A 54,446-nucleotide genomic window follows, 5' to 3' on the forward strand; every position below is an offset into this window, starting at 1 on the left:
CGTCCGAACGGACCACGCCGAGCCCGGGATGCAGGGTCGTGAACGGGTAATCGGCGATCTTCGGCTTGGCGGCCGTGACGCTCGCCAGGAAGGTCGACTTGCCGGCATTTGGCAGGCCGACGAGGCCGGCATCGGCGATCAGCTTCAGCCGCAGCCAGATCCACATCTCCTGGCCTTCGAGGCCGGGATTGGCGTGTTTCGGCGCGCGGTTGGTCGAGGTCGTGAAATAGGCGTTGCCGAAGCCGCCGTTGCCGCCCTTGGCCAGCCGGATCGTCTGGCCGACCTCGGTCAGGTCGGCGATCAGGGTCTCGCCGTCCTCGGCGAAGATCTGCGTGCCGGCCGGGACCTTCAGCACCGCGTCGGCGCCGTTGGCGCCGTGGCAGTTCGAGCCCATGCCGTGCTCGCCCTTCTTGGCCTTGAAATGCTGCTGGTAGCGGTAGTCGATCAGGGTGTTGAGCCCCTCGACGCACTCGACCCAGACGTCGCCGCCGCGTCCGCCGTCCCCGCCGTTCGGGCCGCCGAACTCGATGAACTTCTCCCGCCGGAACGCGACGCAGCCGGGGCCACCGTCACCGGACCGGATATAGACCTTGGCTTCGTCGAGGAATTTCACGGTCCGTCTCGTCGCTCGTGCCTGCGGGCGGCCCGTAGGCCGCCCGGCGATGAATATGGGGTGCCCGATCGGGCCCGGCGCCCGGGGACGCTCAGGACGCTTCCGCCAGGTCCGGCTCGGTGATCCGCTGGCGCGCGGCCCATTCGGTGCCGTCCAGGGCGAACCAGTCCAGGTCCCGTGCGCCACCGCGGGCTGGGCTCGGCGTCGACCGCCGGTCGGTCCAGCGGAACCCAATCTTCTCGATCACGCGCTGCGAGGCCCGGTTCGCCGGCAGCGCCCCCGCGGTCAGGCAGGTGCCCCCGGCATAGGCGAAGAAGGCGTGGACCAGGGCCCCGGCGGCTTCGCTCATCAGGCCGTTCCCCCACCAGGGCTGGCCGAGCCAGTAGCCGAGATGCGGCGCACCCGCGTCCCCCGCGATCCCGACTAGGCCGATCAGGCGGCCGGGGGTGGCGCGCAGGGTGAGGGCGAGGGTCAGGCCCGTGCCGGCGTTGTTGGCACCGCGGACCTTCACCAGGAAGTCATTGACCGCCTCGCGCCCCAGAGGATGCGGGATATGCGCGGTCATCTCAGCCACGGCCCGCTCGCCCGCGAGCGCCATGATGGCCGGAGCGTCCTTGGCGGTCGGCCAGCGCAGCCACAGCCGGCGGGTCTCGATCCGGAAGACGTCGTCGCGGGTCAGGTCGGGGAACATCGTGCCCTCGCAGGAACGGCGCGCCCGGCCCGGGGAACCGTCTCAAGACGACGAAGGGGAGGATGGCGTCCCATCCTCCCCGGTGTTCCGTCCGACCCGGCCCGTCAGGGGCCTGGCAACGACGTCTCCGGTCCGGTGTGGGACACCGGGCGGGACGCCAGCTTCGCCACGTGGGGCGCCCGCCTGTTATTCCGCGGCCTCAGCCAGCGGCGTTACCGCTACGAAGTCGCGCCCGCGGCGCGTCTCGAAGCGGACATGGCCCGGGACAAGCGCGAACAGCGTGTGATCCTTGCCCATGCCGACATTGGTGCCGGGATGCCATTTGGTGCCGCGCTGGCGCACGATGATGTTGCCCGGAATCACGGCTTCCGAGCCGAACTTCTTGACGCCGAGGCGCCGGCCTGCCGAGTCGCGACCGTTGCGGGACGAGCCGCCTGCCTTCTTGTGTGCCATGGGATGAACTCCGAATTCTGATCTGCGGGGGTGCGGTCGCGGATCGGGTCCTGACGGACCACTACGCGCCCTGCGGGGCCGTGCCTCAGGCCTGGATGCCGGTGATGCGCACGACCGTATGGTCCTGCCTGTGGCCGCGCTTGCGGCGCGAGTTCTGGCGGCGGCGCTTCTTGAAGGCGATCACCTTCTTGTCGCGGCCGTGGCGCACGATCTCGCCCGTGACGCTGATGCCCGACAGGGTCGGGGCGCCGACCTGAGTCGCGCCCGCGCCGTCGGCGAACAGCAGGACCTCGCCGAAGGTCACGGCCTCGCCGGCCTCGCCGGCCAGGGTGGCGATGGTGATGGTGTCGTTGGCGGCGACGCGGTACTGCTTACCGCCCGTCTTGATGACTGCGAACATCGTTCTCTCGTGTTCTCGAACGGCCTCCGGGGCGGCTGCCCCTGGACCGGCTTCTTGTTTGAAGTCATTGCGCGGGCTCGAGCCCGGACAACGCGAAACGCGCGGACCCCTTGAGAGGCCGCGCGCCATGCGGGCTCAGTAGGGGCGAGGCACCGCCGTGTCAATCCTCGGCGGACGCGCTCACCGGATCGGCGCTCCGGTGGCCAGGATGCCCCTGGCGACGCTGCCCTGCGGCCCGAACGCCGCCAGCGCCCCCGCGCACCACGCTTCGCGGCCGTCTGCGGCGAGTTGCTGGCGGACCTGGGAGGCGCGCGTCCGCAGCTTCTCCTGCAGCACGGTTTCCTGGCCGGCATTGACCCGGGCGCCGAGGCGCAGGGTCGTCAGCTGCCCGGCCTTCACCTGAACCCCGGGACAGGATTGCTCGGCGATGATCGTCGTGGCCGCCGCCTCGGCATAGCCGTCGAGGGGGGATGCCGGGGCGACGGGCGCGGGGGAGGGCGCTTGCGCGCAGGCCGGTCCGGCAAGGACCAGGGCCAGGAAGAGAGATGGCCGGCGCAGCGCTCGGACCTCCACGAGGCCGTCTCGGCCGTCCCGCCGGGTCTGGCTGGTCCGGGCCCCGTCGACAACGCGCTTCGTCATGCTCGGCCACCTCTCCGACGCGGTGCAGCGACGGCGGCTGCCTACACCCGCGCCGGGGCCGGCGTCACCCGGCCCGCCGCACGGCAACGTCCTCACGGAACCGCCTTGAACTCCCCTTCGATGCGCAGGCTGACCTCGTCGCCGAGGCCCGGGAGGTAGGCGTTGATGCCGAACTCCGAACGCTTGACCATGGCCCGCCCGTCGAACCCGACAGTATAGCGCTGGTCGACCGGATGGATCCCGGCCTGGTTGAAGGTCGCGTCGATGGCGAGCGGCCGGACCGTGCCGCGCAGGTTGAGGTCGCCGGTGATCCGCGCGGTGGTCGGACTCGTCGGCTCGACCGTGGTGGCCGTGAAGGTCGCCGCCGGGAACTTCGCGGTGTCGAAGAAGTCCGGCGCCGCGAGGTGCTCGTTCAGGCGGGTGCTGCCGGTGATCACCCCGGCCAGGGGCACGCTCACGGCGAGGCGGCTCTTCTCCGGGGCCTTCGGATCGAGGGTGAGGGTGCCGGTCAGGCCGGCGAACTGCCCGTAATAGGTCGAGTAGCCGAGGTGCGAGACTGACCACGTGATCTTGCCGTGGTCGGGATCGAGCACGTACGCGCCCGGCCGCACCTGGGTCGGATCCGCGCTGGGCGCGACCGGAACGGCCGCCGCGGCGGGGTCCTCCGCCGCCCGCGCGGGCGCCAGGATCAGCAGGCCCAGCAGGGCAAAAAGTGGCGCGCGCATGCTCGTCCCCCCATGGCCGGCCAAGCTCGGCCGGCGCGGCGCCCGTGATTTCATGAAGTCCCGGCGGGCTCAAGCGCGTCTGGCGGACGCGCTTGCGCTTCTGTAGGCATCCCTCGACAGCGGGCGGGCTTGGAATGATCGGGAAACTCAGGGGCGTGGTGGATTCGTTCGGAGAGGATTTCGTGATCCTCGACGTCTCGGGGGTCGGATACATCGCGCATTGCTCGGCCCGGACCCTTCAGCGCATGCCTAAGGTCGGCGAGCCCGCGGAGCTCTCCATCGAGACGTATGTCCGCGAGGACATGATCCGCCTCTACGGGTTCCGGTCCGATGCGGAGCGGGAGTGGTTCCGCCTGCTCCAGACCGTGCAGGGCGTCGGCGCCCGGGTGGCGCTCGGGGTCCTCTCGGTGCTGGAGCCGGAGGCCCTGGCCGGCGCCATCGCGACGGGCGACAAGGGGGCGATCAGCCGCGCACCCGGCGTGGGACCGCGGCTCGCCGCGAGGCTGGCGGCCGAGCTGAAGGACAAGGCCCCCGCCTTCACCCCCATGGATCCCGCCCTGGTCGCCCTGGGCGGCGCCGCGGAGACCGGCGCCCCCTCCGGGCCGGTGGCCGATGCCGTGTCGGCCCTCGTCAATCTCGGCTACCCGCAGATCCAGGCCGCGACCGCCATCGCCGCGGCGCTGAGGGAAGCCGGGCCGGAGGCCGAGGCCAGGGTCCTGATCCGCCTGGGGCTGCGCGAACTCGCGCGTTGACGCCCCGCCGCCGGGTCGGGCGCCCCGGCGCATGGGGGCTTGGCCCGAACATATCGAACCGGGTCTCTTGACCCGGTCAAAGTCGGATGCCATTTCCGAAAAAGACCGGTAAGATGTTGAAACTTCGCTAGTTTTCAACTTTTCTAATCTGGCGGAGTGCAGGAGTTCGGCCCGGAACCCTCGGGCCGCACTGGAAGAAGGCGGGATCTGCGGCACGCATGATCGTCTGTTCTTGCAACGTCCTTTCCGACGGCGCCGTTCGCTCCTGCCTGGCCCCCGGACCGGGATGCCCCCGGACACCGGCCCAGGTCTATGCCTGCCTCGGATGCAGCCCGAAATGCGGGCGCTGCGCCCGAACCATCCGTGCCATCATGCGGAGCGCGCTCGGTCAGGACGAGCCATCGGAGGGCAGCCATGCCTGCTCGACAGCTTGCGCTCAGGCTTGCAGTTTGGTTTTGCTCCAAACTGCGGATGAGGGAGTCGCCGCCTGACGTGACTGCCCCCGCCAGAAAAGATTGCAAGGAGTCCGGGGGCTATGAAGGGCGACACCAAGGTCATCGAGTATCTGAACCGCGGCCTGCGCAGCGAGCTGACCGCCGTCAGCCAATACTGGCTGCATTTCCGCATGCTCAACAACTGGGGCTATATCGATCTGGCCAAGTTCTGGCGCAAGGAATCGATCGAGGAGATGAACCACGCCGACCGGTTCATCGACCGGATCCTGTTCCTGGAAGGGTTCCCGAATCTCCAGGAACTCGAGCCGCTCCGGATCGGCCAGAACGTCCAGGAGGTCATCGAGTGCGACCTCGCCGCCGAGCACGGCGCGCGGAACCTCTACCTCGAAGCCGCGCAGTACTGCGACTCGATCAACGACCGCGTGTCCATGCGCCTGTTCGAGGAGCTGGCGGAGGACGAGGAGGGCCATATCGACTTTCTCGAGACGCAGCTCGACCTCATCAAGCAGATCGGCCTGCCGCTCTACGCGCAGCGGCACATCGGCGGACTTGAGCCGATCGCGCCCGAGAAGGATTAATCGGCTCCGGGCCCCCGCGGCGATGCGGGGGCCCACGAAGGATGGCGCAGCTGGCTTGGACGGCCCGCGCCACGAGGCACGGGAACGGGAATCGGGATGCGGCTCGTTGTGGTCGGCGCCGACGGGCGCATGGGGCGGATGCTGGTGCGCGCGGTCGCCGAAGCGGAGGGCTGCGCGCTCTCCGCGGCGATCGAGCGGGCGGGCTCGCCGGCGCTCGGGCAGGATGCGGGCACGCTCGCCGGCCTCCCGTCCCTCGGCGTCCCCGTCACCGACGATCCGCTCACGGCCTTCGCCGCCGCCGACGGCGTGCTCGATTTCACAACCCCGGCGGCCACGATCCACTTCGCCGAACTCGCCGCTCAGGCCCGCATCGTCCACGTGGTCGGCACCACCGGCCTGTCGGACGACGATCTGACCAAGCTCGAGGCGGCCTCCTATCACGCGCGGATCGTCCAATCGGGGAACATGTCGCTCGGCATCAACCTGATGGCCGAGCTCGTCCGGCGGGTCGCCAAGGCGCTCGGGGACGAGTTCGACATCGAGATCTGCGAGATGCACCACCGCATGAAGGTCGATGCCCCTTCGGGAACGGCGCTGTTGCTCGGCGAGGCCGCCGCCGAGGGCCGCGATGTCGAGTTGAAGGCTGTCCGCGTCTCGACCCGGGACGGGCATACCGGGGCGCGCCGGCCGGGCGATATCGGCTTCGCGACCCTTCGGGGCGGCACGGTGGTCGGGGATCACAGCGTGATCTTCGCCGGCCCGGGCGAGAGCCTGACGATCAGCCACCACGCCGCCGACCGCGGGCTGTTCGCCGCCGGGGCGGTCAAGGCGGCCCTCTGGGCGCATCCCAAGCCGCCGGGGCTCTACGCCATGGCGGACGTGCTCGGCCTGTGACGGGGACCGCACCGCCGATGGAACGCATCCTGGTCCTGGCCCGCCACGGCCAGAGCGAATTCAACCGGCTCAACCTGTTCACGGGCTGGCGCGATCCCGACCTCACCGAGCGCGGCATCGCCGAAGCCCGGGCCGCGGGACAAGCGCTGAAGCGGGCGGGCCACGCCTTCGACGTCGCGTTCACCTCCGGGCTGGTGCGGGCGCAGCACACCTGCGCGCTCATGCTCGAAGAGATGGGATTGGCGGCCATCCCGGTGCTGCGGGACGGCGCGCTCAATGAGCGCGATTACGGCGACCTGTCGGGCCTCAACAAGGACGAGGCCCGCGGCCGCTGGGGCGACGCGCAGGTCCACCAGTGGCGTCGCTCCTACGACGTGCGGCCGCCCGGCGGCGAGAGCCTCAAGGACACGGCGGCGCGGGTGCTGCCCTTCTATATCGAGGCGATCCTGCCCCGGGTGATGCGCGGCGAGCGGGTGCTGGTGGCGGCCCACGGCAATTCGCTGCGGGCCCTGGTCATGGTCCTCGATCAGCTCGACAGCGAGACGGTCGCGGCGCTGGAGATCCGGACCGGCGAGCCCCTGATCTACCGTCTCCACGCGGACACCACCGTCGCGGCCAGGTCGGTCCTCGAACGGGACGCGGCGGCCGCCTGAGTGGCGCGGGAACTCGCACCCGGCCTGATCCACCACCCGGGCTTCCTCGATCCGGCGGCGCGCCTCCGCCTGGCCGACGAGGTTGCCGCGGTGCTCGACGACGCGCCGGCCATCACGCCACGGATGCCGCGCACCGGCACGCCCTTCTCCGTGCGGATGTCCAATGCCGGGCCGCTCGGGTGGGTCTCGGACATCCGGGGCTACCGCTATCAGGCGGCGCATCCCGAGACGGGACGGCCCTGGCCGGCGATTCCGCACACGGCCCTGGCGGCCTGGGACCGGCTCGCCTGCTACCCAGCCCCGCCGGAGGCCTGCCTGATCAACCTCTACGACCCGGGCGCCCGCATGGGGCTCCACCAGGACCGGGACGAGGCGGACCTGTCCGCCCCGGTCGTCTCCCTGTCCCTCGGGGCACCCGCTCTGTTCCGCTACGGCGGTCTGCGGCGCAAAGATCCGACGCGCTCGGTCCGGCTGCTCGCGGGCGACGCCCTCGTCATCGGCGGCGCCGCGCGGCTGATCCATCACGGGATCGACCGGCTCTATCCGTCGGGCGTTCTGCTCGACGCGGATCCACGCGCCGGTTTTCTGCCGACCGGGGGCCGCTGCAACCTGACGCTGCGCCGGGTCACCGCGCCCGCCGGCTGATCGGGCCTCCCAATATCCTGATCTTCCAGCCGCTTGACAGCGGCGGCGCGCCGTCGGACGCATCGCGCAAGGCGCGGCCCACCGGGCCCGCCGGGGAGACACGAAGGCCGATGCTGGTGCGTAACCTGACGCTGCGTCGCGGGCGGAACCTCGTCCGCGCGACCCTCGTGCTCGCGACCCTGGCATTCGGACCCGGCGCCCCGGCCCGGGCCGGGGACGCCATCTTCCCGCCGGGCTCGCGCTTCGGCTTCGAGCCCCCGGCCGACATGACGCTGTCGCGGCGTTTTTCGGGCTTCGAGCGCAAGGAGGGAGGGGCCACCGTCTCGGTGGTGGAACTGCCGCCGAACGCCTTCGCGGAACTCGTCAGCGGCTTCACCGATGCCAACCTCCTGAGCCAGGGGTTCGCGGTCGAGAAGCGCGAAGAGATCAAGATCGGCGACAACGAGGGCATGCTCTACACCGGCGAGCAGCCCGCCGACCCGAACGCCTCCGCGCCGGCGATCCGGAAATGGATCCTGGTCGTCGGCGCGCCCAGCGTGACAGGCCTGGTCATCGCCCAGGCGCTGCCCGACGCCGAGACCGAGGACTCGATGCGGCGGATGGTGACCGGGGTGAGCCTGCGTCCGGCGCTGACGCTGGACCAGCAGGTCGACGCGCTGCCCTTCCGCATCGCCGACCTGGCGGGCTTCCGTCCCGTCCGGGTGCTCGCCGGAAACTCCGTCCTGCTGACCCAAGGCCCCAAGGACCAGATGCAGAATCTGGAGCAGCCGATCCTGGTGCTGGCGCAGGCGGTGCAACAGCCGCCGACCGCCGAGCAGCGCGACGGCTTCGCCCGCGCGGCGCTGGCCTCGAACCAGACCCTGAAGGATTTCGTGATCGAGCGGGCGCAGAGCTACCGCTCGAACGGCGTCGACTGGCACGAGATCGTGGCCCGCGCCGTCGACCAGCCGACCAACATGCCGGTGGTGGTCTCGCAGACCATCCGGTTCAACCCGGACGGCTATCTGCGCGCCCTCGGCGTCGTCCGTGAGGACCAGCGGACCGGGGTGCTCGCGAAGTTCCGCGAGCTGGTCGACAGCGTCCAGCTGAAGTAGCGCCTCACCAGACCGCGGCCTGCCCGTCCCGGCGCGGATCGCTCGCCGCCACGTAGCCCTCGACCGCCGGGTCGCCCATCCGCCAGATGAACTGGCCGGCACCGAAATCCTGATAGCTATCCTGGATCACCTCCAGCCGGTGGCCTAGGGCCTTCAGCCGATCCAGAGTGGCGGCCGGCATCGCCGCCTCGACGTTGATGTCGAGGCCTTCGCTGACGCGCCAGCGCGGCGCGTCGCAGGCCGCCTGCGGGTTCTGGCCGTGGTCGAGCATCCGCACCAGGGTCTGGACATGGCCTTGCGGCTGCATGTTGCCGCCCATCACGCCGAAGCTCATCACCGGCGCCCCGTCCCGGGTGAGGAAGCCCGGGATGATGGTGTGGAACGGCCGCTTGCCGGGGGCGACGACGTTGGGGCTCTCCGGATCGAGGACGAAGCCGTAGCCGCGGTTCTGTAGCGAGATGCCCCAGCCGGGAACCACGACTCCGGATCCGAAGCCCATGAAGTTCGACTGGATGAAGCTCACCATCATGCCGGATTCGTCCGCCGCGGTGAGGTAGATGGTCCCGCCGGCGGGCGGCTTGCCGGGGCCGAACACCTGGGCGCGGTTCCGGTCGATCAGCCGGGCGCGACCCGCGAGATAGGCCGGGTCGAGCATCGCCTCCGGCGTCACTGCCATCCCCCGCGGATCGGCGACGTAGCGGTAGGTGTCGCTGAAGGCGAGCTTCATCGCCTCGATCTGGAGATGCTGGGCCTCCGGTCCGTCGACGGCCAGACCGGCGAGGTCGAAATGCTCCAGGATGCCCAGGGCGATCTGCGCGGCGATGCCCTGGCCGTTCGGCGGGATCTCGTGCAGCGTGTAGCCGCGGTAGTCCTGGGCGGTGGGCGTCACCCATTCGGGGCGATACCCGGCGAGGTCCGCCGCCGTCAGGGCGCCCCCATGCGCCTGGGCATGGGCGGCGATCGCCTCGGCGATCTCGCCCCTATAAAAGGCCTCACCCTTGGTCTCGCCGATCAGCCGCAGGGTCTTCTCGGCGCCGGGGAAGGTCACCAGCTCGCCGACCTCCGGGGCCCGGCCGCGGGGCAGGAAGAACTCCGCGAAGCCCGGCTGCCGGGTGATCGCCTCGACCCGGGCGGCCGCCGCCCATTTCTGCTGCACCACCACCGGCGCGAGATAGCCGCGCTCGGCGATGCGGATCGCCGGTTGCATCAGGTCGGCGAAGGGGAGGCGGCCGAAGCGCTCGCTCAGCGCGACCCAGGCGGCGACCGCGCCGGGGACGGTCACGGAATCCCAGCCCCGCATCGGCGGCCGCTCCGCGGGCCCGTATTTCCGCAGGAAGTAGTCGCGGGTCCAGGCCGCCGGGGCCCCACCGGAGGCGTTGAGGCCGTGCAGCGCCTGGCCGTCCCACAGGATGCAGAAGGCGTCCGAGCCGAGACCGTTGCTGCACGGCTCGGTCACGGTCTTGGCGGCCGCCGTGGCGATGGCCGCATCCACGGCGTTGCCGCCGGCCTGCAGCATCTGGATCCCGGCCTGCGCGGCCAGGGCGTGCGAGGTCGCCACGCAATTGCGCCCGAACATCGGCATGCGCAGGGACGGATACCCGGACACCCAGTCGAACGGCTTCATGGCACAACCCTCGCGGCGGCGGCACACCCGTGCCCACCGCTCCTGGCATACAGGATATCGGGTATCCGTGAAGGCCCGGATGAGGAGGCCGCAAACGCGAAACGCGGACCCGAGGGACCGCGCTGCACGACGTTCGATGTGTCTGGGCGATTGTGATCAGTAGGGGCGGCCGTAGAGCGGCGAGGTCGGGTCCAGCCGGTCGACGAAGGACAGGTCGACGTTGCGGACCGCGGACGAGCGCGCGCCGATGAACGGGCCGTTGGTGATCGGATCCGGCAGAATCCCGCGGCCGTAGCGATCGCTCGGGCCGTAGGGGGGCGTCAGCTGGTTGGAGGCAGCGATCAGGTAGGGGTTGAGGGCCGGGTTGCGCGAGCCGCCGGCGCCCGGAACGTTGGAGGTGAGCGGCACGTTGCCGGCGTCGAGCCAGCTGCGGGGGCGCACGCGGATCGGGAGCGGGCGGCTGACCCGGTAGATCGGGCCCGGAACGAAGCCATCCTGCGCCTCGGCGGGCGCGGAGGCCAACGCGCCGAGGCCGGTGGCGGCGATGACGCCGAGAAGGGCGATTCTGAGCGAGCGCATGGCCAACCTTATCTGTGAGTGTCACCAGTGTGACGGGCGAAACTTAACAGTTCGCCGCCTTTGACGAGAAGACGCTTGGCCGAGGCTGTTGTTCCGCCTTCAAGGCCGAGCTTACGCGTTTTGCCACACTTGAGCCTCATTTTTTATTTCGCGACCGTTTCGCGCTGGATCCGGCCCCGTCCGAAGCCTCCGCGACCTGCGAGGCGGGAGGACAGGACCGCGCCGACGCAGCGCCCGCGAAGGTCGTGGTCGTCTCCGGATCGCCCAGATCGAGGAAGCGCAGCGCGTCGAGTGTGCAGGTCAGCGCCTGGAGCTCGGGCGGCCGCCCGAGCGGCGCACAGGACCAGCCGTCGAGCCGGAAAGCGGCTCCGCGGGTGACGAAGCCCGCACAGGTTCGCGGCGTCGGCCCGCCGAAGGTGACCTCCAGGATTTCCACCGCACCGAACTTGGTGTCGATCTGGCCGCGCGCACCGGTCCGCAGGACCGAGAGGGCCGGCCGATCGATGGTCGGGCCTGTTGCGGCCCGCCGGGCCAGCAGGACGAACAGCGTGGGTGCCGCGCCGGCTTCCGTCCCGCGGCTGAGCGTCACCCGCAGCGCGGGCGCCTCCAGGGCATCGAAGTCGCCGCGGGTGAGCGTATCCTCGCGCAGGCCCGATCGCGGATCGATCCGGGCGGACACGCGCACGGGGTCGAGACCGGGCTCCGCCACGTCGAACCGGGCCGCGGGCAGGGGCGGCGGTGCCGCCGGCGCCCGCATCGTCGGGACGAAGACGAGCCCGGTGCCGGCAGCGGCCAGGGACATGCCGGGGACCGTGGCGGCGGGCCCGACTACCGGACGCCACGCGCAGACGCACAGCAGGGCGATGATGGAGGAGGCGAGGACGAGGCGCAGGCCGAGCGCCCCCGGCGACAGCGCGGTCCGCTCGACGAGCCCCGCGGGCGCGATCCCGCCCCTCGCATCTGCCGATCCGATCAGCATGGCACCCCGTGCGGACAACGGACCCCATGGTCCGCCCGCGACGATCGCAGGAAAGGATTGAATTCCCTTTCCGGTCCGCGGCCCGCCGTCGGCTTTTCCGGCGCAGGGTGAATCGATCGTTGCGCGGGAGCCGGCCTTGACAGGGCTAACCCTTGCGCGCCTTGCTCGGCCGGACCGTCGATCCCACCTCCGATCAGGACGGGGTCTGCGGTCGCGCCCGTCGATGGGCGCTGTCCGGCACGAACGATCCTTCGGCCGATATGTCTGGCAGGGGCGCGGCGCCCGGATCGGTCAGGGTTTTCCGCGCGGAGACGAGAGATGGGTTACAAGGTCGCCGTCGTCGGCGCCACGGGCAACGTGGGCCGCGAGATCCTCGATATCCTGGCCGAGCGGGCTTTCCCCGCCGACGAGGTCGTGGCTCTGGCCTCGCGCCGCAGCCAGGGTCAGGAAGTCTCCTACGGCGACAAGACGCTCAAGGTCAAAACGCTGGATACCTACGACTTCTCCGACACGGACATCTGCCTGATGTCGGCGGGTGGCGAGACGTCGAAGGAATGGTCGCCGCGCATCGGCCAGCAGGGCTGCGTGGTGATCGATAATTCCTCGGCCTTCCGCTACGACGCGGACGTGCCGCTGATCGTGCCCGAGGTGAATGCCGACGCGGTGGTCGGCTTCTCCAAGCGCAACATCATAGCCAACCCGAATTGCTCGACCGCACAGCTGGTCGTCGCGCTGAAGCCCCTCCACGAGGCGGCGACGATCAAGCGCGTGGTGGTCTCGACCTACCAGTCGGTCTCCGGCGCCGGCAAAGAGGCGATGGACGAACTGTTCAACCAGACCCGCGCGGTCTTCACCGCCGGCGAGATCAAGCAGGACGGCAAGTTCACCAAGCGCATCGCCTTCAACGTCATCCCCCACATCGACGTGTTCATGGAGGATGGCTACACGAAGGAAGAGTGGAAGATGGTCGCCGAGACCAAGAAGATGCTCGATCCCAAGATCAAGCTGACGGCGACCGCGGTCCGCGTTCCGGTCTTCATCGGGCATGCCGAGGCGGTGAACGTCGAGTTCGAGCGGCCGCTCTCGGCCGAGAGGGCCACCGAGATCCTGCGCAGCGCCCCCGGCGTGCTGGTGGTCGATAAGCGCGAGAACGGCGGCTACATCACGCCCCACGAGGCGGCCGGCGAGGACGCGACCTACGTCTCGCGCATCCGCGAGGATGCGACCATCGAGAACGGCCTGAACTTCTGGTGCGTCTCGGACAACCTGCGCAAGGGCGCGGCCCTGAACGCCGTGCAGATCGCCGAGGTCCTGATCAACCGCAAGCTGCTGAACCGGGCCAAGCGCGCGGCCTGAGGGCGCTCGATTACGTACGGGAATCTGGACGGATTCTCGTTTATGCGGTTCAAGATCGTCCCGCGCTCTCCCTTCCCCCCCCCCCCTTTGCGGGGGAGGGGGAGACGCGGAACCAATCGTGCTCCTCCCAGACGACGCCCCGCAAGCCTTCTGTCACGCGCCTGTCACAGTCTCCGCTCACGCCGCTTGCCGGACGCTACGGAGAGTCATCGTGCTGCGCGCACTCACATCCTGCCTGATCGGACTGGGGCTCCTCGGCGCGTCCGGAGCGCAGGCAGAGCCGCGCAATGTCGTGTTGTTCGTCGCCGACGGCCTGCGCTACGGCATGGTCGACGCCACGAATGCCCCGACCATGGACCGGCTCATGAGGGCCGGCGTGCGGTTCACCAACACCCATTCGCTGTTCCCGACCTTCACGATGCCCAATGCCACCGCCATGGCGACCGGGCACATGCTCGGCGATACCGGCCAGTACGGGAACACGATCTACACGGCGTTTCCGGTGCCGGGTGCGGGCGAGAGCCTCACGCCGTTCCTGGAGAACGACCCGGTCCTCGGCGACGTCGACGAGCATTTCGCCGGCAATTACCTGAACGAGGAGACGATCCTACGGGCCGCCCATGCCAAGGGCCTGTCCACCGCGAGCATCGGCAAGCTCGGGCCGTCCCTGGTCTTCGATCACACCGCCCGCGCCGGTCAGGAGACGATCCTGATCGACGACAGCACGGGGCGCGCGGGCGGGATCCCGCTGAGCGACGAGCTCAAGACCCGCCTCGGCGCGGCCGGCCTGCCCGTCCAGGCGCCGACGCGGGGCGCCAACGGAGCGGCCGGGAACGCCGAGACGCCGGGCACCGTCGCGGCCAATGTCGAGCAGCAGGCCTATTTCGCCGACGTGGCGACCAAGGCCGTGCTGCCGCTGTTCGCGGCGCGGAAGGCCCCCTTCGTGCTGGTGTTCTGGTCGCGGGATCCGGATGGGACACAGCACAACCAGGGTGACAGTCTGGGCCAGCTGGTTCCCGGCATCAACGGCCCGACCAGCCTGGCGGCCATCCACAACGCCGACACCAACCTCGCCACCCTGCTCGCCGCGCTGAAGGAGCAGGGGCTCGCCGACACGACCGACGTGATCCTGACCTCGGATCACGGCTTCTCGACCATCTCCAAGGAGAGCGCGACGAGCTTCGCGGCCACCCAGAGCTACAAGGGCGTCCCGACCCGTCAGCTTCCGCCCGGCTTCGTCGCCATCGACATCGCGCATGCCCTCGGCTCGAACCTGTTCGATCCCGACGCCAAGGGCGCCAAGCTCGCACCGGACAGCTTCCCGAGCCGGGCGAACGGCCTGATCGGCACAGATCCGGTCAAGCCGGACGTGGTGGTGGCGGCCAATGGCGGGTCCGACCTCGTCTACCTCCCGAGCGGCGACCAAGCCCTGGCGCGCCGGGTGGTCGAGGCCCTGTCGCGGCAGGACTACGTGAGCGGCCTGTTCGTCAGCGCCGCCCTCGGCTCGATCCCGGGGACGCTACCGCTCTCGGCCATCGCCCTCGACGGCTCGGCGCTGACCCCGATGCCCGCCATCGTCGTGAACTTCCGGAGCTTCTCCACCGGCTGCGCCGATCCGACCACCTGCGGCGTCGAGGTCTCGGACACCGCGCTGCAGCAGGGCCAGGGCATGCACGGCAGCTTCTCGCGGGCCGACACGAGGAACGTGATGGGCGCCCTGGGCCCGAGCTTCCGCGCCGGCCTCGAGAGCCCGGTCCCGGCGAGCAACGCTGACCTCGGCAAGACGATCGCCCGGATCCTCGATCTCACGATCCCCGCAACGGGCACCCTGGTCGGCCGCGTCCTCACCGAGGCTCTGGTCAACGGCGCGACGCCCATAACCGAAGCGAAGGTCGTGCGCTCGGACCCGGACGCCACCGGTCTGGCGACGATCCTGACGTATCAGACGGTCGGGGGGACGCGCTATTTCGATACCGCCGGCTATCCAGGCCGCACCCTCGGCTTGAGCGGGGAGAGCCGCCCGGCCGCGATCGACGCGCAGTGAGATCGCAACCGGGGTCCCCGGTCCCGTCGGTCCGCCGCCCAGACGCCCCCTGAGCCGCCGTTCGGGGCCGTGTCGCCCCGAACGGGCGGAAGTCGTCCCGGACCCTGGCCTACGCCATGCCGAGGGCCTGCATGTAGAGCTCGAGGATGGCCTCCTGCTCCTGGCGCTCGCTGTGATCCTGTTTGCGGATCCGCAGGATCGTGCGGACCGCCTTGGCGTCGAAGCCCCGGCCCTTCAGCTCGGCGAACACCTCTTTGATGTCGCCCATGATGCCGGCCTTCTCCTCCTCCAGCCGCTCCAGGCGCTCGATGAACTGCTTCAGCTCGTCGGCGGCCACGCCCTCGGCCGACGAGACGTCGCCGCCGGGCCGCTGGGACGCGGCGCTGGGCATCGAATGGGCGTTCATGGAGCTCTCCGGACTGCACGGCGCGGTTGCGCCCTCGACCCGTGGTTAACGGGGCGAACTTACCGGAAGCTTAGCCGATTCGCGGCCGTTCAGTGTCCCTCGGGCCGTGAGGCTGCGAAGCCCGCCTGCTGCTCGGCGCTCGCCTCGGTCTGGAACTGCGCCTTCCAGGCGCCGTAGGGCATGCCGTAGACCGCTTCGCGGCCCTCGTCCTTGGTCATCGGCACGCCGTGGGCGTCGGCGGCGTCCTTGAGCCAGTTCGAAAGGCAGTTCCGGCAGAATCCCGCGAGGTTCATCAGGTCGATGTTCTGCACGTCCGTGCGGGCGCGCAGGTGCGCGACGAGCCTGCGGAACACGGCCGCTTCGAGTTCGGTCCGGGTCTGGGCGTCGATCTCGCTCATTGAAGGCTTTCCACTTCTTGCACAGTCCCAGGATTTCGGGACCGGGCGCGCCGGGATCAAGACGCGATCAGCGGCCGGAGGATGCGGGCGAAGCGCGCGGCCCACTCGAGCTGACCCTCCTCGCCGGCGATCAGATCCTGGCGGATCTCCACCAGGGCGTTGGGCAGGCCGCGCGCGGTGGCGTGACGATCGATCGTGTCGCCCGGCAGGCCGCCGCCATAGGGTTCGTTGTCGCCGACCGTCAGGCCGGCGGGATCGGCTTCGAGGGCCGTGATCAGCGGGCGGGCGAAACGCGCGTCGCGGTCGTAGAGGATGCCGACATGCCAGGGCCGCGGATTGCCGCGCCAATACGGCGTGAAGCTGTGCATGGTCAGGATCGCGGGCGGCCGGCCGGCGGCCTCGGCCCGAGCGATCGCCGCCGCGATGGCGGCGTCGAACGGCGCGTAGAAGCGGGCGATCCGCGCCTGCTTGCCGGCCTCGTCGATCCGGGCATTGCCCGGCACCACGGCGCCGTCGGAGAGGCGCATCACCAGCGTCGGGTCGGTGCGCCCGCGGTTCGGGTCGATGATCAGGCGGGAGAAGTTCGTCAGGATCGCCGGCACGCCGAGCTGCGCGGCGATGCGCCGGGTCACCGCCGCCGCGCCGATATCGTAGGCGATGTGCCGGGCGAACTCGCGGGCCGGCAGGCCGAGATCGATATCCGGCGGAACATGGTTCGAGGCGTGGTCGCAGGCGATGACGAGGCCGCAGCCGGGGTCGCCGGGTATGATCTCGCAGGGATGCGGCGCCGGATACGGATCCGGGGTGGCCACTTCAATCTCCGGACGGGTCACGGGGCTCCGAGGTCTTCAGATCTGTGCGGGGGTGCCGATGGCGCTTGCCGTGGCGCGGCGGCTCGGGCAGATCACCTATCAAGGATCGTGCGCTCACGGCAAGAAACGGGCCCGCCGCCCGCAGAGAAACGGGCGGGGACCGCGCGATCGGGTCAGAGAGGAGCCCGTCCGACGCCATGACCGAGACCGTCCCGCCCGTCGCCGATCCGGCCATCCAGGCGCAGCGCGCGTTGCTCGACCGCCTGCTCACGGCGGCGATCCGCGCCACCCATCCCGATCTCTGCCTGCCGCCGCATCTGCCGGCGCCGAGCCCGGGCCGGTTGATCATCCTGGCCGCCGGCAAGGCGGCCGGCAGCATGAGCGCGGTGGCGAGCCGGTTCTACCGGCAGCAGCACGGGCTGGGCGACGACCGGATCGTCGGCCTGGCGGTGGCGCGCCACGGCTACGGCCAGGACGCCCCGGGGATCCACATGGTCGAGGCGGGCCATCCGGTGCCCGACGAGGCCGGTCTCGCGGCGACCAAGGAGGCCCTGCGGCTCGCCACCGAGGCCGGCCCGGAGGACGAGGTGCTGGTGCTCCTCTCCGGCGGCGGCTCGGCCAACTGGATCGCCCCGGCCGGTGACCTGACGCTCACCGAGAAGCAGGCGATCACCCGGGCGATGCTGCGTTCGGGCGCGCCGATCGGCGAGATCAACACGGTGCGCAAGCACATCTCCCGGATCAAAGGCGGCCGCCTCGCGCTGGCCGCCCGCAACGCCCGGCGGATTCTCACCCTCGCGATCTCGGACGTGCCGTTCGACGATCCGGCCGTGATCGCCTCCGGCCCGACGGTGCCCGATCCCTCAACCCTGGCCGAGGCCCGCGCCATCTGCGAGCGCCGGGGCATCCCGCTGCCCGAGGAGGGCCTGCGCCTCCTGAACGACCCCAACAACGAGACGCCCAAGGACGGTGACCCCGCCTTCGCCCGGGCCGAGTACCGGATCATCGCCCGTCCGATCGACGCTCTGAACGCCGCCGCCGAGGCGGCCCGGGCCGCGGGCTACGAGCCGGTGATGCTCGGGGCCGACCTGGAGGGCGAGGCCCGCACGGTCGCGGCCGAGCACGCGGTCGAGGCCAAGCGCCACAAGGCGGCCGGGCGCCGGGTCGCGCTGATCTCGGGGGGCGAACTCACCGTCACCATCCGGGGCGAGGGCAATGGCGGCCCGAACCAGGAATACGCCATGGCGCTGGCGCTGGCGCTGGACGGGGAGCCGGGCATCTCCGGCATCAGCGCGGACACCGACGGCACCGACGGCGGCCGCGGTCTCGCCACCGATCCGGCGGGGGGGCTCGTCGATCCCACGACCCTGGAACGCGCCCGCGCCGCCGGCCTCGACCCGGCCGCGATGCTGGATCAGAACGACTCCACCGCGTTCTTCGCGGCCCTCGGCGACCTCGTGAACCCCGGCCCGACCCGTACCAATGTCAACGACTGCCGCATCATCCTGGTCAATTAAGCTGCACGCTCCGGTCCTCTCCGCAGTCACGGTGGCCGGGCTCGCGCTCTTCAGCGCAAGCCCGGCGAAGGCCGATCTGCGCCTGTGCAACCAGACCGGCAGCAAGGTCGGCATCGCCCTCGGCTATCGCGATCCGCAGGGCTGGGTCACGGAGGGGTGGTGGGACCTTGCGCCGAAAGCCTGCGAGACCCTGCTCAAGGGTGCGCTGGCGGCGCGGTTCTACTACGTCTTCGCGGTGGACTACACGCGCGGCGGCGAATGGAGCGGGCGCTCGCTCATGTGCACCCGCGACTCGGAGTTCACGATCCGGGGCATGGAAGATTGCCTTGCCCGCGGCTATGACCGCAACGGCTTCTTCGAGGTCGATACCGGCGAGCAGAAGAGCTGGACCATCCAGCTCACCGATCCCAACCGGGCCGATGCGCCGGCGAAACCGTAACGCCCCGCCCGTGCCCTTGCGCGGCCCTGCCCGGGATGCGCACACCCACGTCCCATCATCACCACGCGGCGAGCCTCCAGGGCGCGCGCCGAGGATTCCGGAGGATATCGCTTGAAACGCTCGCGCCGCACGAAGATCGTCGCCACCCTCGGGCCGGCCTCCGACTCGCCGGAGATGATCGAGCGGCTGTTCCGCGCGGGCGTGGACGTGTTCCGGCTCAACATGAGCCATCTGCCGCGGGAGTTGCTGCCCGAGAAGGTCGAGGCGATCCGGACCATCGAGCGCGAAGCCAGGCACCCGATCGGGATCCTAGTGGATCTGCAGGGGCCGAAGCTGCGGCTCGGCACCTTCGCGGAGGGCGCCGTGATGATCGAGGCCGGTGCCGCCTTCGTGCTCGACGGCGATCCGACTCCCGGCGATTCGAACCGCTGCCACCTGCCGCATCCGGAGATCCTCCAGGCCCTGGAGCCCGGCCACGCGATCCTGCTCGATGACGGCAAGCTGCGGCTCTCGGTGGTCGAGACATCGCAGAACCGGGCAGTGACCCGGGTCGAGGTCGGCGGACGGATCTCGAATCGCAAGGGCGTATCGCTGCCGCACACGGTGATCCCGGTGCCGGCCATGACCGACAAGGATCGGGCCGATCTCGACGCCGGCCTCAATGCCGGCGCCGACTGGATCGCCGTGTCCTTCGTCCAGCGGCCCGAGGATGTCGCCGAGGTGAAAAAGGTCTGCGCCGGCCGCGCCCTGGTGATGGCCAAGATCGAGAAGCCGCAGGCTCTGACGCGGCTCGACGAGATCATCGAGATCTCGGACGGGCTGATGGTCGCCCGGGGCGATCTCGGCGTGGAGATGCCCCTGGAGCAGGTTCCGGGTGTGCAGAAGCGCATCACCCGCAGCGCCCGGCGCTTCGGCAAGCCGGTGGTGGTCGCGACCCAGATGCTCGAATCGATGATCACCGCGCCGGTCCCGACCCGCGCCGAGGTCTCGGACGTGGCCACCGCGGTCTACGAAGGCGCAGACGCCGTGATGCTGTCGGCCGAGAGCGCGTCGGGTGCCCATCCGATCGGTGCCGTGGAGACCATGAACCGGATCGCCGAACAGGTGGAACGGGACGCGCTCTATTGGTCGATCATCCGGGCGCAGAGTGCGACCCCCGACCACACGGCCAACGACGCCATCGCGGCGGCGGCGCACCAGATGGTCAACGCTCTCGACCTCGACGCCATCATGGCCTGGACCAGTTCCGGCTCGACGGCCCTGCGTCTCTCGCGCGAGCGCCCGAACGCCACGGTGATCGCGCTGACGCCACGGCGGGAGACCGCGCGGCGCCTCGCCCTGGCCTGGGGCACCCATCCGATCGTCACGAAGGATGCCAGCGACGTGGACGACATGTCGTTCCGCGCCGCCAAGTTTGCCGTGCGCGAAAAGTTCGCCGCGGTGGGCGACCGGGTGATCGTGGTCGCCGGCCTGCCCTTCGGCACGCCCGGGGCGACCAACCTCGTCCGGCTCGCCTTCATCACGCGGGAGCACGCCGAGAAGGCGTGATTCGTATGCGACCCGGTTTTTAAGACCCGTCCGCTGGTCCTGTGCGCAGGGCAGCCTGAGACCGTTCAACGGCGTCCGATCGAAGGGCTCAGGGCAACCGATCGAAAGATCGCGCTTGGTCGGGTGGACGGCGCGGATCAGGGAGACCTGTCTGAGATCCGCGCCGCCACCCCGCCGCTCACGGCGTGGCAGCCGGCACGGCCGCGGTCGTCTCGCCGGCGAGCCGGGCGATTTCCTCGGTCACGCGCTCCGCGGCGACGTACTGGAGCATGTGCCCGATCCCCGGCAGCAGCACGAGCCGCGCCCCCGGGATCGCGCGCGCGAGCGGTACCGCCTGAAGGTCGCTGCGCACGATCGGATCGGCCTCGCCGGAGATCACCAGGGTCGGCACGTGGATCGCGCCGTAGCGCGGGCTCTGCGCCGCGAGCGCCGTGGTCAGGCCGAGGAGATCCTGAACGTTGGCGAGCAGCGTCCCGGGGCGCAGGACCAGGGCGGCCCGGGCCGCTTGCGGGTAATCCGGGCGCTCCGGCTGCGGCCGGAAGACCCGGCGCGCCGCCTCCGGCAGGAAACGCTGCGCCACCGGCGGACCGATGGTGCGGCTGAGTAGCCACGCCACCGGGGGCGTCACGGCGAGCCGCCAGTACCACGGCAGGTCCGGCATGCGGTCCGGCATCGGCATAGCCACGGGCGCCGCCAGGACGAGGGCCGAGACCCGCTCCGGGTGATCGAGGGCGAGCGCCAGTGCCAGCGAACCGGCCCAGGAATGGCCGAACACGATCGCCGGACCGACACCCATGTTGGCCAGCGCCTCGGCGATCAGCCGCGCCTGCACGACCGGCGCCGCGGCCTCGGCCCCGGCGATCCGGTCGCTCCAGCCGAATCCCGGCCGGTCGAAGGCGATGACCCGGAACCCTCGGGCCGCGAGGCGGCGGCCGATGCCCTCCATCGGGTCCGAGGCATTGGCCGAGGCACCGTGCAGGAGGACGATCGGGACCCCGCCCGCGGGCCCGTCCTGGATCGTGGCGAGGCGCCCGCCGGTCACGTCGACGAAGGGCCCGGCCGGCGGATATTCAGCGCCGACCCGAAGGCTGATCACGAGGCTGATGACGGCGCCGACAGCCAGGATGAGGCTCACCGCCGCTATGGGCAGCGCCAGGATGGCGAGCACGATTCCGAGCACCCGGGTCACAGGTCGCGGCCGTCGACCTCCGGCGCGAGACGATCGATCGCCTCGCCGATCTTGTCCATCTGCGGATAGAGCGACCGGGCCCGGCGGAACGCCGCCAGCGCGTGAACCTTGTCGTCCTGGGATTCGTAGATCCGGCCCAGGGCGGCCCAGGCCTCGAAATGGCGCGGCTCCAGGACCAGCGCCCGCTTCAGATCGGCGATGGCGTCATCCCTGTCGGTCAGGAGCCAGAACACCGTCGCGCGCCGATTCCACCCCTCGGACCAGTCGGGCTCCAGGGCCGTGACCCGGTCCATCAGCTCGGCCGCGAGCGGGAACTCGTGCGCCGAGACGGCGTGGCGAGCCCGGTCCGTGAGCAGGTCCGCGGTGGCACTGCCGGACCCGGCGAAACGCCGCTCGATGAGCCGGGCGATCCCCTTGGCCTCGACCGGATCCTCGCTGGCGCGCAGGCGGGCGAACAGGTCGTCGAGGCTCGGCGGCTTCGGCACAGGTTTCGCCTCGGGCGCCGCGCGGTTGGGCCGCCCGGCGTCGGCCGCGGCCAGCGCCCCCGGCGTCGCGGCGCTGACGGCCGAAAGAAAGACCAGGGCGGCGAGGCAGCGCGTCGGGATCATGACGCCAGAGTGTGCGCCGCCGACAGACCCGTCAACGTGCCGCGGTGCCGCGCACGCGAAAGCAGCCGCGCCCGTGTGGGAGCGGCCGCCCTTGCCCGACCGCGGCCGGGCCGAAAGCCTTCAACCCTGGCGGGCCTTGAAGCGCTTCTGGGTCTTGTTGATCACGTAGACCCGGCCCTTGCGGCGCACGAGCTGGTTGTCGCGGTGGCGGCCGCGCAGGGACTTGAGCGAGTTGCGGATCTTCATCGGTCTCTCGAGCCCGGAGGGCCGTCCATGGGTGAGATATCGGGAACGCCGCCGAGGGGCAGGACGCGCGAGCGCGTCCAGCGATCACGGCATACGCATCGCGGGATGGCGCCGCCATAACAGGATTCGCCCCGGCAAGGCAAGGCGCGGCCGCGACGTCGCTCAGTGGATGATGTCGAGGTTCGCGGCCGGCGACGTCTCCACCAGCTGGCGCCCGATCTCGTGCAGCAGCACGTCGAGCAACGGCTTGAGGCGTTCGAATGCCGGCTGGTGCAGCTCCGATTCGGCCGACTCGAACAGTGTCAGCGCCAGCCCGGCGACCCGGTCGATGCCGACCGACGACTTGTCCGGGTCGCAGAAGGCGGATTCGTCGGGAAAGCCCCCGCCGTGGCTCGCGGTCACGTCGATGACGATCCCGCGCGCCTCGCTCACCCGACCCTCCCGATCCCGGCTGAAGCGGCCGCGCGCCAGGATCCATCGGACGTCGTCCGGTTCCGGCACGGTTCGATATTGCGCCACGAAGAGGCCGCCCTGGCGAAGGCGATCGTCGATCAGGGCGCCGATCCGAAGCCGATCCCCGGGGTGGACGCGATCCAGAAGCCGCGCGAAGGTCGCGCCGCGATCGTTCCGGGCCGGTGGCACGCCCAGCATCGCGGCCGCGACCGCGTCGCAGCGCAGGATCTCGTCGGCGCCATGCCATTCCCAGGTGCCGACGTCTGAAGCGGCGAGCGTGCGCGCCACGCTTTCGCTACCCCGTCGCCTCGTCCGCGCGTCGACCCCCACAGGCCCGCTCTCCGCTATCGTTTCGACGGTGCTGCCCGGACCGGGGAAGCTGAGGAAGACCTTAGAGGCACGGCCGACACGGAACAACGCGACGGGGGCGCAAGCCTGTTCAGGGCCGACCAGTCGCTGAGCGGCTCAAGTTCGTGGGCTCACGCCCGGGCGTAGGTCCCGATGAGCATGCCTTTGCTCAGAACGTGGCCGTCCATGGCCTTCAGGAGCGCGCCGCGGCCCGGCTCGTCCGAGAGATCGAGGGTCTGCCGCAGGGCGTAGATCTGGAACACGTACTCGTGTGGTCCGTGTCCGCTCGGGGGATCCGGGGGCAGCCAGCCCGCACGCAGGAAGCTGTTCTTGCCGAGCGGGAGGGTCTTTCCGGGGCCGGGATCGGAGACGGCGCCCTCGCTGATCTGGGCGAGATCGGGGGGCAGGTTCCACGCGATGAGGTGAACCAGCGGCTGCGGCGTCGGACTCCCTGCATCCTCGACCAGCAGAACCACGGAGGCGGTTCCGACCGGCAGGCCGCTCCAGGTCAGCGGCGGTGACAGCCCCTCGCCGTCGGCGGTGAAGCGGACAGGCATGGCGCTCCTGTCGGCGAAGGCCGGGCTGCTCACGGTGATCGAGGCCGGGATGTCCGGAAAGTCCGCGTGAAAGGCCGTCTTCTCCATGCCGGCCTTCAGGCCAGACAGGGCCTCGCCGACCGCACTGGGAATCTTCTCGAGCATCGCCGTCTCCTTCGCCGCGATCCCAACGGCGGAAGCGGCATCCCGGTTCAGCCCCGGTGCTCGGCCGCGACCATGTAGTTCACCGCCTTGTCCCGGCCGGTGCGCCATCCGTCGGTGAGGGGGTTGTAGACGACCCCGATCGTGTCGCTGACGTCGAGGCCGCCCGCCCGGATCGCGCGGCCGAGTTCCTCCGGCGTCACGAACTTCGCCCAATCATGCGTGCCCCGGGGCAGCCAGCCGAGGACGTACTCGGCCCCGACGATCGCAAGGGCGAAGGAGCGGAGCGTCCGGTTCAGCGTCGCCGCGAACAGCATCCCGCCGGGCTTCACGGCCGCGCAGGCCGTGCGCACGAAGGCCGGCATGTCGGAGACGTGCTCGACGACCTCCATGATCAGCACGGCGTCGAAGGTGGTTCCGGCGGCGACCACGGCTTCGATCGTCTCGCCGCGGTAATCGACTGGCACGCCGGCCGCCTCCGCATGGGCGCGGGCGACCGCGATGTTCTGCTCCGCTGGATCGAGGCCCGTCACGGTCGCGCCGAGCCGGGCCAGCGGCTCCGACAGCACGCCGCCGCCGCACCCGACATCGCAGATCGCGAGCCCGTCGAGCGGAAAAGGTGCGCGCGGATCGCGCCCGTAACGGCGGCAGAGGGCGTCCCGGATAAAGGCGACCCGCACGGGATTGAACCGATGCAGCACCCGCATCGGGCCGGCCTCGTCCCACCAGGTCGCGGCGAGGGCGTCGAAGCGGGCGACCTCGCCGCGGTCGACGAAGCCCCCGGTGCGGTGGTCCGTGGCTGCCCTGTCCATGCGCGTTCCGTCCTCAGAGGTCCGCCCGCGCCTTATCATGGCGACCCCGGGTAAGTCGCCGCGGCGCGCGCGCGCCATGCTTGGCCGGTTGTTGACACCTCACCGAGCCGCTTGTACCCGCCGGGCACCCTTCGGACCGACCCGCGGCGGGTCCCGGCCCGTCTCTGCGGCGGGTTCCACCCCGTCGCCGCGACGGGTTCCATCCCGTCGCCATCGGGAACCGCGATCGAGAGACCATGCCCCGTCTGGTGATGAAATTCGGCGGCACCTCCGTCGCCAACGTCGAGCGCATCCGCAACGTGGCGCGCCACGTCGCCCGCGAGGTCGCGGCCGGCTACGAGGTGGCCGTGATCGTCTCCGCCATGTCGGGCAAGACCAACGAGCTGGTCGATTGGGTCAAGGACGCGAACGCGCTCTACGACCCGCGGGAATACGATGCGGTGGTGGCCTCCGGGGAGCTGATCACGGCCGGCCTCCTGGCGATCGCGCTCCAGAAGGACGGCATCAAGGCTCGCTCCTGGCAGGGCTGGCAAATCCCGATTGTGACTTCGGACGCCCACGGCTCGGCCCGCATCGCCGAGATCGACCCGACGAATCTCGACGCCGGCTTCGCCAAGGGCGAGGTGGCGGTGATCGCCGGCTTCCAGGGGATCCATGCCGAGACCGGCCGGGTGACGACCCTGGGCCGCGGCGGTTCCGACACCTCGGCGGTGGCGGTGGCGGCGGCCATCGGCGCCGAGCGATGCGACATCTATACGGACGTGGACGGGGTCTACACCACGGACCCGCGCATCGTGCCGAAGGCCCGCCGCATGGAGCGGGTGACCTTCGAGGAGATGCTGGAGATGGCCTCCCTGGGCGCCAAGGTGCTGCAGGTCCGCTCGGTCGAGCTCGCCATGGTCCATCGGGTGCCGACCACGGTCCGCTCCTCCTTCGATCCGCCGGACGCCGCGCGCCCGGGCACCCTCATCTGCGACGAGGACGACATCGTGGAACAGCAGATCATCACCGGGATCGCCTTCTCCCGGGACGAGGCGCAGATCACCCTGCGCAAGGTCAAGGACAGTCCGGGCGTCGCCGCCGCGATCTTCGGGCCGCTGGCGGACGCCAACATCAACGTCGACATGATCATCCAGACCGTGTCGGGTGACCAATCGACCACCGACATGACCTTCACGGTCCCGTCCGCCGAGTACGAGCGCGCCCGCATGATCCTCGACGAGGCGCGGACGCAGATCGGCTACGCCCAGATCGAGGGCGCCACCGATGTGGTGAAGGTCTCGGCGATCGGCGTCGGCATGCGCAGTCACGCGGGCGTGGCCGCCAAGGCGTTCCGGGCACTCGCCGAGAAGGGGATCAACATCCGCGCGATCACCACTTCGGAGATCAAGTTCTCCGTGTTGATCGAGGCGGCCTATACGGAGCTTGCCGTGCGCACGCTCCACTCGCTATACGGCCTGGATCAGGCCTGAGCCTGGGACGACGCGGTGTCGATCGGGTCGCGTGGTGTGAGCTGAACAGTCGCGGACCGTTTCGCCGATCCCAGAGCGCGTCTGGCGGCTGCGGCACGGTCCATCCGGCGCCGGCCGTCCCGAGCTTGGCGCCAAGGTTGCAGGGTGGTCGACGCCAAGGCCGCTCACCGACACTGGAACGACGAACCGATGCCCGCTGCGCCCGGAGGCCCGCGCCTGCTGCTGCGCCGCCTCCGCGAAGCGATGGCGGAGCCGGTCAGCCCTCAGGCGCGCCTCGACCGCATTGTCGTCCTGATCGCCGCCAACGTCGTGGCCGAGGTCTGCTCGGTCTATGTGCTGCGGGACGACAACACCCTCGAATTGTTCGCCACCGAGGGCCTGAACCGCGAGGCGGTTCACCAGACCCGGATGCGCGCCGACGAGGGCCTGGTCGGCCTCATCGCCCGCAACGCCGAGCCGCTGTCCCTCTCGGACGCCCAGAACCATCCGGCCTTCTCGTATCGCCCGGAGACCGGCGAGGAGGCGTATCACGCCTTCCTGGGCGTGCCGCTGCTGCGCGCCGGCAACACCCTCGGCGTCCTGACCGTCCAGAACAAGACCTACCGGGTCTATTCCGAGGAGGAGATCGAGGCGCTCCAGACCACCGCGATGGTGCTCTCGGAGATGATTGCCTCGGGCGAGCTGGAGGGCCTGGCGCCCGATGCCGGCACCGCCGCCCGGCGCCCCGTCCTGGCCCGGGGTATCGCGCTCGCCGACGGGATCGGCCTGGGCCACGTGGTGCTTCACGAGCCCCGCGTCGTCGTGAAGACGCTGATCGCCGAGAATGTCGAGCGCGAGGTCGCGCGCCTCGACGAGGCGATCGAGGAGGTGCGCTCGGCGATCGACGCCCTCGTCGAGCGCGGCGACCGGATCGGCACCGCGGAGAGCCGCGAGGTGCTGGAGACCGTCCGGATGTTCGCCCACGACAAGGGCTGGCTCCGGCGGATGCGCGAGGCGGTGGCCTCGGGCCTGACCGCCGAGGCCGCCGTGGAGCGGGTCCAGTCGGACAACCGCGCCCGGATGATGCGCCAATCCGATCCGTATCTGCGTGATCGCCTGCACGATCTCGACGACCTCGCCAACCGGCTGCTGCGCGCCCTGATCGGCCCCGAGGCGGCGGGGGTGCTCGTGTTGCCCGAGAACGCGATCCTCGTGGCGCGCACGATGGGGCCGGCGGCGCTGCTGGATTACGAGGCCTCGACGCTCCGCGGCATCGTCCTGGAGGAGGGCGGTCCGACCAGCCATGTGGCGATCGTCGCCCGGGCGCTCGGGATCCCGGCGGTGGGCGAGGTGGAGAACGCCACGGCGCTCTGCGACGCCGGAGACGCGATCATCGTCGACGGCGTCGCGGGGGAGATCCACGTGCGGCCCGGCCCCGAGATCGAGGCGGCCTATGCCGAGATGGTGCGCCTGCGCGCCCGCCGGCAGGAGCAGTACCGGGCCCTGCGCGACGTCCCGGCGCGGACCCGCGACGGGGTGCGGGTCGGCCTGCACCTCAATGCGGGGCTGCTGGTGGATTTCAGCCACCTGCACGAGACCGGTGCCGAGGGCGTCGGCCTGTTCCGCACCGAGCTGCAATTCATGGTGGCGCAGCGCATGCCGTCGGCCGCGGAGCAGCAGGACCTCTACCGCAAGGTGTTCGCGGCCTCGGCCGGCAAGCCCGTGACGGTCCGGACCCTCGATATCGGCGGCGACAAGATCCTGCCCTACATGGCCAAGCTCGAGGAGGAGAACCCGGCTTTGGGCTGGCGGGCGATCCGCATCGGCCTCGACCGGCCGGCTCTGCTGCGGATGCAGTTGCGGGCGCTGTTGAAGGCCGCCGACGGCGACCCGCTCAAGATCATGTTCCCGATGGTCGCCACGGTGGACGAGTTCGTGCGTGCCCGCGGCATCGTCGAGCGCGAGAAGGCCTACCTGAAGCGCCACGGCTACCGGCTTCCGAGCGAGTGCAAGCTCGGGGCGATGATCGAGGTGCCCTCGCTGCTGTTCCAGATCGACGAGATCGCCCAGGAGGCCGATTTCCTGTCCGTCGGCTCGAACGATCTGATGCAGTTCCTGTTCGCGGTGGACCGGGAGAACCGGCGCGTCGCCAACCGGTTCGACCCGCTCAGCGTTGCGGCCCTGCGGGCGTTCCGGCTGATCGCCGAGCGGTCCAACGCCGCCGGCTGTCCGGTGACGGTCTGCGGCGAGATCGGCGGCCGGCCGCTGGACGCCATGGCGCTGATCGGCCTCGGCTACCGGGATCTATCCATGTCGCCGGCCGCCATCGGACCGGTGAAGGCGATGGTGCTGAGCCTCGATGCAGATGCCGTGACCGAACTCATCGACGCCGAAATGGCGCGCATGCACGACGGCGATTCCCTGCGTCCGGCGCTGACCGCCTTCGCGCACGCCCGCGGCATCCCTATCTAAGGCCGGCCCTTGCCGAACATTCGGCCGGGGATGTACGGCAACGCCACGGCGCTTCCGGGCGGCGCGCCGCGGCGTCCGCCCTCGCATCGGCGGGGCGGGGAGGGGAGGACATCGTGCCGGGTCGAAGACCCGGCGAGCCGCGCCCTTCCGCGCTCGAGACGTGAGCCGCGCCCCGGCTGGACCAAAGCGCACTGACCTGCAGAAACACGGGCGATGATCCCCTTCCCCACCGAGCGCCTCGACGCCATCCTGGCGCGGCACGATTTCGTCACCGCACAGCTCGCCACGGGCGAGGGCGATCCCGACACCGTTGTCCAGCTCTCGCGCGAGCTCTCGGACCTCGATCCGGTCGTGTCGGCGATCCGCCTCTATCGGGCAGCCCTGGAGAACCTCGCGGGTGTCGAGGCTCTCATCGACGAGCCCGGCACCGACCCTGAGATGCGGGCATTGGCGGCCGACGAGAAGCCCGAGGCGCAGGCCGCGCTGGAGGCTGCGCATCGCGACCTCCAGCTCCTGCTCCTGCCCAAGGATGCCGCCGACGAGAAGAGCGCGATCCTTGAAGTCCGCGCCGGCACCGGCGGCGACGAGGCGGCCCTGTTCGCGGGGGATCTGTTCCGCATGTACGCCAAATACGCCGAGTCGAAGGGCTGGCGCGTCGAGGTGATCTCGGAGAGCGAGGGCACGGTCGGCGGCTTCCGCGAGGTCGTGGCGGAGGTGAAGGGGCGCGGCGTGTTCGCCCGGCTCAAGTTTGAAAGTGGCGCCCACCGGGTGCAGCGCGTGCCCGACACCGAAACCCAGGGACGCATCCACACCTCGGCCGCCACCGTTGCGGTGCTGCCGGAGGCCGAGGAGGTCGACATCCACGTCAACGATGCGGACCTGAAGATCGACACGATGCGCGCCCAGGGGGCGGGCGGCCAGCACGTCAACAAGACGGAATCGGCGATCCGCATCACCCACCTGCCGACCGGCATCGTCGTGTTCGTCCAAGAGGAGCGCTCGCAGCACAAGAACAGGGCCCGCGCCATGACATTGCTGCGCGCGCGGCTCTACGATGCCGAGCGCAGCGCCAAGGATTCCGCCCGGGCCGCGGACCGCAAGGCGCAGGTCGGCTCCGGCGACCGCAGCGAGCGGATTCGCACCTACAACTTCCCGCAGGGCCGGGTGACCGATCACCGGATCAACCTGACCCTCTACAAGCTGGAGGAGGTCATGGCGGGCACGGCCCTCGACGAGGTGGTGGATGCCCTGATCACCGAGCATCAGGCCGAGCTGCTGGCCGCCGAGGGCATGGCCTGAGCGCCGTCGTGACGAACGGATCGAGCCGTGGCCTGTCCCGCCGCGCGGCCCTGCGGCACTGCGTGGCCGTCCTGGAGGCCGGCGGTCTCGACGGAGTGTCCGGGGATGCCCGCTTTCTGGTGCTGGGTATCCTCGGGATCGAAGCCCGCGACCTCCTCCTCGACGGAGAACGGCCCCTGGGGGACGACGAGGCCGCCGCCCTCGACGCTGCCCTGGCGCGGCGGCTGTCCGGGGAGCCCGTGGCCCGCATCCTCGGGACCTGGGAATTCTGGGGCCTGCCCATCCGGCTGGGGCCGGAGACCCTGGTCCCGCGGCCGGATACCGAGATCCTGGTCGAGGCCGCGCTCGCCGCTGCGCCGGACCGGAATGCGCCCCTGCGCTGCCTCGATCTCGGCACCGGGTCCGGCTGTATCCTGGCGGCGCTCCTCAGCGAGCTTCCCCGCGCCTCCGGGATCGGCCTCGACCGCGCGTTCGGTGCGTTGCGGGTGGCCCGCCACAACGCCACGGCGAACGGGCTCGGCGAGCGGGCGGCCTTCGCGGTCTCGGACTGGTGTGATGCGGTCCAGGGCGCCTTCGACCTCGTGGTCTCGAATCCCCCCTACATCGCGCGCGCCGTGATCCCGACCCTCCACCGGGCGGTCCGGGCCCATGATCCCATCGCGGCCCTGGATGGCGGGACGGATGGGCTCGACGCCTACCGGCGCATTCTCGACGGTGTTCACGGCGGGAACTTGCTCGCCCCCGGCGGGACGCTCGCCCTGGAGATCGGCTACGATCAGGCGGCGGCCGTGCGCTGTCTCGCCCTCGCGGCCGGCTTCTCGGATCGCGGCCTGACCCGCGACCTGGCGGCCAACGACAGGGTCCTGTGCTTCGGTCTTCCCAACGGCGACACGGAAGCCTAAGTAAGGGTCGACGCTTCACCGTCGAAAAAATGCTTGTTGCATGAGCCGGGGAACGCTAGTGTCGGCTTGAAGATCGCGAACCGTTCGTTAAGACGGACGATCGTATGGTCAGCGATGCACGCTGGTCGTCGATGGGTTTGCTGATCCCCCAGACGTTGAACCAGAGCGCGCGTGATGGCGCGGCGGTTCGGCAACACTCGAACCTGACAATCAGCTGGTTTCCGGTGCCTGGTGAGGGCACGCGGTGCGAGGGATGGTCAGACTGACGCGACGGTCGCAATGCGGCCGAACGCGCGGCGCCGCCGGGTGCGCTTGACCGGTCTGCGTCTCGAGATCTTTGCCGGGCGCTCCTGAAGACAGTCGTTTGCGTGAACGAGGGTCATTACAGACCAATGAGACCAAATCAGAATCGACGGATGCGCGGCCGGAACCGGCCGAAAGGTCCGAATCCGCTGACGCGCTCGTACGAATCCAACGGTCCCGATGTCAAAATTCGTGGCACCCCGCAGCACATCGCCGACAAATACGCGCAGCTCGCGCGGGACGCTCTGGCGGCTGGTGACCCAGTAGCGGCCGAAAATTACTTCCAGCACGGCGAGCATTACTTCCGGATTGTATCTGGTGCTCAGGAGCAGACCCGCCCGGCAAACACGGGCGGCTACGCGAGCCGAAGCTTCGACGACGAGATGGACGAGGGCGACGAGGACGGGCAGGGCAACGGCGCGTCCCAGAACGGTCACGCCTACAACGGCTACGACGACAGCGATCCCGGCCAACAGCCCCAGCCCTACGACAACCGCGCGGAGTCCAACCAGCAGGACGGCCGCCAGAACCGGGACCGGTTTCAGAACCGCGACCAGCGGCGCTTCGACAACAACGGCCGGGACAACACCGGCCGGCAGGATTACCGCCGGCCGGATCAAGCGCGTCAGGATCAGCCGCGCCAGGATTATCAGCGGCCCGATTACCAGCGCCCTGATTATCGTCAGGACCGTCCGGCCAACCGGCAGGACCGCCAGGATTACGGCCGGCAGGATTTTCGGCAGGATCGCCAGGATAACCGTCAAGATACGCGGCAGGAAACGCGCCAGGAGAGTGCGCAGGAGAACCGGCAGGACGGTCGCTCCGAGAACCGTCAGGACCTGCGCGGCGACCAGAACCGCTACGACAACGGACGCGGCGAGGCACCGCGGACAGAGGCACGATCGGAGCCGCGGTCCGACAACCGGCAGGAGCCCCGAGCCGAGGGCCGATCGGAGGGCGTTCCGCGCCGCGAGGCCGCCCCGCGGCGCGAGCGCCGCCGTGAGGCCGCACCCGTCGTGGCTGCCGAGGATCCGAGCGGCCTGCCGGCGTTCCTGATGGCGCCTGCGCGCCCCGTACAAGCCGCCGAGCCGCCGGACGCGATCCCGGAGCCGGAGGCGAGTGCCGAGGAGGCTCCGGCGGCCAAGCCGCGCCGCCGCCGCCGTCCGCGCTTCGAGAGTGCCGCGGAAGACGGGGAGACGCGCACGCCCTCCGAGGACGCACCAACCGAGTGAGCGGACGTCGCCAACGATGGAACTGAAAAAGGCCGTCCCGGGAAATCGGGGCGGCCTTTTCTGTCCGCGCCGCTCAGCGGCGGGCCGCGCGCCAGTCCGGATAGGCATGGACCCGGTGGACCAGCCGGTGATGCCGGCCGATCTCGCCGTAGGGCGCGATCTCCCAATCCCAAGCCGCTTCCGGCTGGGGCAGGGCGACCTCGAACATCAGGTCGAGGCTGTCGGTGATCCTCCCGGCGCGATCCTCCTCGCGCTGCACCGTGTCGGTGATCAGGCAGACCCGTCCGGCGGTTCGGGCAAAGGCGTCCAGGGCTGCGAGATGGGCCTCGATCAATTGAGCCCCGAGCTGGGAAGGTGCTACGCGTCCCCGGGCCTCGTAGGTGTCGAGCGGCACGATCGGGATCTGCGAGAGCAGGTTGGCCGAGACGATGAGATCTGCGCCCGCGCAGCATTCGGCCAGGTCCCCGGCGAGGCCGGCCCCGATCTCGGCGGTCACCAGGCTGACATGGGCGTGGCGTCGGACCGCGAGCCGCGCCGGCCAGGGATGGACTGCGTCCACGAGGCTGACGCGTTCGAACAGGGTTGCGAGACGATCCAGGGGCACGTCGTCGAGGAGTCCGGAGCCGATGACGACCGCCAGCCCGCGCCGCGGCGTCGCCGCCGCGGCGGCTGCGACCACGCCGCGCGCATGCTCCAGGTGCGGCGTCCAGGCGGCGCGGCAGCGCCGGGATCGGGCGTGGAGCAGCCCGCTCTGCCGGACGTAGCCGAGCCGGCGCAGGCGCAGCGGCGCGGGATTGAACTGCGCCAACGCCCAGGCGACCAGCATCGCCGTTTGGCTCAGTCCCCGTCGGGGGCCGGGACACCGGCCGGCGTCCCGCGATAGCCTGTGGCCAGGACGTAGAGTTCGCTCGAATCCGCCCGGCTCGCCGCCGGCTTCACGTGGCGGACGGTCGCGAAGTCGCGCTTGAGGTCGGCCAGCAGAGCATGTTCGGTGCCGCCCTGGAGCACCTTGGCGAGGTAGGCGCCCCCCGGCCCCAGTACCTCGCGGGCGAACTCCGCGGCCGTTTCCGCGAGGCCGATGATGCGCAGGTGATCGGTCTTCTTGTGGCCGGTGGCGTTGGCCGCCATGTCGGACAGCACGAGATCCGCCGGGCCGCCGAGCAAGGCGGTCAGCCGGGAGGGGGCCTCGGGATCGAGGAAGTCCAGGGTGATGAAGTCCACCCCCGCCATCGGCTCGATCTCCAGCAGATCGATGCCGACGACCCGACCCGACGGACCCACCGCCCGGGCGGCGATCTGCGACCAGCCCCCCGGGGCAGCGCCGAGATCGACCACCCGCTGGCCGGGCTTCAGCAGCTTGTAGCGCTCGTCGATCTCCATCAGCTTGTAGGCCGCCCGGGACCTGTAGCCCTCGCGCTTGGCCCGGGCCACGTATGGGTCGTTGAGTTGCCGCTCCAGCCAGCGCTTCTGCGACAGGGTCCGCCCGCGGCCGGTCTTCACCCGCTGCTTCAGTTCCCCGCGCACACCGCCGCCGGAACTCGCGCCGCCGCGCCGGTCGCTCATCGCACGGCCTTCCGGATCCAGACCCCGTCCTCGCGCATCATGTTCATCAGCAATCCTTCGCGCAGCCCCCGGTCGGCGATGCGCAGGCGATCGGACGGGAAGGCCCGGCGGATCGCCTCCAGGATCGCGCATCCGGCGAGCACCAGATCGGCCCGGTCGCGGCCGATGCACGGGTTGTCGGCCCGCTGCTCGAGCCGGGTATCCAGGAGATCGTCGATCGCGGTCGTGACATCGTCGTCGTTCATCCACAGGCCGTCGACCCGCCGCCGCTCGTAGCGCGCCAGCCGCAGGTGCATCGCCGCGATGGTCGTGACGGTGCCCGACGTGCCGAGCAAATGGAAATGGGGCGCGGTCGCGGCCGCGGCGGCCCGGAGCGCGAAGGGGGACAGCTTGCCGGCCACCTCCTCGACCATGCCCTCGAACATGCGCCGGGTGACCTCGGCACCGCCATGGCGCTCGGCCAGCGTGACCACGCCGACGGGCAGGGAATCCCAGGCCCGGATCCGCAGGGTCGGGTCGGTGGAGGGGTTGGCGGCGGCACCGTCCAGCCACGCGATCTCGGTGGAGCCGCCGCCGATATCGAAGATCACCACCGATTCCGCCAGCGGATCGGCCAGGGCCGCGCAGCCGGTGACGGCGAGATAGGCCTCGGTCTGGCGGTCAACGATCTCAAGGTCGAGGCCCACCCCCCGGCGGACGCGCTCGACGAAGGCCGCCCCGTTCACCGCGAGCCGGCACGCCTCCGTGGCGATCACCTTGGCCCGCTGCACGCCGCGGGTCTGCATCTTGGTCCGGCAGATGCGCAGGGCTTCGACCGTCCGCTCGATCGCCGCCTCGTTGAGCCGATCGGAGGTCCCGAGGCCCTCGCCGAGCCGGACGATGCGGGAGAACGCGTCGATGACGCGGAAGCCGGAGAAGGTGGGCTCCGCGATCAGCAGGCGGCAATTGTTGGTGCCGAGGTCGAGCGCCGCGTAGGCGGGGCGACGGCGCTCGCGGCCCGGGAGCCCGGCCGGCGGCTGGTGCGGCGCTGCGCCGAGCTGGATTCGGGACGGCGCGGCCGCGGCGGTCTCGTCCCTCATCGGCGCGGCCGTCGGTCCTTCGGGTCGGCCGGGAGCGTTGCGCTCGGCCTGAGCTAATCCGTGACCCTACAGGCTCGGCGGGGAACTGCAACGTCCGATCGTGACAGGGGTCAGGCGACGGCCTTCATGATGCCGGCCCGTCTTGGGATCGGCCGCAGGAGGCTCTTCACCTGCGAATAGGGGCGCGGCCGGTTGATCACCTCGTCGAGGCGGGACCACAAAGTCTTCGGCGAGAACGGCTTGGCGATGATCTCGTTGACCCCGAGCGCCACCGCCCGGTCGACGACGTTCCGGCGGGGTTGGGCGAGCATCAGGATGATCGGGATGGTCGGGCAGGGCGAGGTCGTGGGCGTGCGCGCGAGCCGGATGAATTCCTCGCCCGACAGGATCGACAGGTCCCAGTCGATGATGCTGATGTCCGGCTTGCTCTCCGCCAGCACGCCCAGGGCCTCGGCGCCGTCCGGCGCTTCGAGGACGCGCTTGATGCCGACGCGCATCAGCATGTCGCGCACGATTCGGCGGATGTAGAGGCTCTCATCGACGACGAGGGCCGAGAGATCGGGAAAGGTCGGTGTCGCGATCATGGCCGAGCGCAGTGCGGGACGCGTTTTCGACCCTAGCGTGCCAGCGTTTGCGTTTCGCTAATGCGGTTTCTCGCATGTGAATGGATGTGCCGGAGGGCTTCGCACGCCTGCGTTGTTTACCGCAAGAAAGTAACGAAATGGGCGCGTCTGGGCCAAGAAGGTCCTTGCGGTCAAGGCCCGATTGCGTCAGGACTGGGGCGTTATTCTTGGTTACCGCGACCTGGGGTAATGATAGTGCGGGGCGTGGGCTGTCTGGGATGGCGCGCACGCGGTATTCGGAATTTAGGGCGGCGGACGGTTTTTGCGAGCTTTCGATGGGACGTGGTCGTGATTTCAGGGGGCCGCAGAAGCGCGGCTTCGACGAGAGTGGCGAGCCGAGATGGCCTGACCAGGCACCCCCCAGCGGCGGATTCGGTGGTGGGTACGGTGGCGGCGGCTTCGGAGGCGGCGCCGGCGGTGGCGGCGGGTTCGGAGGCGGCGGGTTCGACCGTGGTCCGGCCCGCGGCGCAGCGCCGGTGGCGTCGGGGCCGGAACGTGATGCCACCGTCAAGTGGTTCAACAAGGAGAAGGGTTTCGGTTTCGTCGAGCTGGGCGACGGCTCGGGCGATGCCTTCCTCCACATCCGCGCCGTCGAGGCCGCCGGCCACGCGGATCTCATGCCGGGTACCCGCCTGACCGTGACCACCGCCCAGGGTCAGAAGGGCCCGCAGGTGACCAGCGTCACCAGCGTCGACACGTCCACGGCCGAGGCGCCTGCGCCCCGGCGTGAGTTCCGGCCGCGCACAGGCGGCTACGGCGGCGCCCCCGGCGGTGCTGGCGGTGCCGGAGGCGGCTACGGTGGTGGCGGCGGCGGTGGCTACGGAGCTGGCGGCGGTGGCGGCGGCGGTGGTGGCGGTGGCCGTTTCGCGGGCGGCCCGTCGGTGGAGATGAGCGGCACGGTGAAGTGGTATGACCCGGCCAAGGGCTTCGGCTTCGTGTCGGTCAATGACGGCGGCAAGGACGTGTTCGTCCACCGCTCGGCACTCTCCCGCGCCGGGCTCGAGTCGCTCGCCGAGGGTCAACAGGTCACCCTGGCCGTGGTCGACGGGCAGAAGGGTCGCGAGGCCCAGAGCATCAACGTCGAAGATTGACGGACCCGCGGCGGTCGTTCTGCCGCCGCGATCCATGACAAGATTGGAGGGCGGCGGTTCCGATGGGGCCGCCGTCCTTCGTGTTTCGGGTCCGCCATGCGTCCTGTCCTGTTTTCGATGGTCCTTCTCATGATCTCCGGCTGCGCCCACGCCGGAGACTTCACGGGGTTCTACGCGGGCATCAATGCTGGCTACGCCCGGGGCACCGAACGCGATCGGACCGTGACCCGACCCGCTCCCGAATCGCCGGCATCCCGTGTCCGACCTGGAGCCGGATCCGATTTGCCGCCGAGCGCTCAGGATGCAGTTTCGGCGCTGCGCAGATCCGATCAAGGCGATGTGGCCGCGCAACCCGGGCGCTGAACCACCGCGACGCGGCTCGGGCTGCGGCCGTCGGGGAAGAACGGGGCGCCGGCAGGCAGGCTTCACCGGCAACTGGCGTGATCGCTGCCAAAGCACCCCCTCGGACGGTCAGTGCGCTCTTCACGCGTTTCCATCGGACGCAGAGTGAGTGCCGCCCTGTCTCGTACCGGCCCGCCGGATGATGCCAGCAGCCGGCCCTGCGCGTCCCCTCCCACGCTGCGGACTATCGGTTTCACACACCGTACTTGGCTGACGCAGCTCCCGCTCGCGGGAGACTGTTCCCATCTCGGCTCGAGGATGCACTGTAGGCTCCCTGTCCCGTGCGGGAGGGGGGCGGGGAATGCGACGTCTGTTGCCAGGACCGATGCGTGAATCCGTTCGCCCGCAGACGGGAAGGGCGGGCGTGCGGCGGACAGGCATCGACCGGGCGACGATCCCGAACGTGAAGGGTGAAACGGCAACCCCCATCGGAGAGGAAACCAGCGCCAGCTCTTGAAACCGCGTGTTCGCGCAGGATGGAAGTCGCCGGCGCAGGCGGATCGGAATGTCCCTGCATCGTCGCGTCCGACCTGAGGCCGGTTGCCCCCTTCCGGGACGGTGCTTGAGCTCGGAGGCACGGCGGCTGCCATCCGGTCCAGGCGGCGGCCGTTCTCCGCATCGACCTGCCGGCGGCTTGATCGGGTTCAGCCGACCCGCCGACTGGGTCAGCCCGTGACGGTGCGAAGTATTCTAAGCACCTCTGCGCGCTTTAGAATTATTCCGGAATATAGCCGTTGCGTCCCCCTGACGGCCGCGCTTAGGTGCCGGCATGAGATCACGGCAACGAGAGGTGACGCCATGAGCGCTGATGCCGTGCGCGCCCGGGTGCACCCGGCTCTCGCCTGTCGTCTGGCGATCGCCGCGCGCGTGCTTCTGGCGATCCTGGGCGGTTATATGATCGCCGCACTTGCGAGCGGCTGGCTCGCCCTCGTCCTGCCCGGACCAAGAGCCGAAGCGGTGTCGACGGCGACGCTGGCGAGCTTCGCGATCATGGCGGCCGCGGTGATCTGGGTGTTCGCGGCGCGGTCGCTCGGGCGGGCGGCGCTCGTGATGGGAGTCGTCGCGGCGCTGCTCAGCACCGGCCTATGGCTCGCAGGCGCCTTCCAGGGCGGGAGCGCAGCGTGAGTCGATCCAAGAGCGTCCGCCAGTCGATGGCGTGGCTGCACACGTGGTCCGGCCTCGTGGTCGGCTGGGTGCTGTTCGCGATCTTCGTGACCGGAACCGCCAGCTATTACCGCCCCGAAATCTCGAGCTGGATGCGGCCAGAACTGTCGGAGGCGGTGTCCGATCCCGTCGCCGCGGCGACGAGCGCGGGTGCATTCCTTCGGAAGACGATGCCGGACGCCATGGGCTGGTCGGTCAGACCGCCCAATGCCGAGAACCCGGCGGTCGAGGTCTATTGGTGGCAGAGCCCCGGGGGGCCATTTCATCACGCGCTGCTCGATCCCTCGACGGGCGAACGGTCGAAGGTCCGGGACAGCCGCGGCGGCGACTTCCTCTATCGGTTCCATTTCGAATTGAACCTGCCCCCGATCTGGGGACGCTGGATCGTCTCCGCCTGCGCGATGGTCCTGCTGATCGCCCTCGTCACCGGCATCGTGACCCATCGGCGGATCTTCGCCGATTTCTTCACCTTCCGGCGGGACCGCTCGGCGCAGCGCGGCTGGCTCGACGCCCATAACGTCGTGGGGGTTCTCGCGCTGCCGTTCCACCTCATGATCGTCTATACGGGCCTCGTCACCCTCTCATCGATGCTGATGCCCTGGCCGGTCCTGACGGCGTATCAGGGCAACGGATTGCGCTATTACGCGGAAGCCGGTCTCATGATCGCGGGTCGGCCACCGGCCGGGCGGCCCGGCACGGCGCTGCCCCTCGGCGAGATCGTAGCGCGGGCGATCGCCGCGACCGGGCAGACGCCCGAAGTCGTCATGGTCTCCGGGCCCGGCGATGCCGCTGCGACCGTCACCGCCTATTTCGAGGAGCCGCCGGGGCTCGCCCATCTCCACCCACAGATCGCCTACGACGCGGCGACGGGCGCCGAGATCGGGCGCATCGGGGAGGCCGGGGCGGCCACGCGGACCGGCGCCGTGATGGTCGGCCTTCACGAAGCGCATTTCGCGGCCGCGCCCCTGCGCCTGCTGTTCTTCCTCTGCGGCCTCATGGGTGCCGCCACCGTGGCGACGGGCCTGGTTCTGTGGACCGTCGCACGGGCTCCGAAGGGGGCCGATCCGGATGGCTTCGGCCTGCGCCTCGTCCGCGTCTTAAACCTTGGCACCATCGCGGGTCTTCCCGCCGGGCTCGGCGCCTATCTCCTCGCCAACCGCCTCTTGCCGGTTGATCTCGATGGGCGGGCGGAGTGGGAGGTGCGCGGCTTCTTCGCCGCCTGGATCCTCGCGGCCATCGCGTCCGCACTCTATCCCCGGGCCCGGGCCTGGCCCCTCGCCCTCATCGTGCCCGCATTCGCGTTCCTGGCGATCCCCGGGGTCGATGCCCTGACCGTGGGCGAGGTCCGCTTCCTGGGCTTCGACGCAGCCATGGCGGGTCTGGGTCTGCTGCTCGCCGTCGGGGCGCGGCTGACAGCCCGGCCGAGACAGAACCGGACCAGGGCGATCCTGCACAGGGCGGCCGAAGCGTGACCATCCCGGCCCTCGTCCTGTCCTTGCTCCTGGGCTTCTCAGGCTTCGCCGCCCTCGCGCTCAGCCTGGACCGGCATCACCGCGCGGTCTTCCGCACCCCGATGCGCGGAAAGCGGGTCGGCGGCCTGCGTGCGGTCGGCTGGGCGGGGCTCGCCCTGTCCTTCGCGGCCGCCGTCGCCTCCGCCGGATGGAGCTTCGGACCGGTGCAGTGGATCGGCTCGCTCACGGGATCGGCGCTGGCCGTGGTGGCGCTGATTGCCTATCGTCCCACCTGGCTCCGGGCCGCGGCCCTGGCGGCCCTGCCGCTCGCCGCCCTGGACCTGCCGCTCGCACTCCTGCGCTGATGGCCCGACAGGTCCGCAATCATATCGGCCCCGCGATCGAGACGGGCCGGCTCGCGGTACAGCGCGCGAAAACGGCCCGTTGCAATGGTCTTCATCGGGCGCCGCGTTGTCCCCTCGCGGTCGGGACAAGAACAGCGTAGACTCGGCACGCTCGCACACTGGCCAAAAGTCCACCTTGATTCGACAGGCCAAAAGCCATTGGCTGCGATCAGAGCGGAAGCGGATGCGGTCCGACGCGAGGGTCGCACGAACGCCAGCTGAAGCCAAAGAGCCGCGGTTCGCGAGGCCGGGGCCAATGGAGGAACAGAGCGATGAACAAGCCGGAATTCCTCGGCGACGCCAAGATCAGGTCGCCGTTCTCGGCCCGTTACGAGAACTTCATCGGCGGCCAGTGGGTCGCTCCCACGGCCGGGCGCTATTTCGAGAACACCTCGCCGATCACCGGCAAGGTGATCTGCGAGGTCGCCCGCTCGGACGCTCAGGACGTCGACAAGGCGCTGGACGCCGCCCACGCCGCCAAGGAGGCCTGGGGCCGCACCGCGCCGGCCGAGCGCGCCCGGATCCTCAACAAGATGGCCGACCGGATGGAGGAGAACCTCGATCTGCTCGCGCTCGCCGAGACCTGGGATAACGGCAAGCCGATCCGTGAGACGATCAACGCCGACATCCCGCTGGCCATCGACCATTTCCGTTACTTCGCCGGCTGCGTGCGGGCGCAGGAGGGCTCGATCTCCGAGATCGACCACGACACGGTCGCCTACCACTTCCACGAGCCGCTGGGCGTCGTCGGCCAGATCATCCCGTGGAACTTCCCGATCCTGATGGCGGTGTGGAAGCTCGCCCCGGCGCTCGCCGCCGGCAATTGCGTGGTGCTCAAGCCCGCCGAGCAGACGCCGGCCTCGATCCTGGTGCTGATGGAGATCATCGGCGACCTGCTGCCGCCGGGCGTCCTGAACGTGGTCAACGGCTTCGGCCTGGAAGCGGGCAAGCCGCTCGCCTCGAGCCCGCGCATCGCCAAGATCGCGTTCACGGGTGAGACGACCACCGGCCGCCTTATCATGCAATACGCGTCGCAGAACCTGATCCCGGTGACGCTGGAGCTCGGCGGCAAGTCACCGAACATCTTCTTCGCGGATGTCGCCAACGAGGACGACGACTTCTTCGACAAGGCGCTCGAAGGCTTCACCATGTTCGCCCTCAACCAGGGCGAGGTCTGCACCTGTCCGAGCCGGGCGCTGGTCCACGAATCGATCTACGACCGCTTCATGGAGCGGGCGGTCAAGCGCGTCGAGGCGATCACGCAGGGCTCGCCGCTCGATCCCGCCACGATGATCGGCGCCCAGGCTTCGGGCGAGCAGATGGAGAAGATCCTCTCCTACATCGACATCGGCAAGCAGGAGGGCGCGCAGCTGCTCACCGGCGGCGAGCGCAACGTCAAGGACGGCGAGTTCGCTGAGGGCTTCTACGTGAAGCCGACCGTGTTCCGCGGCCACAACAAGATGCGCATCTTCCAGGAGGAGATCTTCGGGCCGGTCCTCTCGGTCACGACCTTCAAGGACGATGCCGACGCGCTCTCGATCGCCAACGACACGCTGTACGGCCTCGGCGCCGGGATCTGGACCCGTGACGGGACCCGGGCCTACCGCTTCGGCCGGGCGATCCAGGCGGGCCGCGTCTGGACGAACTGCTACCACGCCTATCCGGCCCACGCGGCCTTCGGCGGCTACAAGCAGTCCGGCATCGGCCGCGAGACGCACAAGATGATGCTCGATCACTACCAGCAGACCAAGAACATGCTGGTGAGCTACTCGGCCAAGAAGCTCGGGTTCTTCTGAGCTTCTGCCCGGGTTACCCCCCGAGACACCTTAGCCCCGGCCTCGCGGCCGGGGCTTTTTGTCGAGCCGCACCGGGTTCACCGCCTGAGGCAGGCGGCGGCGATGGCGGCCGATTTCCGGTCGTGCAGCCGGATGGTGCGGTCCGCCACCGGCTGCCGGACGTCCTCGCCGGCATTGGCCTCGGCCTTCTCGAGTTCCCAGAGGCGCTCCTTCACCGCCCCGTCGGCATAGCAGCCGCAGAAGGTCGCCCGATCCGCGATCGCGGCGTCGGGGGGCGCGATCCAGTCGATGTGCGTCAGGCAGGTCCGCAGTTCGGCCTCCCGCGCCGGCGCGTTGACATCCTCGCGCGCCAGGACGGGGGCGCCGGCCAGCAGGGCAAACAGCAGGGCGAGGCGGGGGATCAATCGACGCCGTACCCGAAGCCCTCGACGGGCGCATTGGCGATGGAGCCGGGCGGCATGGGGCCGGCATCGGCGCTCACGCTCGGCACGTCGTCGGGCGGCCCGTCCCAGCCGACGACACCCATCGGATTGTCGGGGGTGACGTTCGGGTTTCCGGCGACGCGCCACGCGTGCTGGAGAAACAGCGGCTGGGTGCGCGGCTGGACGCGCAGCGTCAGCGGATCGGCACCGGCCGGGCCCGCCACGAGCGCGGCGAGGACGAGGGCCAGACAGGTGGCGGCAGTTCGTTGCGTCATGGTGTCGATCAGCCGGTCAGGCTCTCCGTTTCGCCCCAAAAGGCGCATCCTCGGCGAGCAACGCGGCGGAGGCGGATCCGGCACCAGCTTGGCCGTCGGTCCCGGGCGAATATGGAAATCCCGGGCCGCGCACGCATATCAACGGTGAGACCGGGGAGGACACCATGAGCCTTGATGCCAGGATCGAAGCCACGACCGCGGAGCAGGTCGGCGCCGACGGCACGCCGCTGCGTGTCACCGCGACCCCGAAAGCGCTGGGCCTCATCGAGGAGCTCCGCTCGGAATACGGACCGGTGATGTTCCATCAATCCGGCGGCTGCTGCGATGGCTCCTCGCCGATGTGCTATCCGGTCGGCGACTTCCTCGTCGGCGACGGCGATGTCCATCTCGGCCAGGTCGGCGGGGCGGATTTCTACATCAGCCGGTCGCAGTTCGCGGTCTGGAAGCACACGCATCTGATGCTCGACGTCGTGCCCGGCCGCGGCGGCATGTTCTCGCTGGAGAACGGGCGCGAAAAGCGCTTCCATATCCGCTCGCGCCTGTTCTCGGATGCCGAGAACCGCGCCCTCGAAGGCGCCTGCAAGCTCTGACGGAGGCGAAGGCCATGGCGACCGTGACGCTGGTGAGCGATGCCGAAGCCGAGGCGGATCCGCGGGTGCGCGCGATCTTCGCCGACATCCGGGCGACCCGTGGATCGGACTTCATCAACAACTTCTGGCGTGGATTGGCCCACGATCCCGCCCTGCTGGAGCGGACCTGGACCAGTCTCAAGGCCGTCATGGGCCCCGGGACGCTCGATCCGCTGACCAAGGAACTGGTCTATATCGCGGTCTCGATCGCCAATGGCTGCCCCTACTGCATCCACTCGCACACGGCCGCGGCGCGGGCGAAGGGCTTGACCTCCGCGCAGCACGGCGAGTTCCTGGCGGTGGTCGGCATGGCGAATCAGACTAACGCGCTGGTCACCGGCATGCAGATCCCGGTCGATTCCGCCTTTCAGGTGGGGAAGAGTCCATGAGTTCCGGTTCGGACAAACCGCAGGCCGGCTTGCGCGTGGTGCGCGAGAGTGCGCCGTTCCGCGGCAAGCAGGGACACCTCTATCGGCCGGCCATCTCGGCCGAAGCGGTCGGCGCAAGGGCGCTGCACATGCAGCTTCTGGAGATCCCGCCCGGCGAGCGCGCCCACGCGCACAAGCACGAATCGCACGAGACGGCGATCCACGTCCTGTCCGGCGTGTCGGGCTGCTTCTGGGGCCAGCACCTGGAGCATCACGCGATCGCGGGCGCCGGCGAGTTCGTCTACATCGCCGCCGACGTCCCGCACCTGCCCTACAATCGCAGCCAGACCGAGCCGGTCACGGCGGTGATCGCCCGGACCGATCCCAACGAACAGGAGAGCGTGGTCCTGCTGCCGGAGCTCGAGGCCGGTGTCGATTGGTCGAAGGCCGGATTGTAGACGCTCAGCGCTGCTCGACGCGCTCGTTGGCCAGACGCTCGGCACGGTTGCGCTCCTCGGCGGAGAGACCGGACAGCGTTTGGTCGAGCCACGCGTCGGACAGCCCCTGGCCCGCCGCGGCGAGGTTCCAGGCCGCCGCCTCCACGGTGTTCTTCGCGACGCCGCGCCCGACTGCGTAGAGCCGCGCGATGCGATTTTGCGCGATGGCGTTCCCCCGCGAGGCCGCGTGCAGGAAGTAGCGGGCGGCCGAGCGCTCGTCCTTGGTCACGCCGGTCCCGTTGAACAGCAGGATGGCGTACTCGATCTCGCTGGCGAGATCGCCGTTGTCGGCGCCGCGCCGGAACCAGGCCGCCGCCTTGCTGGGATCCTTCGGCACGCCGCGCCCCTGCAGGTAGAGCACGCCGAGATCGTGCTGAGCCGGCCCGATCTCGGCATCGGCAGCCTTGCGAAACTGCGCGACCGCGGCGGACTCGTCGGCCGCGGACCCCGTGCCGATCAGGATCAGGCCGAGATTGTACGCCGCTGTGGGCGAGCCCTGGGCGGTGGCCTGTTCCAGCCAGTGGCGGCCCGCCTTGATGTCCTTGGGCATGCCGCGCCCGTCGAGGGCCATCAGACCGAGGGACGACATGGCGGCGGCGTCGTTTTGAGCCGCGGCGACCTTGTACCACTCGGCCGCCTTGACCGGATCCTGCTTCACGCCGAGGCCCTGATTGTACAACTCGCCGAGGAGCGTCATCGCGGCGGCATCCTTGGGATTCGCCTCGATGCGCTTGGTCGCCTCCCGGAAGGCGGTCACGTATTGCCCACGCTGATACGCCCCGTAGGCGAAATCCGGCGGCTGGCCATTGGACGGCGGTACGGCACCCCGTGTGTAATTCGGCGTGTACGGGCTCGGCAGCTCCGGCATCGCCTTCTGGCCGGGCGTGGCGCCGGACGATCCGGGCAGCGGCGTGGCGCTCTTCGATGGGTCGGTCGGCCCCGCGGCTGCCCAGGCCGGCAGCGCCGCCAGCGCGACGGCGAGGGCCATCGCCGGACCTGTCACCCGCCTCATTGCGCGGGCGCCTGCTGGAGCGCCTGCCGCGCGCGGCCGACGAAAGTGGCGTCTTGCAGCCAGAGCCCGCTCTCGAGCCCGACGAACTCCGCCCCCGTGGCCGATAGCGGACCGATCGCGTCGGCGTTCGCCGCCACGGCGATGCACGGTGTCTCGAAGATCTCCGCCCACCAGGAGACGCGCGCCAGTACCGTTTCCGGGTCTGGCGCGACGCCGTCCGGATAGAGCCCGCCGAACATCAGGTAATCGACGCCCGCCTCGCCGGCCTCCATGGCGCCGTGCTTGGTCTCGAGGCCCCCGGCGCCCAGGATCCGCCCGTCGCGCAGCCGATCCCGCAACGCCTTGAGGTCCCGGGGTTTGTCAACGTGGATGCCGTCGGCGCCCCCGCGGATCGCCACCGCGGCGAGATCGCCGGTGAAGCCCGGACAGGCCACCACCAGGGCGGCCCCGTTTTCCTGCGCCACCGGCGCGACCTGCTTGACGCGGGCGGTCAGCCCGCGCTCGTCGCCGGAGGCGAGCCGCAGGATCACGGCGGCGACGTCGCCGGCCCCGCAGGCCGCCTTCAGGGCCGACACGAATTCGTCCATGCCGTCGGCGTCGAGGCCGTGTGGCCCGAGGAGGGCGAGACGCGAAAGATTGCTCATGGCGAGGATCTGAGCGCTCTCAGCGGGCGCCGATCTTCGGATCCAGGGCGCCGCTGGCATAGCGCTTGGCCATCTCGGCGACCGAGATCGGCCGGATCTTCGCGCCCTGGCCGGCGGTGCCGAATTCCTCGAAGCGCTGTTTGCACAGCTTCGTCATCGCCTCCATGGCGGGCTTCAGATACTTGCGCGGATCGAACTCGGACGGGTTCTCGGTGAGCACCTTCCGGATCTGGCCGGTCATCGCCATGCGGTTGTCGGTGTCGATGTTGATCTTGCGCACGCCGTGCTTGATGCCGCGCTGGATCTCCTCGACCGGGACGCCCCAGGTCGGCTTCATCTGGCCGCCGTGCTGGTTGATGATGTCCTGCAGATCCTGCGGGACCGAGGACGAGCCGTGCATCACGAGGTGTGTGTTCGGCAGGCGGCGGTGGATCTCCTCGATCACGTTCATCGCCAGCACGTCGCCATCGGGCTGGCGGGTGAACTTGTAGGCGCCGTGGCTCGTGCCCATCGCCACCGCCAGCGCGTCGACCTGGGTCGCCTCGACGAACTTCACCGCCTCGTCCGGATCGGTCAGGAGCTGGTCGTGGCTGAGCGTGCCCTCGGCACCGTGACCGTCCTCGGCCTCGCCCTGGCCGCTCTCCAGGGAGCCGAGCACGCCCAACTCGCCCTCCACCGAGACGCCGGCCCAATGGGCCATCTTGGTGACGTTGCGGGTGATCTCGACGTTGTAGTTGTAGTCGGCCGGGGTCTTGCCGTCGGCCTTCAGGGACCCGTCCATCATCACCGAGGTGAAGCCGTACTGGATCGCGGTGGCGCAGGTGGCTTCGTTGTTGCCGTGGTCGAGATGCATGCAGACCGGGATGTGCGGGTAGATCTCGACGAGGCCGTCGATCAGCTTGGCCAGCACCACGTCGTTGGCATAGGCGCGGGCGCCGCGGCTGGCCTGGAGGATCACGGGGGAATCCGTGGCATCGGCCGCCGCCATGATGGCGAGACCCTGCTCCATGTTGTTCAGGTTGAAGGCCGGCACGCCGTACTCGTACTCAGCGGCGTGATCGAGGAGCTGCCGGAGGGTGATGCGTGCCATCGTGACTGTCTTCCCGTTTGCCGTTTGGTGGTGTGCTCGATCGCCGACGGCGACTTCAAGATCTCAGGGCGCTCTTATCGTATCGCGCATCCGAGAGCTTCGCTTCTGAATGCTGACGGATGTCGCGAACGGCGTGTTCGGTCCGCGCCACCCCTCAGCTGGCGCGGGTCTCGAGAGCCGCGACGCGCTCCTCGACCTCGCTGACCCGCGCGGCGAAATCGCCGGCCGTGGCACGCATCATCAGGGGCATGCCGGCTGCGTTGCGCCGGTCGTTGCGCAGGCCTGCCTCCAAGCCCTCCCTGCGCGTCTCGCAATTCCCCATCCGCGTCTCGAGCCTATCGGAACGGACCGGCACCTGGGCGAGGCTCGCCTGGATGCCCGTCAGGATCTCGAACGTCGCGCTTTCGACGGTGTCACGCATCGACTCGCCCCCACGCTGGCCACGGGCGCTATCATAGATATGGCGGGCGCCGCGGAGTAGGAGAGCACCGCCGCCGCGCTCAGCCCGTCACTCGAAGCGCCTCGACGCCGGGGAGCGCCTTGCCCTCCAGCCATTCGAGGAAAGCCCCGCCCGCCGTCGACACGTAGGTGAAGTCGCCGGCCACGCCCGCATGGTTGAGCGCCGCGACCGTGTCGCCGCCGCCGGCCACCGAGACCAGTTGCCCGGCCTTCGTGCGTGCCGCGGCATGCCGGGCGGCGGCCACCGTGGCGGCGTCGAAGGGCGCGAGTTCGAAGGCCCCGAGCGGACCGTTCCAGACCAGGGTCTTGGCCTCGTCGATGGCGGCGTCGATCTCCGCGACCGAGCGCGGGCCGGCATCGAGGATCATGCTGGACTCCGGCACCGCATCAACCGGGACGGTCTCGTGCGGGGCCTGGGCCTTGAATTCGGTGGCCGCGACGGCATCCACCGGCAGGATGATCCGGCAGCCGGCCTTGTCCGCCGCCGCCAGGATGCGATGGGCGGTCTCGGCGAGGTCCTTCTCGCACAGGGACTTGCCCACGGCCTTGCCCTGCGCATGCAGGAAGGTGTTGGCCATGCCGCCGCCGATCACCAGCATGTCGACCTTGGCGACGAGGTTTTCCAGAAGATCGATCTTGGACGACACCTTGGCGCCGCCGACCAGCGCGATCACCGGCCGCTGCGGCGATTCCAGGCCCTTGGTCAGGGCTTCGAGCTCGGCCTGCATCTCGCGGCCGGCATAGGCCGGGAGGCGGTGCGCCAGCCCCTCGGTCGAGGCGTGCGCGCGATGCGCCGCCGAGAAGGCCTCGTTGACGTAGACGTCGCCGTTCGCCGCCAGCGCATCCGCGAAGGCCGGGTCGTTCTTCTCCTCGCCGGCATGGTAGCGGGTGTTCTCCAGGAGCAGCACGTCGCCGTCCTGCAGGTCCGACACCGCCTTCGCGGCCGCCTCGCCGATGCAGTCGGACGCGAACGCGACCTTCCGCCCGAGGGCCGCGCCGAGCGCCGGCACAACCGGCTCCAGGGAATCCTTCGGCTCGCGCTTGCCCTTCGGCCGGCCGAAATGGGCGAGCAGGATCACCTTGGCGCCCTGTTCGGCGACTTCGCGGATCGTCGGAGCCACGCGCTCGATCCGGGTCGCGTCGGTGACGCGCCCGTTCTCCATGGGCACGTTCAGGTCGACGCGCATCAGGACCCGCTTGCCCCTCAGGGAGCCGGCATCGTCGAGGGTGCGGAAGGCGCTCATGCGGTCCTGTTTCGGTGGATGGGGTTACTGGACGGTCGTCCCGATCTGGGCGCGCTGCTGCAGCAGGCGGTCGAGGTTCAGCCGCTGCACGGCGATCATCAGCGCGACGGTCAAAATCGCGGTGATCACCGCGGTGAGGACCAGCGCACCGGTCCCCGGCAGGCGCCGGGTCCGCTCGGCGAGCCCCCGCATCTCCGTGCGCAGGGCCGCCAGGTCGGATTGCCGCGCGGCCTCGTTCATCCGGCTGGAGGCGTTCTCGACCTTATCCTCGACGCGCGACAGGAGCGCCTCGGAGCGGGCGTACTTGTCCTCGATCCGGGAGCATTTGTCCTCGATCCGGGCGAGCTGATCGAAGAGCTGGTTGGCCGGAAGCGCCTGCGACGGTGCGGGCGTGGCGGCTACGGCGGGCGGCGGCGCCGGCCTCGGGGCAGGCGGCACGGCATTCGGCCCGCTCGACGGACCCTGCGAAGCGTCGGTCATCCCTGGAGAGTCCCCGGTTCGAGGTGAGACCGCCCGATCGGGCGGGCGGCCGCCGTCCTGTCATGGGACGACGGCCGCCCGCAAGCCGCCTCAGAGGAGTTTGGCCATCGCCACGGCGGTGTCTGCCATGCGGTTCGAGAAGCCCCACTCGTTGTCGTACCACGACAGGATGCGCACGAAGGTGCCGTCCATGACCTTGGTCTGGTCGAGGTGGAAGGTCGACGAATGCGGATCGTGGTTGAAGTCGATCGAGACGTTCGGCCGGTCGGTGACGCCGAGCACGCCCTTGAGCGGGCCTGCGGCGGCGGCCTTGATCGCGTCGTTGATCTCCTGGACCGAGGTCGCGCGCTTGGCCGTGAACACGAGGTCCACCGCCGAGACGTTCGGGGTCGGCACGCGGATCGCGGTCCCGTCGAGCTTGCCCTTCAGCTCCGGCAGCACGAGGCCCACGGCCTTGGCGGCGCCGGTCGAGGTCGGGATCATCGAGAGCGCGGCGGCACGGCCCCGATAGAGATCCTTGTGCATCTGATCCAGCGACGGCTGGTCGTTGGTGTAGGAGTGGATCGTGGTCATGAAGCCACGCTCGATGCCCACCGCCGCGTCCAGAACCTGGGCGACGGGCGCCAGGCAGTTGGTGGTGCAGGAGGCGTTCGACACGACGAGATGCTCGGCCGTGAGCTTGTCGTGGTTGACGCCGTAGACCACCGTCAGGTCGGCGCCGTCGGCGGGGGCGGAGACGAGGACGCGCTTGGCGCCGGCGTCGAGGTGGGCCTTGGCCTTGTCCTTCGAGGTGAAGATGCCGGTGCATTCCAGCGCGATGTCGACGCCCAGATCCCGGTGCGGCAGCTCGGCCGGGTTGCGCACCGCCGTCACCTTGATCCGCTTGCCGTTGACCACCAGGAACTCGCCGTCGACCGCGACCTCGCCCGGGAACCGGCCGTGGACGGAATCGAAGCGGAGCAGGTGGGCGTTGGTCTCCACCGGGCCGAGATCGTTGATCGCCACGACCTCGATGTCCGTGCGGCCGGCTTCCGCAATCGCCCGCAGGACGTTGCGGCCGATGCGTCCGAACCCGTTGATGGCAACCTTCGTCACGGCGTCACTCCTTCACCTGATGCGGCTCCCACCGCGCCTCACTAACCATGGGCGCGGCCCGCGGGGGATCTCGGTTCCCCGCCTCCGTGCCGTCCCAGCCGGGCGGATCTGGGCGTGCGGGTTTGAACCAGCGATGAACCGGGCCGGGAGAGGCCGGGCTTCGCCGCCCGCGATCGTCGGAGCGCACGGTGCCTCGGGACTGTCTCGGACCGACGATCCGGCATGTCTCGCGCGGTCCTTTTCGGGAGCGCGCGGCTGTCTAACATGGCACCCCGACCTGTCAAACGCGCGGCCGTGACAAAGACCTTCGATCCACCGACGAATAAACAGGGTTCTTCGGGCTCGACTGGCCGGGCCGGGGGATCCCGGGCTCGGACGTTACTTTGCGCTGGAATTCCGGCGGCATTCGACGGAAAGCTTCGGGTCGGAACGGACGAAAGACCATGGCCGACGGGACCGAAACCAGCGTAATCGACGAGGCGCTCGCCCGGCTGGAAGCAGCCGTGAACCGCATGGATGCCGTCGTTCAGCACCGGCTGGCCACCGCCGCCCAGCCGGACGACCGGGATGCCGAACTCGCCCTGATGGACGAGGATCGGGCTCGCCTCGCCGCCGCCCTCGACGCGGCGAGCGCCCGGCTCGCGCAGGTCACCGCCACGACCGGCGCGGTCGGGCACCGCCTCGACCGGGCGATCGAGACCGTCCAGGATGTCCTCGGGCGATCCTGATCCGGCGTCCGCGCCATCCGGAACGCCGATCGGAGCCGCCCGTGCCGCAGATCAACGTGACCATCGACGGCCGCACCTACCGCATGGCCTGCGGGGAGGGCGAGGAAGCCCATCTCACCGGGCTCGCCGAAACGCTCGACGGGCGCATCGGCGCAATGCGCAAGGATTTCGGCGCCATCGGCGACATGCGGCTGCAGGTGATGGCGGCGCTGACGATCGCGGACGAACTGGCGGAGCTGCGCGGGCGGCTCGCCGCGCTGGAGACGGAAGCGGCCGCGTTGCGCATCGCCGCCGAGGCCGCCGAGCGGGGGAGGGCGACCGATGCGGAGCGGGCCGCGGCGGGGATCGGCCGCGCGGCCGAACGGATCGGGAAGCTCGCGGAGGCTCTCGGGGGATCCGCGCCGCGGGGCTGAGGGTCAAGAGCGGGCACGCCGCCGCGGAGGACCTGACGCCGGCTGCCGATTGCCGGCTGACCGCCGATCCATCGCGGCTCCGACCGGCGCGATGCCGTCTCGTCCGAGCGCGTCTCACGCCCGCGCCGGCGCAGAGATCAAGCGTGGCGGCGGATCGGATTGTCATCCCGGGCCGCCGCAGCGCCGAGGAGACCGTCGCGGCCTTCCTCCGCGGCCCGGATTGCGGTCGGTGACGGTGAAACGATCGGTGGGCCGCCAGACCGTCGCCGATCATCCCGGTCTCCAGCGCCACGAGGCGATCCTGATCGTTCCGGGTTCTGGCCGCGCGTCGATCCGGGTCGGCTCGCGCCGGCCGAGCCCGGCTTTCAGTGCGCCATCAGGCAGCATATGGGCGCGGTGTTCAGGACGTCCCGCGTCGCGCCGCCGAAGGCCCACTCGCGCAGTCGGGAATGGCCGTAGGCGCCCATGACGATGAGATCGGCCTCCTGCTGGCGGGCGAACCGAAGGATCTCGGCACCGTCGCTCGCGGCAGCGCTCAGCAGGTGGGTGGTCGCCGGGGCGCCGTGGCGCGCCAGATGTGCGGTGACGTCCTGCGCGCCCTCCGAGCGGGCGCAGTCGCCCACGGAGGCGACGAAGACCTGTTCGGCGGACCGGATGAAGGGGAGCGCCCCCGAGACGGCGCGGCGGGCTTCGGACGTATCCTTCCAGGCCACGACGATGCGGCGCGCCGGAAGGTCGGCCACGTCGGGCGGTACCACCAGGACCGGTCGGGCCGCCTCCATCAGAACGGGCCCCGGCAGGATGCCCAGGGGGCCGGGGTCGAGATCGGTCGGGTCGGACCTGCCGAGCACCAGCAGATCCGCGGCCCGCGCCTGTTCGACGAGGTAGGCGAGCGGGCTGTCGACACCCCCGCGCCACGCCGTACGGGGCGCTTCCCCGGCGGAGCGGGCGAACAACCCCTGAGCCCGTTCCAGCTCGCGCTGAATCTCGCCCCTGGCGCGCTCGTATTGAGCGTGCGCATCGCGGACATCGTGGGCGAAGAGCGGCACCGGCGCATCGGCCGCGGCGACCCCCGTCAGCAGCGCGTCGAAGCGGTGAGCCAGACCGGCGGCGACGCGCACGCGATCCGGCGCGCCCTCGGCGAAGTCGACGGAGACCAGGATGTTGGCGTAGGTCATGGCGACCTCCTCGGGGCCCGATCCGGGCCCGGAGGAGGCAGTCTGGGCACCGTGCAGATCGCGGCCTTGATCCAGCGCAAATCTCGGGGCCGGCGTCGGGCGACGGGTCTCCGGGTCGCGACGCGGCCACGCGCCTCAGCGCATGACGAACGGGTTCTCCGGCGCATCGCGGCTCGTGGAGATCCAGACGCTCTTAGTCTCCAGGAACTCGCGGATCGACTCGACGCCGCTCTCGCGGCCGATGCCCGAGTGTTTCATGCCGCCGAAGGGCATCATGTAGCTGACGGCCCGGTAGGTATTCACCCAGACCGTACCGGCCCGCAGCCCCGTCGACATGCGCATGGCCCGGCCGATATCCTGGGTCCAGACGCCGGCGGCGAGCCCGTAGATGACGTCGTTGCCGAGCCGCAGCGCCTCCGCCTCGTCCTCGAACCCGATGATCGACAGGACCGGGCCGAACACCTCCTCCTGGGCGATCCGCATGTCGTTGGTGACGCCGATGAAGATCGTCGGCTCGACGAACTGGCCGCCGATCACCCCGGGCCCGGAGGCCGGGTTTCCGCCGAACACGCAGCGCGCGCCCTCGCTCTTGGCGAGCGCGATGTAGTCGAGCACTTTGGCATACTGCGGCGGCGTGGTGATCGGGCCGATATGGGTGTCGGCCTGCATCGGGTCGCCGAGCTTCGCGGTTCGGGCCAGCGCGATCAGCCGCTCGACGAACGCCTCGCGGATGCTGTTCTGCACGAGCAGCCGCGATCCGGCGATGCAGGTCTGGCCGGTGGCGGCGAAGATGCCCGAGATCGCCCCCGCGGCGGCGGCCTTCAGGTCGGCATCGGCGAAGACGATGTTGGGCGACTTGCCGCCGAGCTCCAGGGACACGCGCTTGATCTGCCGGGCGGCCGCCTCGTAGACCTTCGCACCGGTCACGTCGGAACCCGTGAAGGTGATCTTGGCGACGTCCGGGTGCTCGACGATGGCGCTGCCGGCCTCGCCGCCGAAGCCGGTCACGACGTTGAACATCCCGTCGGGGAGCCCGGCCTCCTTGGTCAGGCGCGCGAATTCGAGCGTGCTCGCGGAGGCGAATTCAGAGGGCTTCACCACGACGGCGCAGCCCGCCGCCAGCGCCGGGGCGCATTTCCAGGCGACGAACAGGAGCGGAGAGTTCCAGGCGGTCAGGGCGCCGACCACGCCCACCGGTTCGTGCCGGGTGAACGCGAAGGTCTCCGGCTTGTCGATCGGGATCTGCGCGCCCTCGACCTTGTCGGCGAGGCCGGCATAGTACCACCACCATTCCGGCTGGTAGCGGGTCTGGCCGTACATCTCGGCGAACAGCTTGCCGTTGTCGCGGACCTCGACCTCGGCGAGGGCCTTCGCGTCGCGCTCGACGAGGTCGCCGATCCGGCGCAGAACCTTGCCCCGGGCCGAGGCGGTCATGGTCGCCCAGGGGCCATCCCACATGGCGCGCTTGGCCGCGGCGACGGCCCGGTCGACATCGGCCCGGGACGCCCGTGGAATGCGGGCCCAGGCCTCACCACGATAGGGATCGTTCGACTCGAACCACGCGCCCTCGACCGGGTCGACGTGCTGACCGTCGATGTAGAGCTGATAGGTCTTCACGGTGCGCGTCTCCGATGGGACATGCGCGCGATATGGACCGGCGGGACGCCGCCGGCGAGGGCGCGTTCAGGCGTTGGCGCTGAGGCGCTTGATGTCGGCGTCGACCATCTCGGTGATGAGATCCTCGAGGCTGGTCTGCGCCGCCCATCCGAAGGTCGCCTTCGCCTTGGCCGGGTCGCCCAGCAGCACCTCGACCTCCGCCGGACGGAAGAAGGCCGGGTCGATCACCAGGTGGTCGTCGATATTCAGCCCGACATGCTTGAACGCGATCACACACATGTCCCGCACCGTCGTCGTGCGGCCGGTGGCGATCACGTAATCGTCCGGCTTCTCCTGCTGCAGCATCAGCCACATCGCCTGCACGTAGTCCCGGGCGTGGCCCCAGTCGCGCTTGGCGTCGATGTTGCCGAGCCGC

General features: G+C 70.2%; 61 protein-coding genes (1 of these 61 running past the window's edge). 27 read left to right on the plus strand and 34 right to left on the minus strand.

Annotation, left to right across the window (positions count from 1 at the left end):
• The 6 genes from obgE to MKK69_RS03770 all read right to left on the minus strand — a co-directional run.
• A protein-coding gene (gene obgE / locus MKK69_RS03745; RefSeq protein WP_243965692.1) for a GTPase ObgE crosses the window boundary here: on the minus strand, nt 1-613 show its 5' portion. It extends 416 nt beyond the left edge of the window; only the first 613 of its 1,029 coding nucleotides appear in the window; its start codon is at nt 611-613; its stop codon lies off the left edge, out of view.
• 91 nt (nt 614-704) lie between these two features.
• On the minus strand, nt 705-1,304 hold the full coding sequence (locus tag MKK69_RS03750; RefSeq protein WP_243965693.1) for a GNAT family N-acetyltransferase: 600 nt from the start codon (nt 1,302-1,304) through the stop codon (nt 705-707).
• 186 nt (nt 1,305-1,490) lie between these two features.
• Nucleotides 1,491-1,757, minus strand: coding sequence for a 50S ribosomal protein L27 (gene rpmA, locus MKK69_RS03755; RefSeq protein ID WP_243965695.1), 267 nt, complete (start codon nt 1,755-1,757; stop codon nt 1,491-1,493).
• A gap of 85 nt (nt 1,758-1,842) precedes the next feature.
• Nucleotides 1,843-2,157 carry a 50S ribosomal protein L21 gene (rplU, locus tag MKK69_RS03760; protein WP_243965702.1) on the minus strand — a complete coding sequence of 105 codons (315 nt, stop codon included), beginning with the start codon at nt 2,155-2,157 and terminating at the stop codon, nt 1,843-1,845.
• Nucleotides 2,158-2,337: 180 nt separating this feature from the next.
• Complete coding sequence (locus MKK69_RS03765; RefSeq protein WP_243965704.1) at nt 2,338-2,796, minus strand: hypothetical protein; 459 nt, start codon at nt 2,794-2,796, stop codon at nt 2,338-2,340.
• A 92-nt stretch (nt 2,797-2,888) separates the two neighbouring features.
• Nucleotides 2,889-3,521, minus strand: a complete 633-nt coding sequence (locus MKK69_RS03770; RefSeq protein WP_243965706.1) for a YceI family protein — start codon at nt 3,519-3,521, stop codon at nt 2,889-2,891.
• Nucleotides 3,522-3,655: 134 nt separating this feature from the next.
• Between MKK69_RS03770 and ruvA the strand changes: the two genes are divergently transcribed.
• From ruvA to MKK69_RS03805, 7 genes are all read left to right on the plus strand, one after another.
• Nucleotides 3,656-4,273, plus strand: a complete 618-nt coding sequence (gene ruvA / locus MKK69_RS03775) for a Holliday junction branch migration protein RuvA (protein WP_243965715.1) — start codon at nt 3,656-3,658, stop codon at nt 4,271-4,273.
• A gap of 218 nt (nt 4,274-4,491) precedes the next feature.
• Nucleotides 4,492-4,764, plus strand: a complete 273-nt coding sequence (locus tag MKK69_RS03780; RefSeq protein ID WP_243965717.1) for a bacterioferritin-associated ferredoxin — start codon at nt 4,492-4,494, stop codon at nt 4,762-4,764.
• A gap of 44 nt (nt 4,765-4,808) precedes the next feature.
• A complete protein-coding gene (gene bfr / locus MKK69_RS03785; protein ID WP_091714294.1) occupies nt 4,809-5,306 on the plus strand; it encodes a bacterioferritin in 498 nt (165 codons plus the stop codon).
• 96 nt (nt 5,307-5,402) lie between these two features.
• Complete coding sequence (gene dapB, locus MKK69_RS03790) at nt 5,403-6,200, plus strand: 4-hydroxy-tetrahydrodipicolinate reductase (RefSeq protein WP_243965728.1); 798 nt, start codon at nt 5,403-5,405, stop codon at nt 6,198-6,200.
• Nucleotides 6,201-6,217: 17 nt separating this feature from the next.
• The gene (locus MKK69_RS03795; RefSeq protein WP_243965730.1) at nt 6,218-6,853 is read left to right on the plus strand and encodes a 2,3-bisphosphoglycerate-dependent phosphoglycerate mutase; all 636 of its coding nucleotides are present in this window, start codon (nt 6,218-6,220) and stop codon (nt 6,851-6,853) included.
• Nucleotides 6,854-7,498: an alpha-ketoglutarate-dependent dioxygenase AlkB gene (locus MKK69_RS03800; RefSeq protein ID WP_243965732.1), complete on the plus strand. Its 645-nt coding sequence runs from the start codon at nt 6,854-6,856 to the stop codon at nt 7,496-7,498.
• A gap of 110 nt (nt 7,499-7,608) precedes the next feature.
• The gene (locus MKK69_RS03805; protein WP_243965734.1) at nt 7,609-8,592 is read left to right on the plus strand and encodes a hypothetical protein; all 984 of its coding nucleotides are present in this window, start codon (nt 7,609-7,611) and stop codon (nt 8,590-8,592) included.
• Between the two features lie 4 nt (nt 8,593-8,596).
• Here the strand turns inward: MKK69_RS03805 and MKK69_RS03810 are convergent, their stop codons facing one another.
• The 3 genes from MKK69_RS03810 to MKK69_RS03820 all read right to left on the minus strand — a co-directional run bounded on the left by MKK69_RS03810 (nt 8,597) and on the right by MKK69_RS03820 (nt 11,774).
• A complete protein-coding gene (locus MKK69_RS03810) occupies nt 8,597-10,216 on the minus strand; it encodes a gamma-glutamyltransferase family protein (protein WP_243965736.1) in 1,620 nt (539 codons plus the stop codon).
• A gap of 156 nt (nt 10,217-10,372) precedes the next feature.
• Nucleotides 10,373-10,795 carry a hypothetical protein gene (locus MKK69_RS03815; RefSeq protein ID WP_243965738.1) on the minus strand — a complete coding sequence of 141 codons (423 nt, stop codon included), beginning with the start codon at nt 10,793-10,795 and terminating at the stop codon, nt 10,373-10,375.
• Nucleotides 10,796-10,931: 136 nt separating this feature from the next.
• Nucleotides 10,932-11,774 carry a hypothetical protein gene (locus MKK69_RS03820; RefSeq protein WP_243965740.1) on the minus strand — a complete coding sequence of 281 codons (843 nt, stop codon included), beginning with the start codon at nt 11,772-11,774 and terminating at the stop codon, nt 10,932-10,934.
• A 318-nt stretch (nt 11,775-12,092) separates the two neighbouring features.
• Here MKK69_RS03820 and MKK69_RS03825 point away from each other — a divergent pair, with 318 nt between their 5' ends.
• The gene (locus MKK69_RS03825) at nt 12,093-13,130 is read left to right on the plus strand and encodes an aspartate-semialdehyde dehydrogenase (protein ID WP_243965750.1); all 1,038 of its coding nucleotides are present in this window, start codon (nt 12,093-12,095) and stop codon (nt 13,128-13,130) included.
• A 211-nt stretch (nt 13,131-13,341) separates the two neighbouring features.
• Complete coding sequence (locus MKK69_RS03830) at nt 13,342-15,174, plus strand: alkaline phosphatase family protein (RefSeq protein ID WP_409564773.1); 1,833 nt, start codon at nt 13,342-13,344, stop codon at nt 15,172-15,174.
• Nucleotides 15,175-15,283: 109 nt separating this feature from the next.
• Here the strand turns inward: MKK69_RS03830 and MKK69_RS03835 are convergent, their stop codons facing one another.
• The 3 genes from MKK69_RS03835 to MKK69_RS03845 all read right to left on the minus strand — a co-directional run bounded on the left by MKK69_RS03835 (nt 15,284) and on the right by MKK69_RS03845 (nt 16,811).
• A complete protein-coding gene (locus MKK69_RS03835; RefSeq protein WP_243965991.1) occupies nt 15,284-15,565 on the minus strand; it encodes a DUF2312 domain-containing protein in 282 nt (93 codons plus the stop codon).
• Nucleotides 15,566-15,669: 104 nt separating this feature from the next.
• On the minus strand, nt 15,670-15,978 hold the full coding sequence (locus MKK69_RS03840; RefSeq protein WP_243965759.1) for a DUF1244 domain-containing protein: 309 nt from the start codon (nt 15,976-15,978) through the stop codon (nt 15,670-15,672).
• Nucleotides 15,979-16,034: 56 nt separating this feature from the next.
• Nucleotides 16,035-16,811, minus strand: coding sequence for an N-formylglutamate amidohydrolase (locus MKK69_RS03845; protein ID WP_243965761.1), 777 nt, complete (start codon nt 16,809-16,811; stop codon nt 16,035-16,037).
• A 176-nt stretch (nt 16,812-16,987) separates the two neighbouring features.
• Between MKK69_RS03845 and MKK69_RS03850 the strand changes: the two genes are divergently transcribed.
• The 3 genes from MKK69_RS03850 to pyk all read left to right on the plus strand — a co-directional run bounded on the left by MKK69_RS03850 (nt 16,988) and on the right by pyk (nt 20,294).
• A complete protein-coding gene (locus MKK69_RS03850) occupies nt 16,988-18,307 on the plus strand; it encodes a glycerate kinase (RefSeq protein WP_243965762.1) in 1,320 nt (439 codons plus the stop codon).
• The gene (locus MKK69_RS03855; RefSeq protein ID WP_243965773.1) at nt 18,273-18,746 is read left to right on the plus strand and encodes a DUF1036 domain-containing protein; all 474 of its coding nucleotides are present in this window, start codon (nt 18,273-18,275) and stop codon (nt 18,744-18,746) included. The genes MKK69_RS03850 and MKK69_RS03855 overlap by 35 nt, the downstream gene beginning before the upstream one ends.
• A 111-nt stretch (nt 18,747-18,857) precedes the next feature.
• Nucleotides 18,858-20,294, plus strand: coding sequence for a pyruvate kinase (pyk, locus tag MKK69_RS03860; protein WP_243965796.1), 1,437 nt, complete (start codon nt 18,858-18,860; stop codon nt 20,292-20,294).
• A gap of 178 nt (nt 20,295-20,472) precedes the next feature.
• Here the strand turns inward: pyk and MKK69_RS03865 are convergent, their stop codons facing one another.
• From MKK69_RS03865 to ubiG, 6 genes are all read right to left on the minus strand, one after another.
• The gene (locus tag MKK69_RS03865) at nt 20,473-21,483 is read right to left on the minus strand and encodes an alpha/beta fold hydrolase (RefSeq protein ID WP_243965797.1); all 1,011 of its coding nucleotides are present in this window, start codon (nt 21,481-21,483) and stop codon (nt 20,473-20,475) included.
• A complete protein-coding gene (locus tag MKK69_RS03870) occupies nt 21,480-22,091 on the minus strand; it encodes a tetratricopeptide repeat protein (protein WP_243965805.1) in 612 nt (203 codons plus the stop codon). The genes MKK69_RS03865 and MKK69_RS03870 overlap by 4 nt, the downstream gene beginning before the upstream one ends.
• Nucleotides 22,092-22,211: 120 nt before the next feature.
• Entirely contained in the window at nt 22,212-22,337 is a 126-nt protein-coding gene (gene ykgO, locus MKK69_RS03875) for a type B 50S ribosomal protein L36 (protein ID WP_003601867.1), read from the minus strand.
• A gap of 162 nt (nt 22,338-22,499) precedes the next feature.
• Entirely contained in the window at nt 22,500-23,078 is a 579-nt protein-coding gene (locus tag MKK69_RS03880; protein WP_243965814.1) for a PAS domain-containing protein, read from the minus strand.
• A gap of 191 nt (nt 23,079-23,269) precedes the next feature.
• Complete coding sequence (locus tag MKK69_RS03885; protein WP_243965816.1) at nt 23,270-23,839, minus strand: YbhB/YbcL family Raf kinase inhibitor-like protein; 570 nt, start codon at nt 23,837-23,839, stop codon at nt 23,270-23,272.
• Between the two features lie 47 nt (nt 23,840-23,886).
• Complete coding sequence (ubiG, locus tag MKK69_RS03890) at nt 23,887-24,648, minus strand: bifunctional 2-polyprenyl-6-hydroxyphenol methylase/3-demethylubiquinol 3-O-methyltransferase UbiG (protein ID WP_243965869.1); 762 nt, start codon at nt 24,646-24,648, stop codon at nt 23,887-23,889.
• Nucleotides 24,649-24,884: 236 nt separating this feature from the next.
• Here ubiG and MKK69_RS03895 point away from each other — a divergent pair, with 236 nt between their 5' ends.
• The 5 genes from MKK69_RS03895 to MKK69_RS03915 all read left to right on the plus strand — a co-directional run bounded on the left by MKK69_RS03895 (nt 24,885) and on the right by MKK69_RS03915 (nt 32,307).
• On the plus strand, nt 24,885-26,120 hold the full coding sequence (locus MKK69_RS03895) for an aspartate kinase (protein WP_243965877.1): 1,236 nt from the start codon (nt 24,885-24,887) through the stop codon (nt 26,118-26,120).
• A 189-nt stretch (nt 26,121-26,309) separates the two neighbouring features.
• Complete coding sequence (gene ptsP, locus MKK69_RS03900) at nt 26,310-28,571, plus strand: phosphoenolpyruvate--protein phosphotransferase (protein ID WP_243965879.1); 2,262 nt, start codon at nt 26,310-26,312, stop codon at nt 28,569-28,571.
• A gap of 213 nt (nt 28,572-28,784) precedes the next feature.
• The gene (gene prfA, locus MKK69_RS03905; protein WP_243965881.1) at nt 28,785-29,870 is read left to right on the plus strand and encodes a peptide chain release factor 1; all 1,086 of its coding nucleotides are present in this window, start codon (nt 28,785-28,787) and stop codon (nt 29,868-29,870) included.
• 8 nt (nt 29,871-29,878) lie between these two features.
• Nucleotides 29,879-30,772, plus strand: a complete 894-nt coding sequence (gene prmC, locus MKK69_RS03910; RefSeq protein ID WP_243965888.1) for a peptide chain release factor N(5)-glutamine methyltransferase — start codon at nt 29,879-29,881, stop codon at nt 30,770-30,772.
• Between the two features lie 416 nt (nt 30,773-31,188).
• Nucleotides 31,189-32,307 (plus strand): DUF4167 domain-containing protein, encoded by a 1,119-nt coding sequence (locus MKK69_RS03915; protein WP_243965890.1) that lies wholly within the window; start codon nt 31,189-31,191, stop codon nt 32,305-32,307.
• Between the two features lie 73 nt (nt 32,308-32,380).
• Here MKK69_RS03915 and MKK69_RS03920 read toward each other — a convergent pair whose 3' ends face one another.
• From MKK69_RS03920 to MKK69_RS03935, 4 genes are all read right to left on the minus strand, one after another.
• A complete protein-coding gene (locus tag MKK69_RS03920) occupies nt 32,381-33,133 on the minus strand; it encodes a hypothetical protein (protein WP_243965897.1) in 753 nt (250 codons plus the stop codon).
• Nucleotides 33,134-33,144: 11 nt separating this feature from the next.
• The gene (locus tag MKK69_RS03925; RefSeq protein WP_243965905.1) at nt 33,145-33,870 is read right to left on the minus strand and encodes an RlmE family RNA methyltransferase; all 726 of its coding nucleotides are present in this window, start codon (nt 33,868-33,870) and stop codon (nt 33,145-33,147) included.
• The gene (locus tag MKK69_RS03930; RefSeq protein ID WP_243965909.1) at nt 33,867-34,949 is read right to left on the minus strand and encodes a Ppx/GppA phosphatase family protein; all 1,083 of its coding nucleotides are present in this window, start codon (nt 34,947-34,949) and stop codon (nt 33,867-33,869) included. The genes MKK69_RS03925 and MKK69_RS03930 overlap by 4 nt, the downstream gene beginning before the upstream one ends.
• Nucleotides 34,950-35,059: 110 nt before the next feature.
• Nucleotides 35,060-35,533 carry a response regulator gene (locus MKK69_RS03935; RefSeq protein ID WP_243965911.1) on the minus strand — a complete coding sequence of 158 codons (474 nt, stop codon included), beginning with the start codon at nt 35,531-35,533 and terminating at the stop codon, nt 35,060-35,062.
• Between the two features lie 314 nt (nt 35,534-35,847).
• Between MKK69_RS03935 and MKK69_RS30910 the strand changes: the two genes are divergently transcribed.
• From MKK69_RS30910 to adh, 5 genes are all read left to right on the plus strand, one after another.
• Nucleotides 35,848-36,663, plus strand: coding sequence for a cold-shock protein (locus MKK69_RS30910; RefSeq protein ID WP_279598164.1), 816 nt, complete (start codon nt 35,848-35,850; stop codon nt 36,661-36,663).
• A gap of 1,200 nt (nt 36,664-37,863) precedes the next feature.
• Nucleotides 37,864-38,190: an iron transporter gene (locus MKK69_RS03950; protein ID WP_243965913.1), complete on the plus strand. Its 327-nt coding sequence runs from the start codon at nt 37,864-37,866 to the stop codon at nt 38,188-38,190.
• A 26-nt stretch (nt 38,191-38,216) separates the two neighbouring features.
• On the plus strand, nt 38,217-39,701 hold the full coding sequence (locus MKK69_RS03955; protein WP_243965995.1) for a PepSY-associated TM helix domain-containing protein: 1,485 nt from the start codon (nt 38,217-38,219) through the stop codon (nt 39,699-39,701).
• Entirely contained in the window at nt 39,698-40,045 is a 348-nt protein-coding gene (locus MKK69_RS03960) for a DUF3325 domain-containing protein (RefSeq protein WP_243965921.1), read from the plus strand. Before MKK69_RS03955 ends, MKK69_RS03960 begins: the two co-directional genes overlap by 4 nt.
• 311 nt (nt 40,046-40,356) lie before the next feature.
• Entirely contained in the window at nt 40,357-41,880 is a 1,524-nt protein-coding gene (gene adh, locus MKK69_RS03965) for an aldehyde dehydrogenase (RefSeq protein WP_243965922.1), read from the plus strand.
• Between the two features lie 77 nt (nt 41,881-41,957).
• Here the strand turns inward: adh and MKK69_RS03970 are convergent, their stop codons facing one another.
• On the minus strand, nt 41,958-42,284 hold the full coding sequence (locus tag MKK69_RS03970) for a hypothetical protein (RefSeq protein WP_243965924.1): 327 nt from the start codon (nt 42,282-42,284) through the stop codon (nt 41,958-41,960).
• Complete coding sequence (locus MKK69_RS03975; protein ID WP_243965926.1) at nt 42,281-42,577, minus strand: hypothetical protein; 297 nt, start codon at nt 42,575-42,577, stop codon at nt 42,281-42,283. Before MKK69_RS03975 ends, MKK69_RS03970 begins: the two co-directional genes overlap by 4 nt.
• Before the next feature lie 164 nt (nt 42,578-42,741).
• On the opposite strand from MKK69_RS03975, the gene MKK69_RS03980 reads away from it, so the two are divergent.
• From MKK69_RS03980 to MKK69_RS03990, 3 genes are read left to right on the plus strand one after another with little or no spacing between them, the layout of a single operon-like run.
• Nucleotides 42,742-43,167 (plus strand): DUF779 domain-containing protein, encoded by a 426-nt coding sequence (locus MKK69_RS03980; protein ID WP_243965933.1) that lies wholly within the window; start codon nt 42,742-42,744, stop codon nt 43,165-43,167.
• Nucleotides 43,168-43,181: 14 nt separating this feature from the next.
• Nucleotides 43,182-43,595, plus strand: coding sequence for a carboxymuconolactone decarboxylase family protein (locus MKK69_RS03985; RefSeq protein ID WP_243965936.1), 414 nt, complete (start codon nt 43,182-43,184; stop codon nt 43,593-43,595).
• A complete protein-coding gene (locus MKK69_RS03990; RefSeq protein WP_243965938.1) occupies nt 43,592-44,032 on the plus strand; it encodes a cupin domain-containing protein in 441 nt (146 codons plus the stop codon). Before MKK69_RS03985 ends, MKK69_RS03990 begins: the two co-directional genes overlap by 4 nt.
• Before the next feature lie 4 nt (nt 44,033-44,036).
• Here MKK69_RS03990 and MKK69_RS03995 read toward each other — a convergent pair whose 3' ends face one another.
• From MKK69_RS03995 to gap, 7 genes are all read right to left on the minus strand, one after another.
• Nucleotides 44,037-45,059: a tetratricopeptide repeat protein gene (locus tag MKK69_RS03995; RefSeq protein ID WP_243965940.1), complete on the minus strand. Its 1,023-nt coding sequence runs from the start codon at nt 45,057-45,059 to the stop codon at nt 44,037-44,039.
• Nucleotides 45,060-45,079: 20 nt separating this feature from the next.
• Nucleotides 45,080-45,727, minus strand: coding sequence for a thiamine phosphate synthase (locus tag MKK69_RS04000; protein ID WP_243965943.1), 648 nt, complete (start codon nt 45,725-45,727; stop codon nt 45,080-45,082).
• A gap of 19 nt (nt 45,728-45,746) precedes the next feature.
• Entirely contained in the window at nt 45,747-46,817 is a 1,071-nt protein-coding gene (gene fba, locus MKK69_RS04005) for a class II fructose-bisphosphate aldolase (RefSeq protein ID WP_243965947.1), read from the minus strand.
• A 154-nt stretch (nt 46,818-46,971) separates the two neighbouring features.
• Nucleotides 46,972-47,238: a hypothetical protein gene (locus tag MKK69_RS04010; RefSeq protein WP_243965949.1), complete on the minus strand. Its 267-nt coding sequence runs from the start codon at nt 47,236-47,238 to the stop codon at nt 46,972-46,974.
• A 79-nt stretch (nt 47,239-47,317) separates the two neighbouring features.
• Nucleotides 47,318-48,520: a phosphoglycerate kinase gene (locus MKK69_RS04015; RefSeq protein WP_243965951.1), complete on the minus strand. Its 1,203-nt coding sequence runs from the start codon at nt 48,518-48,520 to the stop codon at nt 47,318-47,320.
• A gap of 24 nt (nt 48,521-48,544) precedes the next feature.
• Nucleotides 48,545-49,000 (minus strand): hypothetical protein, encoded by a 456-nt coding sequence (locus MKK69_RS04020; RefSeq protein ID WP_243965952.1) that lies wholly within the window; start codon nt 48,998-49,000, stop codon nt 48,545-48,547.
• 90 nt (nt 49,001-49,090) lie between these two features.
• Nucleotides 49,091-50,095: a type I glyceraldehyde-3-phosphate dehydrogenase gene (gene gap, locus MKK69_RS04025; protein ID WP_243965954.1), complete on the minus strand. Its 1,005-nt coding sequence runs from the start codon at nt 50,093-50,095 to the stop codon at nt 49,091-49,093.
• A gap of 443 nt (nt 50,096-50,538) precedes the next feature.
• On the opposite strand from gap, the gene MKK69_RS04030 reads away from it, so the two are divergent.
• The gene (locus tag MKK69_RS04030; RefSeq protein WP_243965956.1) at nt 50,539-50,823 is read left to right on the plus strand and encodes a DUF4164 family protein; all 285 of its coding nucleotides are present in this window, start codon (nt 50,539-50,541) and stop codon (nt 50,821-50,823) included.
• Between the two features lie 41 nt (nt 50,824-50,864).
• Nucleotides 50,865-51,236: a cell division protein ZapA gene (locus tag MKK69_RS04035; RefSeq protein ID WP_243965963.1), complete on the plus strand. Its 372-nt coding sequence runs from the start codon at nt 50,865-50,867 to the stop codon at nt 51,234-51,236.
• Nucleotides 51,237-51,601: 365 nt separating this feature from the next.
• Here the strand turns inward: MKK69_RS04035 and MKK69_RS04040 are convergent, their stop codons facing one another.
• The 3 genes from MKK69_RS04040 to MKK69_RS04050 form a co-directional block, all read right to left on the minus strand.
• A complete protein-coding gene (locus tag MKK69_RS04040; protein WP_243965964.1) occupies nt 51,602-52,414 on the minus strand; it encodes a universal stress protein in 813 nt (270 codons plus the stop codon).
• Nucleotides 52,415-52,549: 135 nt separating this feature from the next.
• Complete coding sequence (locus MKK69_RS04045; RefSeq protein ID WP_243965966.1) at nt 52,550-54,031, minus strand: aldehyde dehydrogenase; 1,482 nt, start codon at nt 54,029-54,031, stop codon at nt 52,550-52,552.
• Between the two features lie 66 nt (nt 54,032-54,097).
• Nucleotides 54,098-54,446, minus strand: a 349-nt coding sequence (locus MKK69_RS04050; RefSeq protein ID WP_243965969.1) for a GDP-mannose 4,6-dehydratase, incomplete at its 5' end; no start/stop codon positions are given.

It is taken from the genome of Methylobacterium sp. J-026, assembly GCF_022829585.1.
GTDB lineage: Bacteria > Pseudomonadota > Alphaproteobacteria > Rhizobiales > Beijerinckiaceae > Methylobacterium.

Bases quoted from the DNA above. Each gene is read 5' to 3' on its own strand.
- dapB (WP_243965728.1), top strand. From the start codon at position 5,403: ATGCGGCTCGTTGTGGTCGGCGCCGACGGGCGCATGGGGCGGATGCTG.
- MKK69_RS30910 (WP_279598164.1), top strand. From the start codon at position 35,848: ATGGGACGTGGTCGTGATTTCAGGGGGCCGCAGAAGCGCGGCTTCGAC.
- ruvA (WP_243965715.1), top strand. From the start codon at position 3,656: ATGATCGGGAAACTCAGGGGCGTGGTGGATTCGTTCGGAGAGGATTTC.
- MKK69_RS03930 (WP_243965909.1), bottom strand. From the start codon at position 34,949: ATGAGGGACGAGACCGCCGCGGCCGCGCCGTCCCGAATCCAGCTCGGC.
- MKK69_RS03990 (WP_243965938.1), top strand. From the start codon at position 43,592: ATGAGTTCCGGTTCGGACAAACCGCAGGCCGGCTTGCGCGTGGTGCGC.
- MKK69_RS04040 (WP_243965964.1), bottom strand. From the start codon at position 52,414: ATGACCTACGCCAACATCCTGGTCTCCGTCGACTTCGCCGAGGGCGCG.
- MKK69_RS04000 (WP_243965943.1), bottom strand. From the start codon at position 45,727: ATGAGCAATCTTTCGCGTCTCGCCCTCCTCGGGCCACACGGCCTCGAC.
- MKK69_RS04015 (WP_243965951.1), bottom strand. From the start codon at position 48,520: ATGAGCGCCTTCCGCACCCTCGACGATGCCGGCTCCCTGAGGGGCAAG.
- MKK69_RS03820 (WP_243965740.1), bottom strand. From the start codon at position 11,774: ATGCTGATCGGATCGGCAGATGCGAGGGGCGGGATCGCGCCCGCGGGG.
- prfA (WP_243965881.1), top strand. From the start codon at position 28,785: ATGATCCCCTTCCCCACCGAGCGCCTCGACGCCATCCTGGCGCGGCAC.
- MKK69_RS03915 (WP_243965890.1), top strand. From the start codon at position 31,189: ATGCGCGGCCGGAACCGGCCGAAAGGTCCGAATCCGCTGACGCGCTCG.
- MKK69_RS03770 (WP_243965706.1), bottom strand. From the start codon at position 3,521: ATGCGCGCGCCACTTTTTGCCCTGCTGGGCCTGCTGATCCTGGCGCCC.
- MKK69_RS03805 (WP_243965734.1), top strand. From the start codon at position 7,609: ATGCTGGTGCGTAACCTGACGCTGCGTCGCGGGCGGAACCTCGTCCGC.
- MKK69_RS03985 (WP_243965936.1), top strand. From the start codon at position 43,182: ATGGCGACCGTGACGCTGGTGAGCGATGCCGAAGCCGAGGCGGATCCG.
- MKK69_RS03885 (WP_243965816.1), bottom strand. From the start codon at position 23,839: ATGCTCGAGAAGATTCCCAGTGCGGTCGGCGAGGCCCTGTCTGGCCTG.
- MKK69_RS03925 (WP_243965905.1), bottom strand. From the start codon at position 33,870: ATGAGCGACCGGCGCGGCGGCGCGAGTTCCGGCGGCGGTGTGCGCGGG.
- ubiG (WP_243965869.1), bottom strand. From the start codon at position 24,648: ATGGACAGGGCAGCCACGGACCACCGCACCGGGGGCTTCGTCGACCGC.
- adh (WP_243965922.1), top strand. From the start codon at position 40,357: ATGAACAAGCCGGAATTCCTCGGCGACGCCAAGATCAGGTCGCCGTTC.
- rplU (WP_243965702.1), bottom strand. From the start codon at position 2,157: ATGTTCGCAGTCATCAAGACGGGCGGTAAGCAGTACCGCGTCGCCGCC.
- MKK69_RS03765 (WP_243965704.1), bottom strand. From the start codon at position 2,796: ATGACGAAGCGCGTTGTCGACGGGGCCCGGACCAGCCAGACCCGGCGG.
- MKK69_RS04010 (WP_243965949.1), bottom strand. From the start codon at position 47,238: ATGCGTGACACCGTCGAAAGCGCGACGTTCGAGATCCTGACGGGCATC.
- MKK69_RS03920 (WP_243965897.1), bottom strand. From the start codon at position 33,133: ATGCTGGTCGCCTGGGCGTTGGCGCAGTTCAATCCCGCGCCGCTGCGC.
- rpmA (WP_243965695.1), bottom strand. From the start codon at position 1,757: ATGGCACACAAGAAGGCAGGCGGCTCGTCCCGCAACGGTCGCGACTCG.
- MKK69_RS03980 (WP_243965933.1), top strand. From the start codon at position 42,742: ATGAGCCTTGATGCCAGGATCGAAGCCACGACCGCGGAGCAGGTCGGC.
- bfr (WP_091714294.1), top strand. From the start codon at position 4,809: ATGAAGGGCGACACCAAGGTCATCGAGTATCTGAACCGCGGCCTGCGC.
- MKK69_RS03795 (WP_243965730.1), top strand. From the start codon at position 6,218: ATGGAACGCATCCTGGTCCTGGCCCGCCACGGCCAGAGCGAATTCAAC.
- ykgO (WP_003601867.1), bottom strand. From the start codon at position 22,337: ATGAAGATCCGCAACTCGCTCAAGTCCCTGCGCGGCCGCCACCGCGAC.
- MKK69_RS03780 (WP_243965717.1), top strand. From the start codon at position 4,492: ATGATCGTCTGTTCTTGCAACGTCCTTTCCGACGGCGCCGTTCGCTCC.
- MKK69_RS03955 (WP_243965995.1), top strand. From the start codon at position 38,217: ATGGCGTGGCTGCACACGTGGTCCGGCCTCGTGGTCGGCTGGGTGCTG.
- MKK69_RS03825 (WP_243965750.1), top strand. From the start codon at position 12,093: ATGGGTTACAAGGTCGCCGTCGTCGGCGCCACGGGCAACGTGGGCCGC.
- MKK69_RS03855 (WP_243965773.1), top strand. From the start codon at position 18,273: ATGTCAACGACTGCCGCATCATCCTGGTCAATTAAGCTGCACGCTCCG.
- MKK69_RS03850 (WP_243965762.1), top strand. From the start codon at position 16,988: ATGACCGAGACCGTCCCGCCCGTCGCCGATCCGGCCATCCAGGCGCAG.
- MKK69_RS03815 (WP_243965738.1), bottom strand. From the start codon at position 10,795: ATGCGCTCGCTCAGAATCGCCCTTCTCGGCGTCATCGCCGCCACCGGC.
- MKK69_RS03840 (WP_243965759.1), bottom strand. From the start codon at position 15,978: ATGAGCGAGATCGACGCCCAGACCCGGACCGAACTCGAAGCGGCCGTG.
- MKK69_RS03995 (WP_243965940.1), bottom strand. From the start codon at position 45,059: ATGGCCCTCGCCGTCGCGCTGGCGGCGCTGCCGGCCTGGGCAGCCGCG.
- MKK69_RS03975 (WP_243965926.1), bottom strand. From the start codon at position 42,577: ATGACGCAACGAACTGCCGCCACCTGTCTGGCCCTCGTCCTCGCCGCG.
- MKK69_RS03810 (WP_243965736.1), bottom strand. From the start codon at position 10,216: ATGAAGCCGTTCGACTGGGTGTCCGGGTATCCGTCCCTGCGCATGCCG.
- MKK69_RS03835 (WP_243965991.1), bottom strand. From the start codon at position 15,565: ATGCCCAGCGCCGCGTCCCAGCGGCCCGGCGGCGACGTCTCGTCGGCC.
- MKK69_RS03895 (WP_243965877.1), top strand. From the start codon at position 24,885: ATGCCCCGTCTGGTGATGAAATTCGGCGGCACCTCCGTCGCCAACGTC.
- MKK69_RS03935 (WP_243965911.1), bottom strand. From the start codon at position 35,533: ATGATCGCGACACCGACCTTTCCCGATCTCTCGGCCCTCGTCGTCGAT.
- MKK69_RS04030 (WP_243965956.1), top strand. From the start codon at position 50,539: ATGGCCGACGGGACCGAAACCAGCGTAATCGACGAGGCGCTCGCCCGG.
- MKK69_RS03950 (WP_243965913.1), top strand. From the start codon at position 37,864: ATGAGCGCTGATGCCGTGCGCGCCCGGGTGCACCCGGCTCTCGCCTGT.
- fba (WP_243965947.1), bottom strand. From the start codon at position 46,817: ATGGCACGCATCACCCTCCGGCAGCTCCTCGATCACGCCGCTGAGTAC.
- MKK69_RS03870 (WP_243965805.1), bottom strand. From the start codon at position 22,091: ATGATCCCGACGCGCTGCCTCGCCGCCCTGGTCTTTCTTTCGGCCGTC.
- MKK69_RS04020 (WP_243965952.1), bottom strand. From the start codon at position 49,000: ATGACCGACGCTTCGCAGGGTCCGTCGAGCGGGCCGAATGCCGTGCCG.
- ptsP (WP_243965879.1), top strand. From the start codon at position 26,310: ATGCCCGCTGCGCCCGGAGGCCCGCGCCTGCTGCTGCGCCGCCTCCGC.
- MKK69_RS03750 (WP_243965693.1), bottom strand. From the start codon at position 1,304: ATGTTCCCCGACCTGACCCGCGACGACGTCTTCCGGATCGAGACCCGC.